Below are 57,671 nucleotides of genomic sequence, written 5' to 3' on the forward strand. Positions count from 1 at the left end.
GTATCGCCAGTGCGGATATCCTTGAAACCAACGCCAGCAGCAATGTCGCCCGCCTGAATTTTGTCAATAGGGTTCTGCTTGTTGGAGTGCATCTGCATGAGGCGCGAGATACGCTCCTTCTTGCCGGTGCGGTTGTTGAGTACGTACGAGCCAGCGTCCAGCACGCCGCTGTAGCAGCGGAAGAAGCAAAGACGGCCTACGAACGGGTCGGTAGCAATCTTAAACGCCAGAGCGGTGAAAGGCTCCGAGTTGTCTGGGTGACGCTCGATTTCCGCGCCGGTATCGGGGTGGGTACCGATGATAGCGGGCATGTCAAGAGGCGAGGGCAGGTAAGCCATAACGGCATCCAGCATGGTCTGCACCCCCTTGTTTTTGAAGGCCGAGCCGCACAACACGGGCGAGAACTTCATGTCGATTACCGCCTGGCGGATAACGACCATCATTTCCTCGCGGGTGATGGAGTCGGGGTTCTCGAAGAATTTCTCCAGCAACGCATCGTCATACTCAGCTACGCTCTCAACGAGCTTCTGGCGCCATTCAGCTACCGTCTCCACCAAATCCTCGGGAACGGGGATTTCGCTGTACGACTTGCCTTCAGTAGCATCATCCCATACAATGGCTTTGCCGGTCAGCAAGTCCACTGCGCCACGGAACGTGTCTTCAGCACCAATCGGAATCTGCAGAGGCACGGGGTTAGCACCGAGCTTCTCTTTGATTTCGGTTACGGCTTTGAAGAAGTCAGCGCCGGCACGGTCCATCTTATTGACGAAGCAGATGCGGGGCACGTTGTACTTGTCAGCCTGACGCCATACAGTCTCCGACTGAGGCTCAACACCCGACACGGCACAGAACAGGGCCACAGCACCGTCCAATACGCGCAGCGAGCGCTCCACTTCCACCGTAAAGTCTACGTGACCGGGGGTGTCGATGAGATTGATTTTGTATTGCTTGGTATCGGCAATCGGGTCACCCTTGGTATCGGTAGGGTAGTTCCAGAAGGTAGTCGTGGCAGCCGAGGTAATCGTGATGCCGCGCTCCTGCTCCTGCTCCATCCAGTCCATCGTGGCGGCACCATCGTGCACTTCTCCGATTTTGTGGGTTTTACCGGTGTAATACAGAATACGCTCCGACGTCGTGGTCTTACCGGCGTCGATGTGCGCCATAATCCCGATGTTGCGGAGGTAGTAAAGGTCTTTGTTAACGGCCATGATTTGGGTTTGGGTCTTAGGGACTAGGGGTCTTAGGGTCTTGGGCTGTTCAACGGTTATACTCGTCAAATAAATCCAAGTCCCTAAGACCCCAGGTACCTAATGGCTATTTAGAAACGGAAGTGCGAGAAGGCCTTGTTGGCCTCCGCCATGCGGTGGGTGTCGTCTTTCTTCTTGACGGCAGCACCTTCGCCTTTGGCAGCAGCGATGATTTCGCCGGCCAGTTTGTCCTTCATGGTCTTCTCACCACGACGACGAGCATACTGAATCATCCACTTGGCACCTACCGAAATGCGGCGGTCAGCGCGCACTTCAATCGGAACCTGGAAGGTAGCACCACCTACGCGGCGGCTTTTCACTTCCACGGTAGGCATCACGTTGTTCAACGCTTTGCGCCACATTTCGAGGCCGCTCTCCTTAGTGCGCTGCTCCACGAGGTCGCAAGCATCATAGAAGATGGTGTACGCGAGGTTTTTCTTACCGTCGTACATCATGTAGTTCACAAAGCGGGTTACCAGCGTCTCCTTGTACTTAGGGTCCGGCAGCAAGATGCGCTTTTTTGGTTTTGACTTTCTCATGATTGAATATAGTTGTCAGTTGCTTGCTGTCAGTTGTCAGTTGCTGGGCCGATTACACGGCCTGACAACTGACAACTAACAACCAACAACTAAATCATTTACTTTTTCTTCTTAGCGGGTGCACCCTTCGCTGCTGCGGCGGGCTGACCGGGCTTCGGACGCTTGGCACCGTACTTAGAACGACGCTGGGTCCGGCCGCTTACACCGGCGGTGTCCAGGGCGCCACGGATAATGTGGTAGCGAACACCTGGCAAGTCTTTAACCCGGCCACCACGAATCAGCACGATGCTGTGTTCCTGGAGGTTGTGGCCTTCACCGGGGATGTATGCGTTAACTTCCTTACCATTGGTAAGGCGCACACGGGCCACTTTGCGCATAGCCGAGTTCGGCTTCTTAGGCGTGGTGGTGTACACACGGGTGCACACGCCCCGACGCTGCGGGCACGAATCAAGGGCGGGCGACTTCGACTTGGTAGTCAAAGCCTCACGGCCTTTCCGTACTAACTGATTGATGGTTGGCATTTAAGGAATGGTTTGTTTGGAGCCGTTTGCCCCTAAAATTTGGCTTGCAAAGGTAAGATTATTTCGCCGTAATAGCAAACAGTGTGAGGATGTTAATTTTCTGCAACCCCTGTACGCCAACCTCACCCCCGGCCCCTCTCCAAAAGAGAGGGGAGCCTGACGACTTTCAATGCCGAACCGGTTCCCCCTCTTTTTTGGAGAGGGGGTCAGGGGGTGAGGTTGACGTGAGGGCAGCAAAAAGCGCCTCCACTTTAACATGAAGGCGCTTTCGCAGCTACAGCCTCTGGCTTAGCTTATGCCTCCCCTACCGCGCCGCCGAAGTTCATCGGGTAGCTCGGAGCTTCGTTCTGCATCTTAATGGGGCCAAAAGCGGCTTCAAACCGCTCAATGTTCTCGGTGAGGGCCTGCAGCAAGCGCTTGGCATGCTCGGGCGTGACGACGATGCGCGCCTTCACCTTGGCCTTGGGCAGGCCAGGCATCATGCGGATGAAGTCAATCACGAACTCGCTGTTGCTGTGCGCAATCATGGCGAGGTTGGCGTATTCGCCCTCTGCCATGGCTTCGGAAAGCTCAATGTTGATGGCGTTGGGGTCTGGGTTTTGGTCGGTTGGTTGCATATCAGAGTTCAATTTTTGATTGCCATTCATTCAATACTGAACGAACTGCGGCGTAGGCAAAGAACAGGCTTAGGACGAATAAGAAGAGAAACCAGATGAACATGAATACCTGAGGCCACACTTTCTCCAAAAAAGCAAAATATCCAAATGGGATTGCAAACAAATAACGCCCCGATACATATGCCAAAACTGCACTGCCTATCAATACAGCAACGCTTATCAGCGCTCTAAAGGCGAAGTGCAGATACCAAATGAATTTCATCGTTCGCCAATATATAGAAAAAGCCGACCGGGATACCCCAGTCGGCTTTTCCATTGCAAACCTACGGCGGATTACTCAGCCGACACTTCGCGCTTACCAGCACGGCTGGCGCGCTTAGCGGGAACGGCGGCTTCGGCTGCTTGCGCGGCTTGGGCAGCTTCCATCTCCTCTTTCGAGCCGACAATCTGGCGGGTGTACTCGCGCAGACCGGTACCGGCCGGGATGAGGTGACCGACGATTACGTTCTCCTTCAGGCCCAGCAACTGGTCTGCCTTGCCACGGATGGCGGCTTCGCTCAGCACCTTGGTCGTCTCCTGGAAGGAAGCGGCCGAGATGAAGGACTGCGTGCCCAGCGAGGCCTGCGTGATGCCTTGCAGCGTGGGGCGCGAAACCGAAGGCTGCGCGTCGCGCACTTGCACGAGGGTGAGGTCGCGACGTTTCAGGCTGCTGTTCTCGTCGCGGAGGCGACGGGCCGTCACAATCTGACCGGGCTTCATGTTGCTCGAATCACCGGCTTCGGTCACTACTTTCATGTCGATAATCATGTCGTTCTCGGCCATGAAGATGATTTTATCAATCACCTGATTTTCGAGGAACGACGTGTCACCGGCATCCAAAATCACCACTTTCTGCATCATCTGGCGAACTACCACCTCGATGTGCTTATCGTTGATTTTCACACCCTGCAAGCGGTACACTTCCTGAATCTCGTTCACGAGGTACTCCTGCACGGCGCCGGGGCCCTGAATGCTCAGGATGTCCGAAGGCGTGATGGCACCATCCGACAGCGGCATGCCAGCGCGGATGAAGTCATTGTCCTGCACCAGAATGTGCTTCGACAGCGGCACCATGTACTTCTTCTTAACACCGTCTTTCGACTCCACGTAGATTTCACGGTTACCGCGTTTTACGGTACCGTAAGTCACTACGCCGTCGATTTCCGATACCACGGCGGGGTTCGACGGGTTCCGAGCTTCGAAAAGCTCCGTTACCCGTGGCAGACCACCGGTGATGTCGCGGGTCTTGCCCACCGAGCGAGGTATCTTGGCAAGGATGTGACCTGCCTTGATTTTGTCGTTGTTCTCGACGGCCAAGTGCGAGCCCACCGGGATGCTGTAGCCCTTCTGACCTTCGGCATCGCCCTTTTTGCCGGGGCGGATGATGATGGACGGGTTCTGGTCCTTGGCCTTCGACTCGATGATTACCTTCTCGCGGTGACCGGTCTGTTCGTCCGACTCCTCACGGAAAGTAACGCCTTCGGTGATGGCGTCGAACTGCACGGTACCGTCAAACTCCGCCAGAATAACGGCGTTGTAAGGGTCCCAGTTGTTCAGCTCCGTGCCTTTCTCTACTTCCTGGCCTTCCGTTACGAGCATGAAGGAGCCGTAAGGGACGTGGTTGGAAGTAAACACGCGGCCGGTGCCTTTTTCCACGATGCGAACTTCGCCCGAGCGGCCCATGACCACGGCACCCTTCACGCCTTCGGCGGTAGTGGTAGCCACGGTACGAACGTCCTCGAACTCCACCACACCCGCGAATTTGGCTTTGATGTTAGATTCAACGGCAATGTTGGAAGCCGTACCACCTACGTGGAAAGTACGCAGCGTCAGCTGCGTGCCGGGCTCACCAATCGACTGGGCGGCGATGACACCGACAGCCTCACCACGCTGCACCATGCGGCCCGAAGCCAGGTTGCGGCCGTAGCACTTGGCGCAGATGCCGCGCTTGCTTTCGCAAGTCAGCACCGAACGAATCTCCACCGATTCGATGCTAGTAGCATCGATACGGCGGGTAGTGTCTTCCTTGATTTCAGAACCCGAAGTCAGGAGTACATCACCGGTCAGCGGGTCGATGATATCGTGCACCGTTACGCGGCCCAGGATACGCTCGGCCAGCGGCTCCACGATGTCCTCGTTGTCTTTCAACGCGAAGGTTTCTATACCGCGCAACGTGCCGCAGTCCGGCTCGTTCACGATTACGTCCTGCGATACGTCTACGAGACGACGAGTCAGGTAGCCGGCGTCAGCCGTCTTCAGAGCCGTGTCGGCCAGACCTTTACGAGCACCGTGGGTCGAGATAAAGTACTCGATAACATCGAGGCCTTCTTTGAAGTTAGACAGAATCGGGTTTTCGATAATCTCACCAATCGAGCCTTGCAGCGACTTCTGCGGCTTGGCCATCAGACCACGCATACCGCCCAGCTGACGAATCTGCTCACGCGAGCCACGGGCTCCCGAGTGCATCATCATGTAGATGGAGTTGAAGCCCTGGTTTTCGCGCTCCAAACGACCCATCAGCGTTTCCGTGATTTGGTTGTTGATACGCGTCCAGATGTCAATAACTTGGTTGTAACGCTCGTTGTCCGTAATCAGACCCATCTGGTAGTTCTGGGTTACGGCCTTCACATCGTTCTGGGCTTGCAGCACCAACTCGTCTTTCTCCTTTGGAATCTGGATGTCGCCCAGACCCATGCTCAAGCCACCTTTGTAGGCCGACTGGAAACCAAGGGTCTTGATGTCGTCCAGGAATTGAGCGGTACGAGCCATGCCCGTGCGCTTAAATACCGTCGAGATGATTTGCTGGAGTTTCTTCTTGGTGAGCAGCTCGTCGATAAAGCCTACCTCCTCGGGAATCATCTGGTTGAACAGCACACGGCCGGCCACAGTGTCCACGACTTTGGTTACCAAATCGTCGTTCTCATCGCGAATCTGCGTACGCACCTTAATGTAGGCGTGCTTCGAGAGCTGGCCTTCGTTGAGGGCAATAACAACTTCTTCGTCCGAGTAGAACACACGGCCTTCGCCCTGAATCTTCTCGTCGTCGGTGCTGCGCTTGCCTTTGGTTACGTAGTACAGACCCAGAACCATGTCCTGCGACGGCACCGCGATAGGCGCGCCGTTGGCGGGGTTCAGGATGTTGTGCGATGCCAGCATGAGCATCGAAGCTTCCAGGATAGCAGCCGGGCCGAGGGGCACGTGCACAGCCATCTGGTCACCGTCAAAGTCAGCGTTGAAGGCCGTACAAACGAGGGGGTGCAGCTGGATAGCCTTGCCTTCGATGAGGCGCGGCTGGAACGCCTGGATGCCCAGACGGTGAAGCGTAGGAGCCCTGTTGAGCAACACTGGGTGGCCTTTCAGCACGTTCTCCAGAATGTCCCAAACCACTGCGTCCTTGCGGTCCACAATTTTCTTGGCCGATTTCACCGTCTTCACAATACCGCGCTCGATGAGCTTGCGGATGATGAACGGCTTAAATAGCTCGGCCGCCATGTTCTTGGGCAAGCCGCACTCGTGCAGCTTCAGCTCCGGACCAACGACGATTACCGAACGACCCGAATAGTCAACACGCTTACCGAGCAGGTTCTGACGGAAGCGGCCCTGCTTGCCTTTCAGCATATCAGACAGCGACTTCAGGGCACGGTTGCCTTCGGCGCGCACGGCGTTCACCTTACGCGAATTGTCGAATAGGGAGTCAACAGCTTCCTGCAGCATGCGCTTCTCGTTCCGCAGAATCACCTCCGGAGCCTTGATTTCAATCAGGCGCTTGAGGCGGTTGTTGCGGATGATAACGCGACGGTACAGGTCGTTCAAGTCGGAAGTGGCGAAACGGCCACCGTCGAGCGGAACCAACGGACGCAATTCCGGCGGAATCACCGGCACCATGCGGATAACCATCCACTCGGGGCGGTTTTCCACGCGGGTAGCGGCGTCACGGAAAGCTTCCACTACGCGCAGACGCTTCAACGCTTCAGCTTTACGCTGCTGCGAAGTTTCGTGGGCAGCGGAGTCACGCAGCGAGTAGCTCAACTCGTCCAAATTGATGCGCTCCAGCAGCATGTGCAGGGCATCGGCACCCATGCGGGCGATGAACTTGTTGGGGTCCTCGTTGGGCAGCATCTGGTTCTCCCGGGGGAGTTTGTCGATGATGTCCAGGTATTCGTCTTCGGTGAGGAAGTCGAGAATCTGCACGCCTTCTTCAGCCAGCGAGCCGGGCTGAACCACGACGTACCGCTCGTAATAGATAATCTGGTCGAGCTTCTTGGTGGGCAGGCCCAGCAGGTAACCGATTTTGTTGGGCAGCGACTTGAAGTACCAGATGTGAGCTACGGGCACCACCAGTTCGATGTGGCCCATGCGCTCACGACGCACTTTCTTCTCGGTCACCTCCACGCCGCAACGGTCGCAGATGATGCCTTTATAGCGAATGCGCTTGTATTTGCCGCAGTGGCACTCCCAGTCCTTCACGGGACCGAAAATCCGCTCACAGAACAGACCGCCCATTTCGGGCTTGTACGTGCGGTAGTTGATGGTTTCAGGCTTCACCACTTCGCCAGTGCTGCGCTCCAGAATTGCTTCGGGCGAGGCCAGTGAAATCGTGACTTTGGAGAAGTCCTGAACTACTTTCTTGTTTTTTGCGAAAGCCATTTGATTGGGGTTAAGCTAGTAGCTGTTGGCTTTGAGCTGCCTGATTCTTCGTCCTTCGCCAGAAGCACGCAAGAGGTTCAAACAGTTTGACTCTTAGAAAAGTGTCTTTGCACAACAGATAGGTATGTCGAACAAAGGCACTTTCAAAAGGTCGAATTATTAAGTCTGGCGGCAAAGCAGAATGGCGGGAAGGCCTTCGATTAAGTTGCTTAGGGAAGGTTGATGCTGCACTGACCATATCTCGGAACAGCGTCCCCAGCTTCTTTCATCGAAGCGTTTTCTCACCACTCGTTACCAGAGTCGCTCAATCAGCGCCTCCTGTTGCCTACCGGGCAGTTTAGTTATCAGTTGCTGGTTGTCAGTTATTAGATTCGATTATGAGCCTAACAACTGACAACCAGCAACTGACAACTAATTACTCCATCGTGATTTCCAACGCCAGACCACGCAATTCGTGGAGCAGCACGTTGAACGACTCGGGGATATTCGGCTTGGGCAGAATATCACCTTTTACAATGGCTTCGTACGCCTTGGCGCGGCCTACCACGTCATCCGATTTGATGGTCAGGATTTCCTGCAGCACGTTGGAAGCACCGAAGGCCTCCAGTGCCCACACTTCCATTTCGCCGAAGCGCTGGCCACCGAACTGCGCCTTACCACCCAGCGGCTGCTGCGTGATGAGCGAGTACGGCCCAATGGAACGAGCGTGCATCTTGTCGTCAACCAAGTGACCAAGCTTGAGCATGTAAATCACACCCACGGTTACTGGCTGGTCGAAACGGTCGCCCGTCAGGCCATCGTGCAGATAAGCACGGCCCCAGTCGGGCAGGTTAGCAGCGGTCAGCTCGTGCGCCACTTCGTCTTCGGTAGCACCGTCGAAAATTGGGGTAGCATAGGTGCGACCCAATTTCAGACCGGCCCAGCCGAGTACGGTTTCGTAAATCTGACCGATGTTCATGCGGCTTGGTACACCAAGCGGGTTCAGCACGATGTCCATTGGCGTGCCGTCGGGCAGGAAGGGCATGTCCTCATCGCGCACGATGCGGGCTACCACCCCTTTGTTACCGTGGCGGCCGGCCATCTTGTCACCCACCTTCAGCTTGCGCTTCTTGGCGATGTATACCTTAGCCAGCTGCACAATGCCGGCGGGCAGCTCATCACCTACTTCGAGGGTAAAGCGCTGACGCTTGAAGCGCGCGGTGATGGTATTGCGGCGCTTGGCGTAGTTACGCACCAGCTCCAGCACCAGGCCGTTCACGCGGGCATCAGCCGTCCAGCCTTCCAGAATCAGGTCCTTAAACAGGTTCACTTCTTCCGGAACGGCGTAGTTGCTTTCATCCTTGTAAGGATTCTTCTCGGGGAACATCCCCTCGTTGATGTTCTTACGGTTGAACTTCACGCCTTTGGAAATCATCTCTTCGCCGAAGCGGTGCTTGATGCCCTGGCTCGTCTTGCCTTCCAGCAATTGCACCAGCTTATCAACCATGATGGCTTTCACGCCGCGCAATTCCTGCGCGTAAGTCCCTTTCAGGTCTTCCACTTCCTTCTTCGACTTGGCCCGGAGGTTTTTGTCTTTCTTAGGACGCGAAAAGAGCTTGGTGCCGATAACCACACCCTGCAAGGAGGGCGGCGCTTTGAGCGAAGCATCCTTCACATCGCCGGCCTTGTCGCCGAAGATGGCACGGAGCAGCTTCTCTTCCGGCGTGGGGTCCGTCTCGCCCTTCGGCGTGATTTTACCAATCAGAATGTCGCCTTCCTTCACCTCCGCGCCGAGGCGGATGATGCCGTTATCGTCGAGGTTGCGCACGGCTTCTTCGCTCACGTTCGGAATTTCCGAGGTCAGCTCTTCTTCGCCGCGCTTGGTCTCGCGCACTTCCAGCTCAAACTCCTCAATGTGAATCGAGGTAAAGATGTCGTCGCGAACCACGCGCTCCGAGATGACGATGGCATCCTCGAAGTTGTAGCCCTGCCACGGCATAAATGCCACCTGCATGTTGCGGCCCAAGGCCAGCTCGCCTTGGTTGGTGCCGTAGCCTTCGCAGAGCGCCTGGCCCTTGGTCACCCGCTCGCCGCGCTTCACGAGCGGCGTCAGGTTGAGGCAGGTGTCCTGGTTAGTACGACGGAACTTGATGAGGTCGTAGGTGATACGCTCCGCGTCGAAGCTCACCATGATGTCGTCGTCCGTGAGGTCGTACTTCACCACGATTTTGTTAGCGTCCACGTAGTCAATCACGCCTTCGCCTTCCGACATAATCAGGGTACGCGAGTCGCTGGCAATACGTGCTTCCAGACCCGTGCCCACAATCGGAGCCTCGGGGCGGAGCAGTGGCACCGCCTGGCGCTGCATGTTCGAGCCCATCAGTGCGCGGTTGGCGTCGTCGTGCTCCAGGAATGGAATCAGCGAAGCAGCTACCGATACAATCTGGTTCGGGGCCACGTCCATGTAAGTGTACTCCGATGGAGCTACTACAGGGAAGTCACCTTCGAAACGGCCTTTCACCAGCTCCGAAGTAAAGATGCCGTCATCATTGAGCTTGGCGTTGGCCTGCGCAATGTGGTGGGTGTCTTCTTCCTCAGCAGTCAGGAACTTCACGTTGGGGCTCATGTCCACCTTGCCGGCTTTCACGTCACGGTAAGGCGTTTCGATGAAGCCCATGGCATTCACGCGGGCGTGCACGCACAGCGACGAAATCAAACCAATGTTAGGTCCTTCCGGCGTTTCGATGGTGCAAAGACGACCGTAGTGCGTGTAGTGAACGTCACGTACCTCAAAGCCAGCGCGCTCACGCGACAGACCTCCTGGCCCCAGTGCCGATACGCGACGCTTGTGCGTCACCTCGGCTAGCGGGTTGGTCTGGTCCATGAACTGCGACAGCTGGTTCGTACCGAAGAACGAGTTGATAACGCTGGACAGCGTCCGGGCGTTAATCAGGTCGACCGGCTTGAAGTCCTCGTTGTCACGCACGTTCATGCGTTCCTTGATGGTACGCGCCATGCGGGCCAGGCCCACGCCAAACTGGGCGTAAAGCTGCTCGCCCACGGTGCGCACGCGGCGGTTGCTCAAGTGGTCAATGTCATCGACAATGGCCTTCGAGTTGCTCAAGCCAATCAGATACTTCACAATCAGCACGATGTCCTGATTGGTCAATACCCGCGACTCCTGGTCCATACCAATCTGGAGCTTCTTGTTAATCCGGTAGCGGCCCACCTCACCGAGGTCGTAGCGCTTGTCCGAGAAGAACAGCTTCTGGATGATGTCGCGAGCGGTTTCCTCGTCAGGTGCCTCCGTGTTGCGGAGCTGGCGGTAAATCTGCTCTACGGCTTCTTTCTCCGAGTTGGAGTTGTCCTTCTGCAGCGTGTTGTAAATAATTGCAAAGTCTGCAATGTTCACGTTCTCGCGGTGCAGAATCACCGACTTGGCGCCGGCCTCCAGAATCACGTCGATGTCAGCTTCCTCAATAGTCGCATCGCGCTCCAGCAACACTTCGTTGCGGTCAATCGATACTACCTCACCGGTGTCCTCGTCCACGAAGTCTTCCGTCCAGGTGCGGAGCACCCGGGCAGCCAGCTTGCGACCAACGGCTTTCTTAAGGTTTTTCTTATCGGACTTCACTTCCTCCGACAGCCCGAACAGGTCGAGAATGTCTTTGTCGGTGCCGTAGCCGATGGCGCGAAGCAGCGTCGTCACCGGGAATTTCTTCTTCCGGTCGATGTACGCATACATCACGTTGTTCACGTCCGTGGCGAACTCAATCCACGAGCCTTTGAACGGGATAATACGGGCCGAATACAGCTTGGTACCGTTGGTGTGCTTGCTCTGGGCGAAGAATACGCCCGGCGAGCGGTGCAGCTGCGATACGATAACACGCTCGGCGCCGTTGATAACAAACGAACCCTTCACGGTCATGTAAGGAATGTTCCCGAGGAACACCTCCTGCTCAATCGTTTCGAAGTCCTCGTTGTCCTTATCATTGCAAATCAAGCGCAACTTGGCCTTCAGCGGAACCGAATAGGTCAAACCACGGTCGATGCACTCGTCGACCGAATATTTCGGCGGGTCAACGTGATAGTCGATAAAGTTGAGTACGAAGTTTTCGCGCGAGTCCGAAATCGGAAAGTTCTCGGCGAACACTTTAAACAATCCTTCGTTAGAACGGCGTTCGGCAGCCGTTTCCAGCTGAAAGAACTCCTGGAACGAGCGAACCTGCACGTCCAAGAAGTCCGGGTACTCGATAACCTTCTTAATCTTGGCGAAATTGATTCGCTCAGCGGCCGTTTTCTTCAGGGCAGCCGTCTTTGCTTTCGGTGTAGCCAATGCGATGGGGATTAAAAGATGGACACAGAAGCGTAATAAAGGAAGCCGCAATGGCGACTAGTCAGCGGTGCAGTGCACTCCCCAACTACCTATGCAACAAGATAGTTAGCTGACATAGCAAAAGCGCGAACTGGGTGGCTCGCGCGGTTGACACGCTACAAACAGGAAAAGACCTGGCTAAGTTGCCAGGTCTAATCCTTATTCGAAGCGGGTCCGGAGATGCTTCAGGAGCAGAAATTACTTAACCTCTACTTCAGCACCGGCTTCCTCGAGCTGCTTCTTCAGCGACTCAGCCTCGTCTTTGGTTACGCCTTCTTTCAGGGGCTTAGGAGCACCGTCAACCAGCTCTTTGGCTTCCTTCAGGCCGAGGCCGGTCAGGTCCTTTACCAGCTTAACTACAGCCAGCTTAGCGCCACCGGCAGCCTTCAGGATAACGTCAAACGACGTCTTCTCCTCAGGAGCCTCGTCAGCAGCAGCACCACCGCCGCCGGCCATCATTACAGGAGCAGCAGCAGCGGGCTCAATGCCGTACTCGTCCTTCAGGATGGTTGCCAATTCGTTTACTTCTTTCACCGTCAGGTTTACGAGCTGCTCAGCGAATGCTTTCAAATCTGCCATTTCTGTAGATTGTTAAAAAAAAGTGTTGTTGAAAATTTATTATTGAAGTCGAAAAAGAAGACTGACGCTTAAGCGGCCTCTTTTTCGGAAAGCGTTTTGAGGATACCAGCCAGTTTGTTGCCACCGCTCTGAAGAGCCGAGATAACATTCTTGGCAGGCGACTGCAGCAGGCCGATGAGCTCGCCGAGCAACTCCTGCTTGCCTTTGAGGGTCGTAAGACCTTCCAGCTGGTCGGAACCGATGTAGATGCTGGCATCTACATAAGCGCCTTTCAGCACGGGCTTCAGCGTTGCGCCACGGGGATAAGCTTGCGACTTGTAGAAGTCGCGCAACAGCTTGGCGGGAGCCGAGCCGCTCTCCGAGGAGAACAACACACCCGACTGGCCTTTCAGCGCGGCATCCATCTCCGAGGTATCGTGGCCCAAGGTGTCCAGCGCTTTCCGGATAAAGGTGTTTTTGTACACCTTGTATTCCATTCCGCGATTGAAGCACAGACGACGAAACTCGTTGATTTTCGCTACTGACATCACCGAAGCATCGACAATGTAGAACGAGTTGTGCGATTGAATCTTTCCGCTCAACTCATCCACGAGGGTTTGTTTTTCTTCCCTGGTCATGTTTGGTTGGTTAATTAGTTAGCGGAGTTTACTTGGCTGTCTACCGGAACGGCAGGCGACATCGTGCTGCTGAGCGTGATGCTCTTGATGTAGGTGCCTTTCGACGAAGAAGGCTTTAGGCGACCCAACGTCTGGATAATCTCCAGCGCGTTTTCTGCCAGCATCTTCTCATCGAACGATACTTTACCAACCGAGCAGTGAATGATGCCGGTTTTGTCAACTTTGAAGTCGATTTTACCTGCTTTCACTTCCTGCACAGCCTTGGCTACGTCAGTCGTTACGGTGCCCGACTTCGGGTTCGGCATCAGACCACGGGGGCCGAGCACACGGCCCAGACGACCTACCTTAGCCATTACGGCGGGCATGGTGATGATTACGTCGATGTCGGTCCAACCTTTCTCGATTTTCGAGATATAGTCGTCCAGACCCACGAAATCGGCGCCGGCGGCCAGAGCTTCGGCCTCCTTATCGGGAGTAACCAGAGCCAGAACGCGAACGGTTTTGCCGGTGCCGTGGGGCAGGGTGGCCACGCCACGAACCATCTGGTCCGCTTTGCGAGGGTCCACACCGAGGCGAACGTCGATATCGACCGAAGCGTCGAATTTGGTGTAGGTAATGTCCTTCACCACTTTGGCAGCCTCCAGGAGGCTGCGAACTTCCGTGAGGTCGTGCTTGGCAAGGGATTCCTTGCGCTTTTTGCTGATTTTTGCCATCTGTCGTTTTTCCTTTTAATTATTCAGCAAAAGGAGAGTCGCCCTTGATGGTAATACCCATGCTGCGGGCCGTACCAGCCACCGACTTCATAGCCGACTCCACCTTGAAGGCGTTGAGGTCAGCCATTTTGGTTTCGGCAATGGTGCGGACTTGGTCCCATGTCACGGAGCCTACTTTGTTACGGTTTGGCTCTTTCGAACCGCTCGTCAACTTAGCAGCTTCCATGAGCAACACCGGAGCCGGTGCCGTCTTCACCACGAAGTCAAACGACTTGTCGGTGTACATGGTGATGAGTACAGGACAAACTTGGCCGGCTTTATCTTGGGTGCGCGCATTGAACTGCTTGCAAAACTCCATGATGTTCAAGCCTTTGCTACCAAGTGCAGGTCCTACCGGCGGCGATGGATTCGCTGAGCCTCCCTTTATCTGCAGACGCAGATAACCTCTGATTTCTTTGGCCATTTGATTGTATAGGCTGTGGCTCCTACGTCGTAACTCGTGCTTGCCTCAGTTTGTATAAACTCCTAGTTGGAAGCCCCGCCGACCCGGAGCAATTAGCCGGCGTGGTATAATCGAGAGAGGGTTACACCTCTTTTTCTACTTGAGTATAGCTGAGTTCTACCGGCTGCGAACGACCGAAGATTTTCACGACTACGTTGAGCTTCTTACGCTCTTCAAATACTTCGTCTACGTTACCGGAGAAGCCATTGAAAGGACCATCTACCACTTTCACGAGTTCGCCCACTACGTAAGGCTTGTCGAGTGCGGCATCAACCTGTTGTTCGGCTTCGTCTACAATGCCGAGAATGCGGTTGACTTCGGTGATGTGCAGGGGAACGGGTTTGTTATTGGCCGCGTCCTTCTTGTCTTTATCACCTAGAAAACCAATCACGCCGGGTGTGCTGGTGATGATGTGGTCTACTTCACCGTGGCCGAGGTCGGCGTGGATTATGATGTAGCCGGGGTAGAGGTTCCGCTCGCGTACGCGCTTCTTGCCGTTGCGCATCTCAAACACCTTCTCTACCGGAATCAGTACCTGAGGCACCAACTCGGTCAGGTTATGCCGTCCGAGCTCCGTTTCGAGGTAGTTTTTGGCTTTTTTCTCTTGGCCGCTCACGGAGCGCACCACGTACCATTTCAATTCGCCCATCTTGATTGCTGATTAGCGAAACGAGTTATAAAACACTTTAAGTACCGACTCAAAGCTAATGTCCATGACGCCTACCACTACGGCAAACACGAGCGAACCGATAAGCACCAGACCGGCGCTCTTTTGCAGTTCCGTCGTAGAGGGCCACGTTACGTTGTAGCGCATCTCTTCGATGGTGGTGCGGAAATAATTGCTCAGTTTGTCCATTGGATGAAAAAAGCAGCGTTGCCGCTGGTAACGACATGGAGCGGGCCAACTGGCCCAGATTGCACGAGTGGAGAGATTCGAACTCCCGTCAAAGGTTTTGGAGACCCGTATGCTACCGCTGCACCACACTCGTTTGTTAACATTCCCATCGCGCGCATTTCGCCAAAGGGAGTGCAAAGGTAAGAGAAACAGTGGACAAAACAAATATGACCTTCTGTTTCAGCGTAAAAAAGCCGCCCCCGAGGTTTCGAGAGCGGCTTTTTTTACTGCTTAAGCCGAAGCTTAGTCGAGAACTTCGGTTACCTGGCCGGCACCTACCGTACGGCCACCCTCACGGATAGCGAAGCGGAGGCCTTTCTCCATTGCCACTTTGCTGATGAGCTCCACGGTGATGGTGATGTTGTCGCCGGGCATTACCATTTCAACCCCCTCGGGGAGGGTGATGATGCCGGTAACATCGGTGGTACGCAGGTAGAACTGCGGACGGTAGTTGTTGAAGAAAGGCGTGTGACGGCCACCTTCCTCTTTCGAGAGAACGTAAACCTCAGCCTTGAACTTCTGGTGAGGAGTTACCGAACCGGGCTTGCAGATAACCATGCCGCGACGGATGGCTTCTTTCTCAATACCACGGAGCAACAGACCTACGTTGTCACCAGCTTCGCCACGGTCGAGTATTTTGCGGAACATTTCCACACCCGTAACCGTCGACTTCAGGCCGGCAGCAGCGCCCATACCCAGGATGTCGACTTGCTCACCCGAGTTGATGATGCCGCGCTCGATACGACCGGTAGCAACAGTGCCACGGCCGGTAATCGAGAACACGTCCTCAACAGGCATCAGGAAAGGCAGGTCGGTCAGACGAGCAGGAATCGGAATAAACGAGTCAACCGCGTCCATCAGCTCCTCAATCTTGGTTACCCAAGCAGCATCGCCGTTCAAGCCACCGAGGGCCGAACCCTGGATAACTGGAATGTTGTCGCCGTCGAAGTCGTAGAACGAGAGCAGCTCACGGATTTCCATTTCCACCAGCTCGAGGAGCTCGGGGTCGTCCACCATGTCTACTTTGTTCATGAACACCACCAGCTGAGGAACACCCACCTGACGAGCGAGCAGGATGTGCTCACGGGTCTGGGGCATTGGGCCGTCGGTGGCAGCTACCACGAGGATAGCACCGTCCATCTGGGCAGCACCAGTTACCATGTTCTTCACATAGTCGGCGTGACCGGGGCAGTCAACGTGAGCGTAGTGACGGTTTACGGTCGAGTACTCTACGTGCGAGGTGTTGATGGTGATACCACGCTCTTTCTCTTCGGGGGCGTTGTCAATCGAACCGAAATCGCGCTTCTCAGCTAGGCCCTTGTTGGCCAGCACCTGCGTGATAGCGGCAGTCAGGGTGGTCTTGCCGTGGTCAACGTGGCCGATGGTACCGATGTTTACGTGCGGCTTGGACCGGTCGAAATTTTCTTTAGCCATTGTAAAGAGTAAAAAAGAGGTGGTGAAGTGAATTTGAGGATAAAACCGACCCTACAACAAGAAAGCGAGACTCAGCCCCTACGAAATAGAAAACTGTGCGTCGCTTACCTGAGAGAACCGCGCCTACAGCCCGAAAATATGGCCTGTAGGTCTTGTATTGTAATCTGAGCCATTTATGGGATTTGAACCCATGACCTCTTCCTTACCAAGGAAGTGCTCTACCACTGAGCTAAAACGGCTTATGCTAAAAAATGAGCGGGAGACGAGGTTCGAACCCGCGACCTGCAGCTTGGAAGGCTGCCGCTCTACCAGCTGAGCTACTCCCGCAGTTGGCCTTCAAAAAGTGGGGAGAGAAGGATTCGAACCTTCGAAAGTTTACACTAACAGAGTTACAGTCTGTCCCATTTGGCCGCTCTGGAACCTCCCCAATTTGTTGCTCATCGGCCGATTGCCAAGAAGCTATTCCCTTTCGTTTTGCTGGCTACCGAGGTAGTAGTGTTTCGTAAGGAGTCGCAAAATTAGGGCTTTTCTGACAACGGGCAAGGGGTGAAGCAAAAAAACCTTAGACTTTTTTCAAAAAAGTGGGCTTATGCCCTTCTACATAAGGTTATAAAAAGCCTTGAGCCGGTCGTCGGTTTCCTTTTCGCGGATGTTTTGGAGAAGCGCCTTCAGGTTTGGAGACGTGGGCATGAGCAGGGCCAGGCCTCGGTAAGCCCCGAGCCGGATTTCATAGCGGGGGGCATTGCGGGCATATTTCTCCAAGGTTTTGATGCCGCTGTCGCGCTCTACGGGCGGAATACGCGTCATGAGGGTGCCAAAGGATTGGAAGTAGGCGTACAGGTCGGCCTCGGCTACGTCGGGCAGGCGGCGCAGGAACCAGCTGTACTGGTCGAGGGTGCCGTTTGTGGCGTAGTAGTTGGCCAGAGCCAGAATAAGCGGGCTGCTGGTGGTGTTGTCGAGGGTAGCCACTTGCTGGCTGGTGTTCGCGTCGGGCTTCTTGGCGAGGGCCTGAATGGCGGCGGCGGCCACCAGCGCGGAGCTGTCGCCGATGGCGGCGCCGTAGATAGGCCCGAAGGTGCCATCGGGAAAACTTGCCAGGGTGGTAATGGCCTGCGCCCGCACCCGGGGGTTGACGTCGGTGGTGGCCAGCCGCTGGATGTCTTTGCGCATGCCTTCGGGCTCGGGGCCGCGGTAGCGGCGCAGGTGGTCGAGGGCAAGCCGGCGCACGGCCCAGAACTTGTCAGTCAGGGCGTTGCGCAACAGGCCGCTCACGGCAAGTTCCGTGGTCTTGTTCTGGAGCAAGTCCAGGGCCTCCGATTTTTGCTGGTAGCTGCGGGCGTGGTAGAACTGGAATATCAGCTCGTCCTGGGTGCGCTCTTCGTCAAACTGGGCCAGTAGCTGGCTTTCGTTATCGAATTTGACCAGGCTGGGCTTCTGGTTGGCAGGCAGCACAAAGGTCTGGCTGGCTTTGGTGACGGTGATGCGGTGCTCGGTGGGCTGGTTGTTGTTGGTCCAGACGGCCACGGTGACGGGCAGACGGAAAACGGGCTGAAACAGGGTGTCCTGGGTTTGCTGCACCCGCAGCGTGACCTGGTTGTTGGCGTAGGAATGAGTGATGCGCAGCTCCGGGTGCCCGCGCTGCAGGAACCATTGGTTGAAAAACCACATCAGGTCTTCGCCGGTGGTTTCCTCAAAGGCCGTGCGCAGCTGGGAGAGCTCCACCGCCGTCTGCTTGTTTTGAATGAGGTAGCGATTGAGGGAAGCAAAGAAGGCGTCGTCGCCTACGTACTTGCGGAGCATGTGGAGCACGCGGCCTCCTTTGTCGTAGGAGTGCCGGTCGAACATGTCTTCCCGGTTGGTGTGTCGGTAACGAATAAGGGGCTCGCGCTTGGACTGCGCTTCTTCGAGGTAGTTGTTGATTTTTATCTCCTGCACGAGGCCGGCTTCATCGGGGCCGTACTTGTGCTCGGCCCACAGCAGCTCGGAATAATCGGCGAATGATTCATTCAGGGGCAAATTAGCCCACGACTCGCTGGTGACATAATCGCCAAACCAATGATGGAACAGCTCGTGAACGATGACCGACTCGCTGGTCTGGTAGTTGGCATCCAATAGCTGGCGGCGGGTGGCCTGAATGGTGGAGCCGTGGGTGGTGGCGGTGGTGTTTTCCATGGCGCCGCTCACGTAGTCGCGCACGGCTATCTGAGCGTATTTGTCCCAGGGATATTCTACGCCCAGCTTCTTGGAGAAGAAATCGAGCATTTGGGGTGTGCGGCCAAAGATGGCGCGGGCGGTGCCGGCGTATTGCGGCTCCACGTAATAATCGACGGGCTTGCCGTGCCAGGAGTCGTTCACAACGGCAAAATCGCCGACTACCATGGAAGCGAGGTAGGGCGCGTGGGGCTGTTTTAGCTTCCAGGTGTCGGTGCGTGTGCCATCGGCGTTGGCCTTGGAGGCGGTGAGGACACCATTGGAAAGCGTTTTGAACTGCTTTTCCACCGTCATGCTGATTTCCTGCGTCATGCGCTGGTTCGGCTTGTCGATGGTGGGAAACCAGCAGGAACTGGCCTCGGTCTCGCCCTGCGTCCAGATTTGGCGGGGCTTGTTTTTCTCGGTACCGAGGGGGTTGATAAAGTACAGGCCTTTATCGGAGGTGATGGCCGCCGAACCACCCTGGGGCAGCTCGTTGGGCTTGGCTACGTACACAATGCGCACCTGGTAGGGCGTGGTGCGCGGGTAGGGGTGGTCGAGGGCGATGACGAGCTTGCGCCGGTCGTAGGTGTAAGTGAGGACCTTGGGTTTCTTATCGCTCACCAGCTCCACTTTCTGTATATCAAACCCCTTGGCATCGAGCGCTACTTCGGACTGCGGATAGAAATGGGAGCGCAGCGTGAGCAGGGCCGTACCCAGCAGGTGCTGCTTCTTGTAGTCGAAGCGCACGTCCAGCTTGGTGTCCACTATATCGGTGAGGATGGTGGCTGCAGGCTGCAGGGGAGCATCGGCCGGCAGCCACGACGGGACCACTAGGCCAGCAGGCGCAGGCGTTGCAACAGCAGCCGGCAATGCTTTCCTATTCGCCGGGCCCTTGGCAGCGGGCCGGCGCTGGCCGGAGGCCGGCGCTTGAGCAGCTGCCAGGAGTTGAATACATAACAACAGGCTGGTAAGGCCCGGAACCAAATACTTCATGCCGACAAGAACGGGCGAAAAACGCCTCAATTTCTGAATTAATTTGAGATTTGGCCTACCTTTAACCCCCGCTTCCATCCCACCCTATCCTCCTCAGATGCTCCAAATCAGCACCGGCCCCGAACAACTATGGGAAGTTGACTACCGCGCCGCCGATACTATTACGCTTAACGGACAGCCTTTTGCCTGGGATATGGCAGATTTGGGCGAAGGCCGGTTCCACGTGCTGCACGAAGGCCGTTCCTATAATGCGGAAGTTGTATCAACGGATTATGCGACGAAGAATATTGTATTAAAGATAAACGGGCAGCGCGTTGAGCTCAATGCCAAGGACCGGTTCGACCTGCTCCTCGAGCGGCTGGGCATGAGCAATGCCGCCGCCACGAAAGTAAACGAACTGAAGGCTCCCATGCCCGGTCTCATCGTTGACATTCGCGTGACGCCGGGCCAAACCGTGCAGAAAGGCGACCCGCTGCTGGTGTTGGAGGCCATGAAGATGGAAAACATTCTGAAAGCACCGGCCGACGGCACCATTGCCGGCCTAAAGGTGAACCTGCGCGACAACGTGCAAAAAGGCCAGGTTCTGGTACAGTTCGCGTAAAGGCCAGCCCTCCCCTACCTAACATTCCTCAATTACCTCGCCTTGAAATATACCCGCATCCTCCTCAAACTCAGCGGCGAAGCGCTGATGGGCCAACAGCAATACGGCATCGATGCCGAGCGGCTGATGCAGTACGCGTCTGAAATCAAGTCCGTAGCAGCCACCGGTGTGCAAGTTGCCGTCGTTATTGGCGGTGGCAACATTTACCGTGGCGTACAAGCCGAAGCTTTTGGCCTCGACCGAGTGCAGGGCGACTACATGGGCATGCTCGCTACGGTTATCAACTCCATGGCCCTGCAAAGCGCTTTGGAGAAACTGGAAGTGAGCACCCGCCTGCTTTCCGGCCTCACCATTCAGCGGGTGTGCGAGCCCTACATCCGGCGGCGTGCCGTGCGGCACCTGGAAAAGGGACGGGTGGTTATTTTCGGGGCCGGCATTGGCTCGCCGTACTTCACCACCGACTCGGCTGCCTCGCTGCGGGCCATTGAGATTGAAGCCGACGTGGTGTTAAAGGGCACCCGGGTAGACGGTATTTATACTGCCGACCCCGAGAAAGACCCCACGGCTACCCGCTACGACGAAATAACCTTCGACGAGGTCCTCAGCAAGAACCTGAATGTGATGGACATGACGGCCTTCACGCTTTGCAAAGAGAATAACCTGCCCATTATTGTATTCGATATGAACACACCGGGCAACCTGGAGCGCCTCCTGAACGGCGAGACAATGGGCACCCTGGTAAGCATGGGCGGCGAAGGCCGGCGCAATGCCAAAAAAGCTATTTTGACGCCCGTGCTACCTCCTTTGCAGCCCCTAGTAGGCAACCAGGCGGAGCAAGCTTAAAAATTTGAATGTTGAGTTTTGAGTTTCCCAACAGACTCAACTCAGCTTAATTGTCATTCAACACTCAATCCTTAAAATTCAACACTTCCAAAAAATGGACGAAGAAATTCAGTTTTACCTCGACGAGCTTGCTGAATCAATGGGCAAGGCACTGGCGCACGTAAACGTGGAGATGAGCCGGATTCGGGCGGGCAAGGCCTCGCCGGCAATGCTGGACGGCCTGCGCGTGGACTACTACGGTACGGCTACCCCCATCAGCCAGATTGCTACTGTTACGGCTCCCGACGCCCGCTCCCTGCTCATCAAGCCCTGGGAGAAGAACATGGTGGTGGAAGTAGCCAAGGCCATCAAAAACAGCGACCTGGGCCTGAACCCGGTTTCGGATGCCGATGGTGTGCGTCTCAACATTCCGGCCATGACCGAGGAGCGGCGCCGGGAACTGGTGAAGCAGGCCAAAAATGAGTCGGAAGCCGGCAAGGTGCGGGTTCGTGGCATCCGCAAGGACGTGAACGAGTCGCTGCGCAAGCTGCTGAAAGACGGTGCTTCGGAAGATGCCGTGAAAAGCGCCGAAGAAAAGGTGCAGAAAACCACGGACTCTTACATTGCGGAAGTTGAAAAGACTCTTAGCAAGAAGGAGAGCGAAATCATGACCATCTGATTTGGTCAATTTGAAGACAAAAAAGGAGCCCGGCGAACTATCGTCGGGCTCCTTTTTTGGAATGTCATTTTGAAGGCGCTTCACATCGTAAATACCCGGTGCAGCTCTTCTTCGATGGCAGCTGGCACGAGGTAGCGAATGCTGCGGCCGGTGCGCAGGCTCTCGCGGATGTAGGTGGCCGAAATATCGAGCAAAGGCGCCTGCAGGACCTGCACCCGGGGAAACCGGGCTACGTCCTGTATTTCGGTCCCGGGGCGAGGGTACACGTAAATGTCGACTTCCGCGAGCAGGCGTACAGACTCCTGCCAGCGCGGAAGGCCGGGCAGGTTGTCGGCCCCCATCAGCAGCACAAAATCGTGGGTGGGGTGGCGCTGGCGCAGGGCGTCGAACGTGGCGATGGTGTAGCTGGGGCGCGGCAGGCTAAACTCGATGTTTTCGGCGCGCAGGCGCGGGTTGCCGGCCAGAGCCAGTTCAACGAGGCGCAGGCGCTCGGAGTCGGGCAGCAGGTCGGCTACGGCTTTGAAGGGGCTATGGGGCGATACCACCAGCCAGACCTCGGCCAAATCGGTGCGGGTAGCAAAGTGCTCCGCCAGGATGAGGTGGCCAATATGCACGGGGTTGAACGAGCCGAAAAGCAGGCCAATTCGGGGGCCACTCATACGATGGCAGGTTCGACGCTAACGAAATCACGGACCAGCTTCTCGGCGTGGGCCGTGGCTTCGTCCAGTTTGTCGTTGACCACGGTCACGTCGAACCGGTCTTCGAACGCGAGCTCAAAATTGGCCTTGTATACCCGCGAAGAAATACTGGATTGGGAGTCGGTAGCACGGGCCTGCAGGCGCTGCTCCAATACTTCAATGGACGGCGGGCGGACGAAAATAGCCAGGGCGCGGTCCTTGTAAAATTCTTTGATGCTGAGGCCGCCTTTCACGTCCACATCAAGGATAGCATGCTTGCCACTGTCCCAGATGCGTTCGATTTCGGACTTCAGCGTGCCATAAAAGGCTCCTTCGTACACTTCCTCCCATTCCACAAATTCGTCGTGCCGAATTTTGTCTTGGAAATCCTGTACGGAAATAAAGTGGTAGTCTTTGCCATTGGCCTCGGAACGACCGCGGCGGTCGCGCGTGCATGCCGAAATGGAAAAGCTCAACTCCGGCACCCGCTCCATAAGCCGATGCACGATGGTGGTTTTTCCAGCGCCCGAAGGCGCCGAAAACACGATGATTTTGCCTTGCATCGCGCAAAGCTAGCTAGTAGCTCCGGTATTAGGCCATCTGGGCACCCACATGTGCCAAAATGGAGTCGTGCAGGCTCACAGGGCTGTGCCGGCGGGACACGCGCTGGTTTAGGAAACCAATGAAAATTTGCTGCTTCTTGATGTCGTCGAAGCAGGGCGAGCAGTCGCTGGCGTTGTCGTAGAGGTAGTCTTCGTCCTCCGCCGTCACGGGCTGGCCTTCGATGAGTTGGTCTAATACAGTATTCACGCGTTCACAGTCGGGGCCGTTGTCGGGGGAAGTGGCAACGGAGGCCGACGCATTGGTTGAAGTAGTAGCAGATTGGTCCATAGTTGAAACGAAGAAACAAGGTGAGAAACAGGTATATGTGGAACGATGGAGGAAACGCGCCACCGCGGAAGCTGCTGTTCGGGAGGTTAATTATTTTCAGCCTCGGTTAGTTCCGCTTCGTCATCAATTGCATCATTGCCATATCCCATTGACTGCGCGTATTTCTCGAGCTTATCCTTGAGAAAATTGCGGGCCCGGTGCAGGCGCGAACGCACGGTACCAATCGGAATATCAAGCACTTTGGCCATTTCCTCGTAGGTAAAACCTTCGAGGTCACACAGGATGATGACCGTGCGAAAATCGACGGGCAAAGAATTCAGCGCACTGGCTACTTCGTCGCCAATCAAATCGCGGGCGGACTGCTGACGCATGTCGGACGACGAAGCACCAATTTCGCCTTCCGCCTCCACATCATCGGGGTTGTAATACCCTTCTATTTCGCTGTAATCGACTTTGGCGGGCTGCTTGCTCTTCTTGCGGAAGTCGTTGATGAACGAGTTCTTGAGAATGCGAAAAAGCCAGGCCTTGGCATTGGTACCGGGCTCGAAGTATTCAAAAAAGCGGTACGCCTTGAGGTAGGTTTCCTGCACCAAGTCGTTGGCATCGTCCTCGTCGAGGGTGAGGCGATAGGCAAAGTTGTAGAGCGGGTCGAGCACGGGCATCAGCTCGGCCTGAAAGCGCCGGTCTTTTTCCTCTTTACTCAGTTTAACCCGTTCGGGAGAATCGCTCATACAGGTGGGCGGGGGGAATTGTAGGCCGAAACCTACGAAATAATAGCTGACTGGGACAAAATTAGCTGAAACAATATCCGACTACCAAAGCAGCCGGAGTGCTTCGCGCCGGGTTTCTGCTGCGCTGAACTTCCAGCTACACAATAACTCAGCAGGTTGCTTTGGGCGATAAACTGCCCACGGCATTGCTGCTTTTGGCAGGCAATACTGCTTCCTGTACGGATTACGGCGCCGGGTTGGTTGCATCGCCAGCAACGAGCACCAGACTAACGGCACAAAACAGCTATTGTTTAGCAGGGCTCCATCGGTCTGAGGGGTAGCCAAGAAAGTACCTGAGTGGCTACCGCCAGGGGCGTAATGGCCCGGATGCAGTGGCACGCGGCTGGCACGGTGCGGCAGTCGTCGCAGGCGGGCTTGTCGAATACCATGAATTCGGCGTGCGGGCCCAGCGGGCCCCAGCGTCCCGGGTGCATGGGCCGAATGGGCGGATACAGCCCCAGCGCGTGTCGCCCCAGCGCTGCCGCCAGGTGCAGCGGCCCGGTGCTGCCCGCCACCAGCCCATCGGCCCCGGCAATGAAGGCCAGGAATTGCGGCAGGGTAAGCTGACCCGTGAGGTCGGCCGCAAGGCAAGCGGCGTGCTGCTGCCGCCACTCGGCAAGCTCTTCCCCTTCGGCGGCGGTGCCGGTGATGAAGACCCGGTGGCCGGCCTGGTGCAGCAGGCGAGCAAGCTGGCCGAAATTGTCGAGCCCCCACTCCCGGGCGCTGCCCCGGCTGCGCGGATGCAGGATAATGTTGAGCTGGCCAGCGTGGCGGGCCTGCAGCAACATCTGCAACTCTGCGGCGAGCGGCTCGGCGGGGTGCAAGCGCACCAAGCTGGCTATTTCGGACAGGGCGAGCGGCTCGCTGAAGCCCAGCGGCTGGAGCAGCTGCAGGTTCAGCTGGGCTTCGTGCAGGGGCGAGTGGCGGCGGCTGAGTGCCACCAAGCGGTTGCAGGTAAGCCAGTGCTGCCAGCGGTTGCGGGTGCCAATGCGAACGGGAATGCCGGCCTCTTGGGCCAGGCGGGCGAGCCGCTTGTTGGGGAAGATGTGCACGATGGCGGCCGCCTGGTAGGCGCGTAGAGTCGCAACCTGAGTTGCTTCCGGCTGCTGCAGCAACTCGTCCAGGTTCAGAAACGCATCGACCCAGGGGCAGGCCGCGGCCACCGGGGCCGTGTAGGTGCGGCCAATAAGCACCACCCGGCAGCCAGGGTGGCGCTGCTTGAGCTGGCCGCACACGGGCAGAGTCAGGACTACGTCGCCGATGGCATCGGTGCGGGACACGAGGAAGGTCTGGCTCATGCTTCGGCTTGCTCGGTGCGGGTTTTCAGCTTGGCGAATTTCAGGAACACGCCCCAGGCCGAGATGCCGGCAATGCACAGGCCCGCGAACCCATCGAGCAGGCCCAGCCGGAAGAAATAGCCGTGCACGAATTTCCAGAGCGGCTTGAGCAGCAGGTGGAACCAAGTAACGTTGGTTTTGCCGCGCAGGGCCAGCTCCTGGGCCGTAATGCTGGTGAACTTGTTGAGCTGGCTGACGTGCTGCGCAATGCTGTGGTAGCTGTAGTGTAGGGCGTGGCCGGCGAGCAGGCCAGTAGTCAGGCCGGCGTTCACTTCGAATTTCTCGTGCAGGAGCAAGCCGGTCCAGCGGCCCAGGCGGCGGTCGTAGAGGCGCAGCTTGCGGTCGGGGTACCAGCCGCCGTGGCGCACCCAATGGCCGCAGTAGTTGGTGAGGCGGGCGAGGCTGTAGGCGGCGTGCTGCCAGTTGGCCCGGGCAGCTTTGATGGACGCCCGCAGCTCGTCGGTCAGTACTTCGTCAGCGTCGAGCTGCAGCACGTGGTCGAACCGGGCCTGGGTGGTGGCGTAGTTTTTCTGCGCTACGTAGCCGGCGAAGGCGTGCTGCACCACGCGGGCACCGTGCTGCCGGCAGATGTCCACGGTGTTGTCGGTGGAGAAAGAATCTACCACTACCACGTCATCTGCTACGTCGCCCAGCGCCTGGAGGCAGCGGGCAATGTTGGCCGCTTCGTTGAAGGTGATGATGACGACGGAGAGAGGAACCACGCGGGGAATGGCAATAAGGAGCCGGGGGAGGCAAAGGTAATAGCGGGACGAGGGGCTTTGAACCCCATCTTTACCCCCCTAACTGCTTCCTACGCTGTCCACTCATTTCTTCATGTCTTCTGCCTTACCTCCTCCTTCCCCCATTTATTACACTGCCAAAGGCTGGCGCATCTTCATGTATGCGGTATCACCGGTTATGATAGTGGTTTTTCTTGCGCTACCCTTTCTCGGCAATGCCACCGATTCCGACCATTGGAGTGTGGTTTTTATGTCGGTTTTGGGTGTTGGCATGGCTGGGGTCTTTTTGTACGGCCTATTTGAGACTGCGAAATGGCATTTTACCATCGGGCCGGAGTCCTTCGAAACAGTTGGGCTATTCAAGACCAAAACATTGGCGCGGGAGGAAGTAGCAGGTTACCGAGTCAACGAGCATTACATCTTCATTGTGCCGCAGGATACAAAGGCCAGCACAATTAAAGTTGGCTACACCACCGAGCGATACGCTGACATTCAGGAATGGCTGGCCGACCATTATCCCAACTTGGACGAAGTGGAAGCAGTTGAAGCTGCTGAAGAAGCCTTGATCGACGAGGAGCTAGGGCGTAACCCCGATGAGCGCAGCGAAAGGCTGGTCCATGCCAGCACAACAGCCAAGTACCTTAACATAGTGGCCTGGGCCGTTACTGCGTGGCTATTTTTCTATCCTCAACCCTACCAACTAGCCATCGGCGCTGGCTTATTGCTTCCGCTGCTAGGTGCAGTTGGTCTCAAGCTGCACCGGGGTGCGCTACGCATCAACGAAGAGAAAAACAGCCCTTACCCTTCGGTGTCTATTACACTATTTATGCCCTGTATGGGGCTCTTGATTCGTTCTGTGCTGGATGTTGATCTAGTCAGCTATACCCCCATGTGGATAGTAGCAGGACAAACAGCTTCCGTTACAGCGGTGGTGCTGGCATTTTGTACACATGAATGGCTCTTCCAGAGCAAAGTCAAGTTTACTGAAGGAGCAGCTCTGATAGCTGCCGCCGCCGTTTATGGCTACAGCGCCAGCGCTACTTTCAATGCTGCTTTCGATGATACGCAGGGCCAGGTATTCAGCACTGAAGTTTTGAGTAAATCCATGAGCTCAGGAAAAACCACTACCTACCACCTTACGGTAGCCCCTTGGGGTCCGTTTACTACTGAAACGGACGTGCAGGTAGGCTCCAATTACTACCAAGCAACTCGCTCAGGCGACAAAGTGCGTGTTCGCCTCCAACCCGGTCGGCTGGGTGTGCCATGGTTCGAGGCAGATTAGGACTGCGCCATCAGCTCAACGGCCGGCCGCGATTTCCCGTAGGACAGCCTGCACTTTCTCGCACTGCAAGCCGCACTCCGTGCGTAACTTGCGCCCCAATTCGTTTTCCCACACATGAAAAAAACGCTTTTCCCCGGCCTGCTGGCCGCTGCCCTGCTCGCCTTCACATTGCCCTCCTGTGGCCCATCGACCGGCGAAACGGAAGAAGACATTGCCACCAACGCGCTGCCTCCGCTGCCCCCGGCCCCCGACACCACTGCCGGTGCCAAGCAGCCCGAGCAGTACCGGGAGCTGAACTCCGTGAACGCCACCGAGGACATCAAGAAAATGCAGCCCCAGATGTAATTCAGGCAGCCTGCAGTTTATGAATGAGCAATGAACAGTGCCGGATGAGGCGTTTTTCATTGCTCATTTTTGTATCGTTATTCTCACCCTTTCCAGCTCCAGCACCTAACCCATGACTCACTATACCTTGCGCCGCGGCATAGAGGCCGATTTGCCTCAGGTGCTGGCCCTTATCAAGGAGCTGGCTGTGTACGAGCGGGCTCCCGACGCCGTGACCAACACCCTGGCCGACATGCAGCGCGACGGCTTTGGCCCCGCTCCTATTTTCGGTTTTTTCGTGCTGGAAGACCACGCAGCTCAAATCATCGGCATTGCGCTGTTTTACACGGCGTACTCTACCTGGAAGGGCCGGATGCTGTACCTGGAAGACCTGGTGGTGACGGAAGCCGCCCGGCGCGGCGGTTTCGGCAAGCTGCTCTTTGATGCCGTGGTGGCCGAGGCCCGCGCCACCGGCGCCGTGCGCCTCAAGTGGCAGGTGCTGGACTGGAACGAGCCGGCCATCAACTTCTACAAACGGCTGGGCGCAAACATCGAAACCGAGTGGCTGAACGGCAACCTCGACGCCACGCAGCTGAGCAGCTACGTGCTGGCTCCGGCCGCAGAGGCCGCTGCTGCCTCTGCTACAGGGCGCAGCTTTTAGCAGCGCGGGCCGGGGGCGAGTGTGCCTTTATTGCCGCACAAACTTCTGGCTGCCTGTGCCGCCCTGGGCATCTTCCCACCGCAGGATATAGAAACCCGGACGTAAGCCCGTTATGTCGAGCGGCAGCAGGTTCAGCCCGGCTGCAACACTGAGGAAGGTAACCCTGACCCGGCGCCCCAACTCGTCGTAGAAGCGGAAAGCCACGCTGCCTTCCACAGCCGCCGGGTACTGCACGCGCAGGATATCGGTGCCTACTACGGGATTGGGGAAAATGGAAATCGTGGCGCTAACACCTTGCGTGGTAATCAGGGCGGGTGCCACGTTGTCGAGGGAGCCGTCGGGGCGCAGCAGGCGCAGGCGGTAGTAGAGCAGGCCACCGGGCGTCTGGGCATCAAAAAACTGGTACTGCCCTCCCCCAGGCTTAGTGGCCACCGTGCCCAGACGCACCCACGCAGTGGTGTCGGCACCGGTGCTGCGCTCCACCGTGAAGCTGCTCAGGAAGCATTCGTCGCGAGTGGCCCAGTTCAGGGTGACGCCAATGCCGGTGGTGTTTTGGGCATTGAAGCTGATGAGCGGAGCCGGCAGCATGGCCGGACCGCCGCAGCCCAGGTTCTTAAAGCTGCGCACGCGCAGCACCTGCCGCCCGCCGGCTACGTCGCTGAGCGGATTGAGGGAGCGGGTGTTCTGGCCACGGCCAATGGCAAAGTGCATTACCGCGCCGGGCAGGATAAGATGGCTCAGCTGGTGGGCGTGGCCCAGCTCGTGCACCGCCACGGTTTCGAAGTCAATTTGGTTGAGGGCGCTCAGGGCCGGAGCCGGGCCGAACTGAAACACGGCGGCATCGTCGAACTGCATATCGATTTCCTTCACCCAGAACACCAGACTGCCGCCGGGCGCGAAACAGCCGCGGTAATAGGTGGTGGTGCGGCCCAGCACACGGTCGGGCAGCTCGGCACCGGTATCGAAGGCCACTACGTTCTGGCCGTCTTCGGCAATGGCATTGGTAGTGAAATCGGGGCCCACTTCCCAGTTCATACCGGTTTGGCAGCGCCAAGTGACCAGTGCGCGCTGCCAGGAAGCTGACGCCGTAGCCCGGGCCGTGAAATTGGGCCCGAAGCGAAAGGTGATGCCGCCGGAGGTATTTTGAGCAACGTGGTTGGGACGCTGGAGCAGGGTTCCGTCGGTGCTTTCTACATTGGTCAGCGCGTAAACAATGGTTATTGCGCTCGGGCTGTCGCCGCTTTGCTGGTCGTTGGTGGTCACGCGCACCGGGCCCGAGCCGGCCGGGTGGCCGTTGCTCACGGGCTGCCCCCCGTTGGCGGCAGAGGGTACTCGCACCTGGATGCGGGTATTGGTCCAGGAGAGGTAGTCGCGCTCGCGGGCTTTCACGCGGGTGGCGCCGCCATCGTCGGCGTTGCGGAACTCCACAAAGCCGCTGCCCCGGGCGCTGCCGAAGCCGTCGCCGTTGATGGTGAGCACGGCCTCGGCGCCAGCGGGCAGCTGCTGGGGAGCCAGGCCCGTGACCATGGGCGCGAGCGTGCCCCGCTGCACGGTGCGCACGGCAGGAGCCAAGGCCGGGTTGGCGCGCAGTACCCGACGGGTTTGACCCGTGAGCCGGGTTAATTCTTTGTAGAAGGCGCCATCGATAGCAGCATAGCGACGAAAAGGCTCCGTGGCCGTGCCCTCAACGGGGTTGTACTGAATAAAACCCTGCTCGCTGCCAAAAGGAGTCCAGGCGTTGCCAGCGACGGCCGGCAGGCCGGACCACGGCGCCGGCGTTAGAAAGAATACCCCTTGCTGGCCTGGCACGAGCTGCAGCGTGTTGGTCAACACCTGCTGCTCGAGGTCGAGCCGGCCGCCTTCGGTGATTAGCACCAAGCCGGTAGTGTCGGCTACCTGGCCTTTCAACAGGGAAAATACCCGGAGACGATGCCTGGTAAACAAGCGGGTGTGGTCTGCATTCCAAAAGCCTTGCGCCGTGAGCACTTCGGCCTCCACGACCATTGCTGACTGCTGCGCGCGGCGGGCGGGCTCAAGGGGCAGCATCAGGCAATACGTATCGGGGAGCGGCGCCTGGGCTTGCAAAGTCGGCGCGCCAGCTAGCCCTAAAACCAAAGCAAGGGCCCACCGAGGGCTGGTATTTCGAAGAAAAGGTAGCGCAAACGGCATAAGCAAGTATCAAATATGGGCCCGAAACAAGGTACGAAAAAGTGGCCGGGCTGGCCTTCTTAAGCGCAATTATAGCGCGATGGAGTTCTTGTGATTACCCCACACCGCCGCGTCGGCCACCCATGGCCACCACCAAAAGCCACACCGGCCGCTCCTTGTTTTAAAACCACAGCCGGCTTACCGGCACACTGGCGCGGGCTGGGGTTCCCACGAGGGCGAGTTGCCGGCCACCACGGGCCAGCCTCCGGCATAGTCCAGCTTATCGAGCACCAGCACGCGGCGTGAGTGACCCTCCGAATCGTCGATGGCATCGAAGGTGGGCTGGCGGGGGTCGATGGCATGATAGGCCAGCCAGTCCTGGCCGGCGGCATCGGTCACCACGCAGTTGTGGCCGGGGGCGTGCCAGTGCGCATTGGCAGCCAGCAGGGCCGTGTGCGGGTTGCCCGTAGCAGCAGCATACGTCTCAAAAGGGCCGGTAGCGTGGCGGGACCGGGCCACCAGCACCGCGTAGTGGGCCTTGGGCCCGCAGCAGTTGTCGCCCGAAAAAAACAGGTAGTACCAGCCCGCGCGCTGGTGCACCCAGGCCGCCTCCACCAGGCGGTGGTAATCGCGGGGGTCCTGGGAGGCGCTGGGGTAAATGAGGGCCTGCGGCGTGCTGCCCGCGCGGAAGCCCAGGCGGTCGTCGGCCAGCTCCTGCACCCAGATGGGGCCAAAGCCCGAGCCCCAGTACAGCAGCCGCTGCCCGGTGGCGGGGTCGTCGAACGCCATGGGGTCGATGCAGGTGAAGCCGGGGCCGGCCAGTAGCGGCTGGCCACTGTCGCGGAACGGGCCGGCGGGCGCATCGGCCACGGCCACGGCCAGGCTGAAGTGGTCGGTGCCATTGGGCCGGGCCGAATAGTACAGGTAAAAGCGCCCGTGGTGCTCGCTCACGTGCGGCGCCCATATCTTCTGGCTGTCGGTGGCCCAGCGGGGCTTTTCGGGCAAGCCTTCGCCCAGGTATTCCCAGGTTATCAGGTCTGCGGAGCGGGCTACCTGCAGGTTGATGAGAACGCCGGTGTGCTTGGTTTGGGTGCCGTAGGCATAGTACCAGCCACTGCGGGTGCGGATGATAGTAGGGTCCGGAAAATTGTCGTCGATGACGGGGTTGGTGTACATGGCGCCGCGCGAAAAACAGGCCCGGTGCCAACGCCGGGCAGCAGCCGGGCTACGCTTGGCTCACTGCCTGGGGCACGGGTTGCTGCTGCTGCAACCATACGTAAGCCGAGGCCACATCGTCGAACGTGCCCACCTGAGGGGCCTGCAGGTAATGCGTGGCGGTTTCCACGGCCTGGCGGGCCAGCAAGCTGCTAGGCAGCACCCAGGCAATGTACTCGAGGCCGGCATTGTGCATTTCTTCCAGCCATTGCGCGCCCCATGCGGTGAGCTTCATGGTGGTGCGGGTGATGTTGGAATTGTCGTTCAAAATCTTAGCGCAGGGCCGGTTCTGCAGGGCTTGCAGCATCAGCAGGCACGCTGCGTGCGTGGCATCTTGGTCGTATTCGCCCCGCCAATCCATATAAAGCCACTGGTTATCGGCATCGTAGACGATGGATATTTGGTGAGACTCCACAAGTACTTCCAACTGCATAGCGACTCTGCATTAGCACCCACTGACGTGGGCTTCTGAGCCGACAAACTTACAGCCGTTAATTCCATGTACCGAAAGTTTTTGCAAATGCCCTGGCATTGCTGGCCACTGGGGCCGCAAACCGGCCGATGCCGCGAACGGCTCTAGCTTTGTGGCCCCGCTTTTTCAGGGGGTCTTTTTTGCTCATTATTTATTTGCTTCCGCTTCCCATGTTTTTGAAACGCATTATTTTGCTGGTGCTGCTGTGTGCGCCAGGCAGCGCCTTTGCCTGGGGCACCATTGGCCACCGGGCCGTGGCCCGCATCGCCGAAAACCACCTCTCGGCCAAAGCCAAACGCGAGATAGCCCGACTGCTGGGTTCCGAAACCCTGCCGCTGGTGAGCACCTGGCCCGACGAAGTTCGCTCCGACCCGCAGTACAAGGAGACGGGCCCGTGGCACTACCTCAACGTAGCCGCCGGCCTCGACCTGGCGGCTTTCACGGCGCAGCTCACCGCTACTGCGCCCGCGCCCACCGATGCCTACTCGGCCCTGCAACTAATGCGCAGCACCCTGAAAGACCGCAGCAAGACCGCCGCTGAACGCCTGCAGGCCCTGAAATTTGTGGTGCACCTGGTGGGCGACGTGCACCAGCCCCTGCACGTGGGCCGCGCCGAAGACCGGGGCGGCAACGGCATTCCGGTGAGCTGGCGCGGGCGCGACACCAACCTGCACAGCATCTGGGACGGCGACCTGGTGGAGTACCCGGGTTTCACCTACTCGGAGATGGCGGCGGCTTACGACCGCGCCACCCGCGCCCAAATCAGGCAATGGCAGAAGGATGACATGGCCACCTGGCTGTTTGAGTCCTACCAACTGTGCACGCCAGCTTATGCCGCCGCCGCCGCCAGCCCCAAGTTTGACTACCACTTCTACCCGGCTTTTGCCCCGGCCGTGGAGCAGCAGATTCTCAAAGCCGGTATCCGCCTGGCGGGCGTACTTAACGAGGCATTTGCCAACTAAAGCGGCCCGCTCCGGCCACCGGGGCAGTTCCGAAGCACCGGCACCCGCACCATTTATCCGGCACCCCTGGCTACCTGCGTAGCTGGGGGTTCTTCGTTAGTAGCCAAAGGCTTGATGCAAATTGAATAAGGGACTAAAGGATTGAATTTATTTTTTTCAACACCTGGCTAGTTCAAATGCATCCCTTCTGCAATTGCTGCGCTTATGGCTTGGGAGATGGCCCTGGAAACAGGACCGGATTGCTAGCGTTGCACCGCAGGTACCACGTGCCGGGACAGAAGCGAAGGCCTTCCCGGCAGAGGTACCATTCAGGTCTTGATATCCTAAAATCCATCCTGTATCCCGCTTTTCGCTCCTTCCATTTTTGCTTCGCTGCCCCAGGTTCTCATCACAGGATAAGCTGGCTTTTTCTTTTTACCACTATTAGCTGTAAAGCTTTGGGTAATTGGTAAAAAAGCCAGATATTGTAAGGCCGAATTCCTGGATTAAAGGAATTTGATTTTAATACGCGGCTTTTAGCTTGTTTTCGCACTTACTTCTTTTCTCTTCTTTTTTCTCTTACATGACGGATACTTACACTCGGGAAACGTGGGCTCGCTGCCTGCAAAAACTTGGCTTGGCAGCCGTATTAGTGGGCGGCACTGCCGTGGCGGCCCAAGCCCAGGCGCTGAACTACACGACAACCAACACGACCAACCTCGCGGGCACCTATACTGATTTGGGTACTACGGGCACGGCTATCACTACCCTCAACACGGACGATGCCAACTCAGCCGTCCAAAACATTGGCTTCACTTTTACTTATAATGGTGTGAGCTTCACGCAGTTTGTGCTGAACACCAACGGCGCCATGCGGTTGGGCAATGCTGCTCCGTCGGTACCCAACTTGTTCGCCGAGTACGAAAACGGCCAATTGTCTGGCGTCGACCCAATTTCAAGTGCGAGTCCGGCCGATGTCAACCTGCTGATGCCGTTCAACTTCGACTTGGAATCGGGGACGGGCGGAGCCGAATACCGGGTAACGACCACGGGTACGGCTCCCAACCAAGTCTGCACCATCCAGTGGAAGAACGTGCGCGACAAGACGGGCGGCAGCTCCTCGCAGTACGACAACTTTTCTTTTCAGGTAAAGCTGTACCAAACCTCCAACGTTGTGGAGTTTGTGTATGGCGCGGCCACACCGGCACTAACTGGGACCGAGACGGTTCGCTTCCCCACAGTGGGCATCAAGGGTTCGGGCAGTGGGGCCGGGCAAACCGTTCTGGGAAACAAAACCCAATCGGGGGCAGCTTGGTCTACCACTGTTTTTATCACAGGGCAATACGGCAACAGCACGCACAATTTCCGGCGCTCGGTTGGGCCTGATGCTGGCCGCACGTACCGCTTCACGCCGGCTACACTCCTTGCGAAAGACCTTTCGGTGTCAGCCATTTACACCTTAGGCAAAATTGCTACTCCAAGTGCGTTACCGCAGCAAATCCGGGCGTACGTATCCAATTTGGGCACCACGGCTCAAAACGGCGTGGTTATCACGCTAAACATGACGGGAGCCAACACCCTGACCCAAACGGTGACGGTGAACCTGGGCGTGGGTGTTCGTGGCACAGTAGCGTTTCCAGCGCTACCAGCTACGCTCGCTCCTGGCACCAACACCATTACGGTAAGCGTGGCCAGCGATGAGAACGACACCAACAATTCGGCCACGGTAGCCCAGCTAGTCACCGCCGACCGCCTGAGCTACATCGACCAGGCCCAGCCCGCTAACGCGGGTGCCCTGAGCTATGGAGCAGTAGGCGGCGTGCTCAGCGTGAAATACACCGTACCCAACCCCGTAGTAGTAAAAGAGGCCTTGATTTCGTTTGCCCCTATTGCGAATAATAACAGCTCCTACCAAGTGGTGGTGCACGATGCGACAGGCACGGGCGGTGTTCCCGGCAACCTGATTTACTCCTCCCCACCCCAGAATCGCACGGCTGCTGGCGGTGATGTTACCGTTGCACTTCCTTCCTTGCAGCTTTCCGGTTCGTTTTACGTCGGCGTGCAGGAACTGGAGGCTCCTGGGGTAGCCATTCTCAGTCAGAATGAAGTACCCCTGCGGGCTGCTACGTTCTACATCTCGGCCAGTGGCTCCGCTCCGTGGACCGATTTGGCTACTACTACCTTCACCCGTCGCTTAGCCATTGAAGTTGGTCTTGCGCCCGCGCCAAGCTGCGCGGCTCCTACCGCTTTGGCCGTAACCAGCGTGACGCCCACCACGGCAGTTATCTCCTTCACCGACGCCACCACCTCGGGTAGCTATCAGTTGATTTACGGCCCGGTAGGGTTCCAGCCCGCCACAAGCGGTACCACCGTCACGGCTACTTCCAGCCCTGCTACCCTTACCGGCCTGCAGCCCGGCAGCCTGTACCAGGTGTACGTGCGCACCAACTGCACCGGCGGCGGCACCAGCTTGCTCACGGGCCCCCTCAACTTCAGCACGGGCTGCGCCGCAACCACGGTTTTCGCCGCTTTCCCCTACGCTGAGAACTTCGACAACCTACCTGTTGGCCAGGCCCTGCCCTGCGGATTCACGACCCTAGACGGCAACAACGACGGCACTACCTGGGCCGTTTCGACAGTTAACCCGAACTCAGGCAGCAGCAGCATTCGCTACAATGGCCTGACCCTGAACAATGTGGCAGCCAATGATTGGTTCTTTACTCCTGCCCTGACCCTGGCGGCCAACACGCGCTACCAGGTAGCCTTCCGCTACCGCGGCGAGGGCATTGCCAACAGTCCCTCTTCCTACACCGAGAGCCTGGAAGTGACCTCGGGCTCGGCTCCTACGGTGGCCGCCCAAACCAACGTGCTGTACACCAACGCTGCCATCACCAACACGTCGTATGCGCTGGCCAACGGCACTTCCACGCCTGCAGTGGCCCTGCTCCCCGCCGGGGCCGGAACACAGTACATAGGTTTCCGCGTCAAGAGCGCCGCCAACCAGGGCATCCTGTATATCGACGACATCGTCGTCACCGCCACGGCCGTTTCGGCCAACTCGGAGGCGCTGCTGCGTGCCATCAGCGTGTACCCTAACCCATCGACCACGGGCCTTTTCGACCTCGCAATTCGCGGTGCTAATGCCAAAGGCGGCCTCGATGTGTTGGTTACCAACACCCTCGGCCAGCGTGTGTACTCGGGCTCGGCCCGCGACAACTACACCAACAAGCTCGACCTGACCAGCCTCGCGCCCGGCATCTATTACCTACAGGTGCGCAACGGCAGCGAGTACACGACCAGCCGCGTGAGCATTGCCAAGTAATCGAGCACTCGATTTATAACTACTGGATGTGAAAAATAATTTGGTGTCGAACGCCTTTTCAATTCTCGCTGTTGCCCCAGTTATTGCTTCTATTCAGAACAATAAGCGCGTTCAAAGGCTGCGAATAAGCTTGGCTTCGACACCAAATTTCACCTTCCGGAAAGCTAGTACCCTGCAGCCCTGGCGCTGCAGGGTACTAGCCCGGTTACCCTTTCTGCTACCAGCCTCGCAACGGCTGTCCTTCACGTTTCTAGTTCTTCAACACTTCACTTTACATGACTCTGAATCCTACTAATTTGGGCTATCGCACCCTGGCCTTGGCCATTGCGCTGGCGGTACCGGGTCTGGCGCTGGCGCAGCAAACGCCAGTGAACGAGGCGCTAGCCTCCTTCTCGGTCAAAGCCAAAGCCCAAAGCGGCCTGAGCGCCGCCGACGTGGCCAATCCCTACGTGAGCAGCTCATACTACGACGCCAGCACCGGCCTCACCCACACCTACCTCAACCAGCGCGTGAACGGCCTAGCGGTATTCAACGCCACGGGTGCGGTGCACACCGACAAAAACGGCAAAGCCGTACTGGTAACGCAGGACTTCATGCCGGGCGCGGCAGCAGTGGCACCTTCGGCTACGCCGGCCCTCTCGCCCGAGCAAGCCGTGGGTGCGGCGGCCAAAAACCTGGCGTTGCCGCGCCCAGTGGCGTTGCAGCGCGTGGTTGAAGGCCGGGCCGCCGATGGCATTGTGTTCAACAAAGGCGGTATTTCGGAGGAGAACATCCCGGTGCGCTTGATGTACATGCGCGTCGCCAACAAGCTCGTGCTAGTGTGGAACGTGAGCATTGCCCAACTCGACCAGGAACACTACTGGAACGCCCGCGTGGATGCCAACACCGGCCGCTTGGTTGACCAGAACGACTACGTGGTAGGCGAGCGTGCTACTTTCCAGGAGCACGTGCTTCAGCACCAAAGCCAGCGCCAGCCGCTGACAGCAAAGCAGGTAACGGCCCCGCGCAAGGCTTCTGGAGCCAAGGGCACGCTGGGTGCGCCCAACAGCCTGACGGTGATTCCCGTGCCGTTCGAGAGCCCGGATGTTTCGCCGCGCGTGGTCGTCCCCTTCAGCTCGACCAACCTGCTGTATTCGCCTGTTGGCTGGCAGGTGGGCGACCCCAAAGCCCCTGCCGGCTTTTTCCCGGATAGCTACTCGCTGCTTTCAAGCGGCAAGCAGCTCACCCGTGGCAACAACGTGGCTGCCTACGACGACAACGGGACCCCCACGTCGGGCAACGGCGACCTGAACTCGACCACCACCTCGCCTGATGGCGGCCCAAACCGCGACTTCGACTTTCCTTTTGACCAGACCAAAGGCCCTCGTGACCCCGGTAACCTAGCGGCCGGCACCACCAACCTGTTTTATTGGAACAACATGCTCCACGATGTGATGATGAGCAAGGGGTTCGACGAGGTTTCGGGTAACTTTCAGTTCAAAAACCTCACCAATCAAGGCTTGGGCAACGACTTCGTGCGGGCCGAAACCCAAGACGGCAGCGGCCGCAATAACGCCAACTTCTCGACGCCGCCCGACGGCAGTTCAGGACGGATGCAGATGTATCTGTTCGACAACCGCAACCTCAACAACCTTACCGTAACTGGTCCGGCTGGTGCGGCGGGCACCTACAAATTTGGCACCGCCAGCTTCGGCCCGGCAATTCGGACTTTCCCCACTGGGTTCAGCGGTGAGATTGTGGTAGTGAATGACGGCGTCTCGCCCGATGGGGGCGTTAGCTCCTGCGCTACGCCTTACGTGAACGCGGCCGCTGTGCAGGGCAAGATTGCCTTGATAAAGCGCGGCGGCTGTACTGCCCCTGCCACCAACAATTTCAGCGATAAAGTTAAATTCGCGCAGCTCAACGGGGCCATTGGGGCCATTATTTATGATTCCAATCCTGCAGGTACTGCTCCCATTAGCTTGGGCGGTACGGATGCCAGCGTTACCATTCCCGCAGTTGGTATCAGCGGGGTTGACGGCGAGCGCCTGCGGGCTGCCTTGACTGCTGGTAGTGGAGTGGTGTCGAGCATTGCCACCGTTGGCCCGGACTTCGACGGGGCCTTCGACAACGGCGTAGTTTCGCATGAATTCGGCCACGGTATCTCGAATCGCCTCACCGGCGGCCCGGCCAACGCCAGCTGCCTCAACAGCGCCGTTGGCAACCAAACCATGGGCGAAGGCTGGAGCGACTTCTTTGCGCTGTGGATGACCACTCGCCCCGGCGACAATGGCCGCACCAGCCGCTACATCGCTGCCTACGACAACAACGAACCATTTGGCGCAGGTCCTGGCATCCGCAACAAGCCTTACACCACGGATTTCACCAAGAACAACTACACCTACGCGCAGTTGGGCACGGGACCTGGGCAGTCCCAGGCCACCCACGACGTGGGCGAAGTATGGGCCACGGTCCTGTGGGATTTGAACTGGCAGTTTATCAACAAATACGGGTACGAAACCGACTTTTTCAGCCCCAACGGCGGCAACAACAAGATGCTGAAACTGGTGCTTGACGGCTGCAAGCTGCAAGTGTGCAACCCCGGTTTCCTCGACGGGCGCGACGCCATCCTGCGCGCCGACTCCCTCACCAACCGCGCCGCCAATGCCGACCTGATTTGGAACGTGTTTGCGCGTCGGGGCATGGGCTTCAACGCCGTGCAGGGCGACCGCACCAACGGCACCCCCAAGGTGACTGGTATTGTGGAGGGCTTCAGCCTGCCCCCCAATGCCAAGGTGATTGTACTGTCCAACAAGAACGGCGCCTTTGCCGGCAACTCGCTGGAAGCCTACCCCAACCCCGCTCAGGACGTCCTCACCGTTCGCACCCAGCTGACCAGCGCCGCCCCCATGCAGGTGACCATGGTTGACCTGTTGGGCAAAACCGTGTTGCGTTCGGTATCGGTACCAGTTGCACAAATGCAGAAAAGCGGCATTGATCTGAACACCAGTCAGGTTGCCCCAGGCATTTACATGGTGCGCGTTACCACCACCAGCGGTACGTACAGCACCAAGGTTAGCATTCAGCACTAAGCGGCCTGCTTCCATCCTTTTGAAAAGAGCTCAGCTTCGGCTGAGCTCTTTTTTTGCTTTTATACATCCCTTGCGCACTGTCCGGTCCAGTATTTTTCCTCGCGCAAGTGCCTTAGAGGTGCTGACCGAAATAAACAGCTTACTGGCTTACCACCATTTACTGACGCAAAGAAATTGTCCCTTTAAATGACCCAGCCTAAAAAAACCAACTGAAGCGACAAAGTGATGTAAGCCGAGGTCATTGCCCCCTTCGGCAACCGCGTTGTTTTTGCTAAGGCCTGTGGACAAAGGGAAGGCCTGATAATCATAAATCAATCGTAAATTCCTCTGCTGTTTCACGTTAGACACTCACGCTTTGCTATCTTATTGCTTACACAGCCTGTATACTGCTTCGGTCGGCACTACCGGTCCAGTAAGATGCTGGTCGGTTCTTGAGACCGAAATGGTCATTTGATAGTAAATAGTTTTACACTTCTTCCTGCTGGTTTCGGGCATAGTTGGGAACATCTGGTCTGTCTTGTGCGTGTAAGGTGAGTCCACGGTACTCTCATCGGTTGTAGCAGGCCCTGGGGTCTAAGATTTCCCTTATTTCTTATGCGTTTTCTCTTTCTTGCCGCTGCAATTGTCGCTTTGGGTGCTGCCCATCCGGCAAGCGCCCAACTCACCAACGTTACTACGGCCCAGACCAGCGATGCTGATGGCCGCATTGCAATGTCTTCGCGCTCTTCGTCTGCAGCAGCCCAGCCCATGCGGCTAGCCTGCGCGCCTATTGTTGGCAATGTATTCGAAGCCAATGGCGAGCCCTTGCGGGGAGCTACCCTACTGATAAAAGGCACGCACCAGGTGTACGTCACTGACTCCGAAGGCAAGTTTCAGTTCACAGACCCGGTGTACGAAGGCCAGATTCTCACGATTGGAGCAGCGGGATACGTTAGCCGCGAAATTCCCCTGGCCGATTGTTCGCTACCGCGCCTGGTATTAGCCAAAGAGCCCACTGCGCGCATCAAACAAACCGGCAAACGAGCCGGCCAAGTGGTCCGGCTGAACAACCGTAGCACAAACCTCAAATAAGCGAAGGGGTAGCCGCCAGCCGCATCATTCCCCGCAGTGCGTCTTTTCCTGCTTCCACATGGCCTGTAGCCAGGCTGTGGCGGCGTGCTCCTTGGTAAAGCGCTCTACGTAGCAGGGCCATGATTCCAACTCCCGGAAAAAGAAAATACCCACCTGATAAAGGTGGGTATTTTCTTTTGTAGCGCTCCCTCCTGAGACCGCGCTAACGGCTAATACTGCATCAGGGCCAGCTTTTACTCTAAATCGTCCCGGTTTGTGTCCCGGTATGGCATCGATATGCGCCTTATCCGTTCGGATACTCCTCGCGCAGAATTTTCTCAATCTCATACCGGTTTCCCATGATTAGCGTCCGAAAATCTATAGCTTTTTCAAAATCGGCCCGGTCCTTCAGATACTCGTAGTGCTGATTATACTGCCCCGTTTGTAACCATACCGTGATAATCGTCCGGCCTTCCTCGTATCGATGCACTACACGGTTCACATGGTAGCGGCCCGACCCAGCGTAGCGCTGAAGAAAAGGTACTTCTACCTCCTCTCCCACGCGTGGAGTGACGGGTAGACGGCAAGTGAAAAAAGCCTGGTTTGCGAAGTCCTCAATGAGGAAATGGTGCTCTACCGCCGGGAACTGCAGTACATCCGTCTCTTCTGCAATAGCACTGAGGAAATCCTCGTGCAGCAGCGTAACCCAGCGGCGTAGGACTGCCGACGTTAAGCTGAATTGCTGCTGCAGGTCTTTACCAACTGGCAACGGGTCTTCTTCCCCGATTTTCAATAACACTTCAATAAGTGCATCGTATGGCTTCCCGCGTCCTTTGAGCCAGTGCAAAACCGGTTTGGCATAGCACAGGTCAAGAAAAGCATCCTTCATGCGGGGAGGCGTTTTCGAGTTGGGGTCAGCAGAAATCCGCATTTCTTCGGAAGGCTATTGTTCTACGGGAAGGCATTAGCTCAGCCATCGAATGGCTAACCAATTTAATGCCCTTTCCAGCCCATTACTCCACCCGGCCCCGGATAATATCCACCACCTTCCACAGGCCGCGAATATCCTCCCCAGCCACGGTCAATATGCCCGCCCGCGGATTGTCGGAGTTTAGCACCAAGTGCCGCTTCGTCATCAGGTCGTTGTCCTTGATGCGCTTTACGGTTAACTGGTTGCTGAACGCCACCACGTACACCCCGCTTACTGCATACTTAATATCCTCCATAGCCAGTGGCGTCACGGCCACCAGCATTCCGGCGCGGAGCTGCGGCTCCATTGAGTCGCCATCAATCTCAAATACCAGCGTTCCATCTTTCCGCAGTTCGGGGCTTGGGTTGTAGATGCGAATCATCTGAAGCTGGCCATAGTCGCCATCCGACCCAATCATGTCCACGAAGCCGGCCCGTACCGGTACTGGCACAAACGGACAGTCGATGTAGTCAGCATCGACAAACTTGCCCGAGTACAGCACATCGCCGCCCAAGGGGCTATGCTCCTGCATAGGGCCGGTACCGAACCAAAGCCAGTTGCGGCTTACCTCTAACTCGGCCACGATGGTTTCCATCACTTCCGTGCTAGGCTGGTGCCGGCCGCCTTCAAGTTGCGCCACCGTGGGCCGCGAGATTCCCAGCATATCAGCCATTTGCTGCTGAGTCAGGCCGCGGGCCTGCCGGACAACTTTCAGGCGTTCCGCCATGCTCAATTCGGGCATTGGGCTGACCGAACTGATTTTTTTGCGTTCAAGCGTAGTCATTTTGTAACATTTAGTAACTATTACCTACATTTGAGTCCTTAATTCGTTTCCAAAGGTAACAGAACAAAACTCAAATGCAACCACTTGAAACTTTAACTACGCCGGCCACCCTGCGAACGTTGCTGCCGCACGGCGCAATTTCCAGCATTGCCCGCTCGCTCAAAATGTCCCACACGGCCGTGTCTAAGGCATTGCAGAAGGCAAAGCCCACCCATCCCGCCGTAGCCGAAGCCGTGCGCCTCATCAAGGAAGCAGGCAGCCAGGCAGTACAGCACGACCTAACCCAGCTAAGCGGCCAGGCCGCCCCGCTACGATGAGCGCCGCCATCCATCTGCTCGGAGAACCGCAGGAAGCCACCGCCGCCCTTGAAGCCGCAATAGCCAACTGCCCCAAGCCTACTCATTTCGGAGAGTATGACTTTTCCACCCACGCGCAGCGCGACCAGCTCAGCAAGCTCCTGGCCTCCCATTATCTGCTGCCTTTTGAATTTAAGTGGGTGAACTGGATGCGAATAAACTTCGATGTAGCCACAGCCGACAAGGTGCTTCAGTTGCTGGAGCGCATCATCAGCTACCGCGAGGCTACAGGCATTCAGCCAGTGTACCGGGAGCGAGGGTACTACTGGCCCGTAAGGCCACAACCCGCGCCCTCTCCGGCCAAGCCAACCCGCCAACCTCGCAAATCCCGTTCCGGCCATGACTGAGCTAACCACCACCACCCCCGACGGTCTGCACATCACCGTGCGGATGCCCGACAACCACGCTTGGGTGCGCGAGTCGCTGGAAAAGGCCTGCGCTGCTGAGGCCCGCCGCCAGTTGGCCGACACGCCCACCCCCGACCCGGCCTACGCCGTGCCCCGCGCCGCCGACATCCTCGACCTGCACCCCGAAACGCTGCGCGACTACATGCGCCTGCCCGACCACCACCCGCGCCGCCTGCACTACATGCCCGGCGAGTCCAGCCGCGGCGACCGGATTCTCCTCTCGCAGATTCACGACTGGCAGCGCCGCAACCGCACCGATGCCACCCTGGCCACCGCGCCGGCCGCCCGCGTCCGGGGCCGTCGTCCCGCCGGCCAGTAGTTCCCAGCCCCTTTATTCCACATCAACCGCCGACAGCCGCTGCCGGCACAGTTCCCCGTTCCCACTCATGTCCCAGCTACTCCCCGTCGTCGGCCCCGACAGCCCCGAAACCCGCTCCATCATCACCATTCAAAAGGTCAAACTCAAAGACCAGCACCTGACCTGCGAATTCACCGAGCAGCGCAGCGAGGAAGCGCCACCCCGAGCCTTTGCCCTCACCTGTACCGAGCAGGTACACCCCGACCTCACCCACGCGTTGAGCCGCTTGGTACCGCACCTTTGCCTGTTGGCCGAGCAGCTGACCGAGACGCCCGATTACTGGCCCGACGAGTCAGAGGAGCTGCCCGCGCTGTTCGAGCCATTCACTGTCACCGGCTTCTCGATGGGCCGTAGCCAGGGCGGCGTTACCCTCATTGGTCAGCGCGAGCTGGCCGCCGGCCGGGTGCTCAACCTGACCACGCCCTACCAGTCGTTCGACGACGAGCAGGCCAGCTACCCCTACACCGGCCTGCTGGAAACCACGCTTGCTACGGCCCTAGTGGAGGTCGAAGCCGCCCTACGCGGCAAATGCACCGAGTACCGCCAGCTTGACTTGTTCGAATCGACGGTAGCCGTTCCCTACATCCCCCTTCCCTCATTGGCATGAAGGCCCCCGCCTTTCTCTTCTACACGGGTGACTTCCTAAGCTCGCCCGACGTGCAGCTGATGGAAGCCCACGAAGTGGGGGCCTATTGCTTGCTGCTGTTCAACTCCTGGCAGTCGGACCGCCCCGGCTACCTGACCGCCGACGAAAACCGCCTCCGCCGCACCGCCCGCCTCTCTGCCGACCAGTGGGCCGGCAGCCGCGAACTGCTGCTTGGCAAATTCCCGCTGGCCACCGACGAGCCCACCCTCCGCTACAACCCGCGCCTGGTCCAGGAAGCCCATAAGCAAGCCATCAAGCGGGAGCGTCTGGCCGCCAACGGCCGCAAGGGCGGCCGGCCCGAAAAGCATTTGCTTTCTAAAAACAACCAGCTGCTTTCCCAAAATCTGCCCGCCGAACCTGAAAACCCGCCCGAAGAGCAAATGCTTGCCGACAATGAACAAAAGCTTTCCAGCGAAAAGCAATTGCCCCCGAAAGAGAAAGCAAATGAAAAGGCTTTCAATTTCAGTTTCAATACTTCTAACGAAGTAGAGAGGGAGGCAGCCGAGGCTGCCCCGCCTGCACCTGCCAAGCCTGAAAGGAAGAAAGCAACCGTCCCAACCTTGGCCGAAGTGCAGGCCTACGCCGCCGAGCAGCACCCAGCCAGCGCCGACGCCCAAACCGAGGCCGCCGCCTTCCACGACCACTACCAAAGCAACGGCTGGCGCGTGAGCGGCAAAACCCCCATGGCCGACTGGCGTGCCTCTTTCCGCGGCTGGATGCGCCGCCGCCCCCAATTCCAAGCCGCCGGCCCCCACGGCAGCGGCCAGGCTGCTCCGCCGGCCCGCGCCCGCACTGCCCCCAAATCCACCGACCCCACCCGCTGGAGCTAACCCACCATGAACCCAACCAAACCTACCCGCTTCACCGACTCATCCCGCCGCGCCGCCGTTTCACCCCCTGCTGGCGGCCACCTGCCGCCCCAGGCCTTGGACCTCGAAGCCGCCGTACTCGGGGCCGCCCTGCTCGAAGCCCACGCCCAGCGGACCCTGCTGGCGCTGCTGCCCACGGAGGAAGTGTTTTACTCCTCGGCTCATCAGCAAGTGTACTTAGCCATACGCGACTTGGTGCAGCAAGGAGACCATGCCGACCTGCTTACCGTTGTCGCCCAATTGCGCCACCGCGGCACCCTGGAGCGCACCGGCGGCCCGCACTTTGTCGCGGGCCTCACCAGCAAAATCAACTCCGCCGCCCACTTCGAAACCCATTGCCGCATCCTTCAGGAGCAGCACGCCCGCCGCGTCGTCATCCGCGCCGGCACCGAACTGGCCGCCCACGCCTACGACGACACCCGCGACCCGCTTACACTGCTAGCCGATGCCCAGGCCCACCTGACCGGTCTGCACCGTACCCTCGAAACCCGCCCAGGCCAAACGGCCGCCGCCGCTTTTGAGCCTACGTTTGACCGCCTCGCCCAAGCCGTGCAGCAACAAGGCCTGACCGGCATCCCCACCGGCCTCACCCAGCTCGACGGCCTCACCGGTGGCTGGCAGCCCGGCGACCTGGTTATCTTGGCTGCTCGACCGGCAATGGGCAAAACCGCCGCCTTGCTGCACTTCGCCCGCACCGCCGCCCTCGACCACGGCCACCACACCGCCGTTTTCAGCCTCGAAATGCCCACGCTCCAGCTCATGCAGCGCATGGTGGCCAGCGAAGTACCCGGCTACAGCAACTCCGACCTGCGCCGCGGCAGCCTTCCCGGCGGCCTGGAGCAGGTAGCCCATATCCGCCAGCAGGCCCAACGCCTCCAGACCCACGGCCACCAGCTGCACATTGACGACACGCCCGGCCTGAGCATCCAGCAGCTGCGCGCCAAGTGTGCCCGCCTTCACGCCCAGCACCCGCTAGGCCTGGTCCTGGTCGACTACATCCAACTCATGCGCGGCGATACGAAAGGCAACCGGGAGCAGGAAGTAGGCAGCATCAGTCGTGGCCTTAAAGAGCTGGCCAAGGAATTGAATGCGCCTGTTCTGGCCCTCTCGCAGTTGAGCCGCGACGTGGAGAAGCGCGGCGGCGAGAAGCGCCCGCTGCTCTCGGACCTGCGCGAATCCGGCAGCCTGGAGCAGGACGCCGACTGCATCATCTTCCTCTGGCGCGGCGAGTACTACAAAATCACCGAGTACGAAGACGGCACCCCCACCGCTGACACAATCCTGTTCGACATCGCCAAGCACCGCAACGGCGCCACGGATGAGGTAATTGCTGCCTGTTCCATGCGCCGGGGGGTATTTAGTGACCTCAGCCATGCATTCGTCGGCATGTAACCAGGTATCAATTGAGGTACGTTACCAATCTCGGTCAATTGGCATTCGTACCAAAGTCCGTGTTTTCTGTGCAATTTCGCACCCCTAAACATCCGTCCCTGTGTTGATTACTGATAGCTCCTACCAACTTCCCGTTGTTTATGCTCTTAAGCCAGACAAAACATTCGAGAACGGAGCGAATAAGCCATTGCTAATCCGAGGCTACAATGACGTTCTGAAATCAGAGGGCGAGTACGTTATAAAGTGCGTAGCTGCCGAGCGCATGAAGGGTGCCGCATTCCAGCGCGAATTATTAGGCTGCTGGGCCGCTTGGCAAGTAGGGCTGCATGCCGTTGAGCCGGTTGAGGTAGACATCAGTCCTGATTTTTTGGAGTTGATGAAGGGCCGCGACGAATACGGTATGGTCAGCCGCTCGCTAGGCCGCAACTTTGGCTCTAGCTACAAGCAAGGATTTAGGGAGTTTATCAACGGCCAGCCTCTCACCGATGCCGAAAAGGAACAAGCCTATCTGATTTTCGCGTTTGATGTTTTGTTGAACAACGTTGACCGCAACGCCACCAAGCAAAACATGCTAACCAACGGGCAGCAAATCATGTTGCTCGACCACGAGTTAGGGTTTTCCTTCACTCAGGTCTTTTCGTTTTTACGTTCTCCCGAACCATGGCTGCTGCAACCAAACGATGTGAGCGGCTGGATTGAAAAGCACTACTTTTTCCCGCAGCTGCGCGGCCAACAGTTCGACTTCACCACACTAACGCCTGCTCTTCAGCGCTTAGACGGTCAATTCTGGCAGGCGGCCCGGCAACATATCCCGCCCACTTGGCGCACACCAGAAATTGACGACATTGAGACTTATATCTCTCAAGTGCTAGCACACGTATCATCCTTTACTCAAGAACTCAACCGCGTAACCCAATGAAAACGTACCAGTACCAGGTTCTGCGTTACCTGCACGACCACGTGACGGGCGAGTTCGTGAACGTCGGTCTTGTTTTCTACGAACCAGAAACCCGATTCCTCCGTGCCCAGGTTATTACCAAGACCCAACGCCTGACCGGATTCTTCCCCGGCTTACCCGCTCGGCCTATCATTTCGACGCTGCGGCACTTTGCCGTCGCTATCAACCGTCGAGCTGATGCAATATCGGTCAACCCGTTATTCGAGAGCATCGACGACCTCAGTACCGTCACTTCTGTCCTCATCCGGCCTAACGATGCTGCTTGGCAACTCACACCCGTGCAAAAAGGTCTCACCATGGACCCCGAGCCCGAGCGTGTCTGTCAGGAGCTATATCATCGTTTGATAGAAGAGTACCAGGAAGAGGCCGCGCCAGCTCGTACCGACGACGAGAAAGTGTGGCGCCAGTCGTACAAGCAGTATTTCGACCGCTACCACGTAACCGAAAAGCTGCAGCCAAGTCAAATAGCTACCGCAAACGACCAAATTCTCTTTTCTCACACCTGGCAAAACGGAGTGCTGAATTGCTTGGAGCCCGTCACGTTCCAGCTCAAGAATCCGGCTCGTGCCAAAGACAAAGCCTATAAGTGGGCGGGCCGCATCACTGCTCTTAAAACGGGCGATACCCCCCTTCACTTGTATTTGCTCACCGCTGCTCCCGCCAATTCGGACCTCCGCAACTCCATCGAGCAAATCATCAAGTCCGCGAGTAGCACCGATGTGCAGGTAGATTTTGTGCATGAAAATGAGGCTGAGGCCTTTGCCCGTAAAATGCAGCACAAGATGGAAGCTGCGGGCCACGAATAACTCATTACATATCAACTCCCAACTGCCGGGCGGCTCACGAATAGTGGGCCGCCCGTCTTGTTGTTGGCTGGTTGGAGTTGTAGCCATTTGTAACCAAATCGTAGCAAATGCCACTTTCCCTGCCGACCTTTAAACTTGAATTACCCACCTTATTTCCTAATGTGGTTAGCTAGTTTGAGATATGTCTGTCCAGCCCCCATCTACTACCATTACCGAGATGTTTGAAGCAGTTTCTGCTACCCAGACATTGTTGCCCAGCCCGCCCAGCTTCGCCGGGCATCAAACCTTTGCCATGCGTTCGGCCTGGCTCAAAAAGGGGGTAGATGCATTGCTGCAAGACCCTGCAATATTCTCTGCTGAGGGCGCACTAGTTGAGTTGGGAGTAGGCAAAAACATGGTGTCCGCCGTCCGCCATTGGCTGCTGGCCACGCGGTTAGCTGCTCCAACTGAGCGGGGTGGTTATATGTTGCCCACGGAACTAGGCCATTCTCTGCTCACCGACGACGGCACCGACCCCTACCTCGAAGACCCCGCTACCTTGTGGCTGTTGCATTGGAACCTCTGCGGCCCCGGTTCCCAATCCTACACCTGGGCTTTTGCCTTCAACGTGTTTCGGGAGTGGGAGTGGACGGCCTCGACTCTAGTCACGGCGGTGCAAAACGCGGCTCGGGCTACCAGCTCTAAAACCTTCTCCCAGGAAACCGTTGAGCGCGACGTAAGCGTGTTTTTGCAGACCTACGTCGCACCTACCGACCGCAGCCAAAACGCCGAAGATGGCCTCGACTGCCCCTTGCGCGAACTAGGCTTGCTCCGGGCTGGCTTTGGCGGCCAGCAGCAATACTCCTTCGCTATCGGCCCCAAGCCCAGCTTGCCTGTTAGCATTTTCGCCTGGGCCCTGCGCAAATTCTGGGACTGGAAATACCCTGGCAGCAGCACCATTGCCGCCCGCGACATTGCGCATGCAGAAGGCTCGCCGGGCATGGTCTTCAAGCTCGACGAAGATTCCACGTTGGCTTACCTCGACCAACTTGAAACCCTTACTGCCGGCGCGCTGCGCTTTGAGGACACGCCCCTCGTGCGCCAAGTGGTGCAAACCACGGCTGATTCCCTTAACCCCGCCGCGCTGCTGCGTCTTCACTACGCCGCTGCGCCTGTTGCCTAGTATTCATGTCCTCTACTGCCCAATTAACCCTAGCTGATATTGTTACCGTGCGGCCCCGTTTTGGCCGCTCGGTGCATCTGGAGCGCGACCTTGCCACCCGCGCCACCACGCCCGATAATTACTTCCTCACGCCCTCGGCAGTTGAAGCGCTGCAAGGTGTCCTGCGCGCCCAATACACGCCCACAGACCGCGCCTTGTCGCTTATTGGCCCCTACGGCGCAGGCAAAAGTGCTTTTGTTACGTTCCTGGCCCGGTTGGTCTCGGAACCCAAATTCAAGCAGGAGGTCAAGCTCCCTAGTAAGCTGCCACCGGTGCCTCAGCTGCTGCCGGTGCCTGTTGTCGGCTCCCGCTCTGCCCTTGGGCCAGCGTTGCTGCTGGCCTTGCGTCATGCCATCGAAACGGCCCCCGGCGCACCTATTATCCCTAGCGCGTTACTTTCGGCTGAGCTGAAACCGACTCCTCGGAACCTGGCCAATGCCTACCTGGCCGCCGCGCAGGCCGTGGCCAACGCTGGTCAGCATACGGGCCTGCTATTGCTGGTTGATGAAGCCGGCAAATTCCTCGAATACGCCGCCAACCACCCCCAGGCCGGCGACATTTTCGGTCTGCAGGAATTGGCCGAAGCTGCTGCCCGTGCCCCCCAAACCGCACCGCTGTGGGTGATTACGGTGCTGCACCAAAACGCCGAAGCCTACGCCAGTCGGCTCGGGCGCACCCAGCAGGCTGAGTGGGCCAAAATAGCCCAGCGCTTCCGCCAGCTCCCCTTGTTCCCGTCCGATGTGGAGCGTATGGACCTCATTGGCCGCGCCCTGCGTCACGACCCCGGCCTGCACCTCAACGGCACTTTCTCGGCCCAGCTCGCCCCGGTTCTCGACCCCCAGAACCAGTTGCTCCCTACCGGGCTGGCCAGTCGTTTCGAGAAGCTTGCCCGCGCCGCTTATCCCTTGCACCCAGTAACCCTGCTGGCAGTGCCCGCCCTGTTTCGTCGGGCCGGCCAAAGCCACCGCAGCGTCTTCAACTTTCTCGAAGGCCAGGAAAACGGTGCGTTAGGCCGTTTCCTGACTGACCAGGCCTACGACCCCGCCGACCCTGCCTTTTTCCCACTCGATGGCTTGTTCGACTATGGCCGCGACGTGCTACTGGCACATTATACCGGCCCCACCGCTCGGCCCTGGCTCGAAGCAGTAGAATTGGTGGCCCAGGCCCTCAACAAAGAACCGGTTGTAAGCCCGCTGGCTGTCCGCGCCCTCAAGTGTATTGCCCTGCTTACTTGGCTCCGCGATGCTCGGCTAAAAGCCTCGCCTACGGTACTGGCCGCAGCGCTGGGTGCCGAAGTGGTGCCGGCCCTCGAAGAACTTATCAGCCGCTCGCTGGTCGTGTTCAGCCGTGCCCGCGACAGCTACCGCTTGTGGGAAGCCGGCGACGTTGATATTGAAGCGGAGCTGAACACCGCCCGCGCCGGCCTGGCCGGCGACGTGCTGCTGGCTGCTACCGGCGACCCCACCCTGTTTCCGCTGCCGCGCCTCGTGGCCCGCCGGCACTCGTTCGAAACCGGCACCCTGCGTCCCGTAGGGGTGGAAGTGCTGCGTCCCGACCAATTGGTAACCCGTGCCGCCACCCGCCCCGACGAGCTAACAGTCCTGCTCTGCCTGGCACCCGACCCACTGGCCCGCGCCTTAGCCGAACAGGAATCCGAACGTCTTCGCCAGCCCAACTTGCTAGTGGCCGTGGCCCTCGAAACCGAAGGGCTGCGCGACACCGCCTACCACCTGGCCGCTGCCCGCATTGTCGCCGACACGGTGCCCGCGCTGGCCGGCGACCGTGCCGGCCGCCGTGAACTGGAACTACGCCGCCACGAAGCCGAAGCACAATTTCGCACCGAGTGGAGCCGTCTGTTTGGTCCCGCCCTGGGCGGCGAAGCAATACCCGCCGCGAATGCGCCCGACACCGCCGGGCTGGCGGCTACGTGGTACTGGCAGGGCCAGCCCCAGCGGCTGGCTGATGCCCGTGCTTTCAGCCGTCAACTCTCCCTGCTGGCCGACCGCACCTTCGAGCGCACCCCCATCCTGCGCAACGAGATTCTGAACCGTCGCAGCCTCTCCTCGGCTGGGGCTGCTGCGCGTGGGGCATTGGTAAAAGCCATGCTCACCCAGGGCCACCAGGCTCGGCTGGGCCTCACTGGCTACCCGCCCGAGTACGCCATGTATGCCTCCGTACTATCCGCTACGGGCTTGCACCACCTCACCAATGAAGGTGTTTGGGCATGGCGCGCCCCTAATGCTGCCCACGACCCTTACCGTTTACTGCCGGTGTGGGAGGCTATTGAACGCCTGGTGTTCCAGGCTACTGAGCCGCTGCCACTGCCTGCCTTGTATGCCCACCTGCGTGCCGCTCCCTACGGCATCTCCGATGGCGTATTGCCCGTGCTGCTGGCTGTGTTCCGCCGCGTCCGCGAGGGCGACACGTCCCTTTACCGAGAGGGACAGTTCCTGGCCGATGAGAAAGAAGCAGATTGGGAGCTACTGCTGCGTCGTCCCGATATGTTCGCCCTGGCCGACTCCCGCGTTGCTGGGGCCCGCTTAGCGGTTGTCGAGCGTATTGCCCAGGCCACCAATGTGCGTCCCCAACTCGTGCCCGTGGTGCGTCGCTTGCTGCGGATGCAGGACAGCCTACCCGAATACACCCAGCAAACCCGCCACTTGCCGCCTCCGGCCCGCGCCCTGCGCGATGCGTTCCAGCAGGCGCGTGCGCCCGAATACGTGCTGTTCCAAGCGGCTCCGGCAGCGCTCAACCTGCCCCCGTGGTCAGCCGATGCCGACCCAGACCCCGTGCGCGTCGAACAGTTCTTTAAGCAGCTCAACGAGGCCCTGCAAGCCTGGGCCGCTGCCTACCCCGCTGCCCGCGACCAAGCCCGCGACCATTTGTTGCAAGCCTGCGGCCTACCCGCTGGCCCCGCCAGTTGGCTCGACCTGCACCAGCGCATACAGGTGCTGCCGGCTCTCACCTTGCCGCCCTTACTGGGGCCATTCGTCAGCCGTTTCACCGATACAGCCGACCCCGCCGCCGACCTCGACCGGGTGCTGGCCCTCGTTGCCAACCGCCCGCCCAACCTCTGGCGCGATACCGACCTGGCCAACTTCCCCAGCTACGCGGCCCCCTTTGGCGCGGCCCTGCAAGCTGCCTGGAACGGTGCTGGCGCCGTAGCTGCTCCTGCCCGCCCCCGCGTTTCGCGAGCCGAGCAAAAGCAGGTGAAGCAGCTGGTAATGCAGCTCGACCAGGTAGCCCGGCCTACCACTGGCCCCCGCCCACCCGCCCACCTCGTGCGGGCTGCTGTGCTCGAATGGCTCGACGCGCTGGAAGACGAACCGGCCCAGTAAGCCTGCTCGCTTCTTTTCCTTACCCTCGATATTCCCATCCCGTGAACCTACCCAACTATACTGGCCCGCTGCATCCCGAAGGAGCTAAGGTGCGCCACATTCTCTGCCTCTCCGGTGGCAAAGACTCTACCGCCCTGGCTTTGTACATGCGCGATAAGGTGCCCGAAATGGAGTATGCCTTTGCCGACACCGGCGAGGAACTGCCCGAAACCTACGACTACCTAGCCCTGCTCGAAGCCCAGCTGGGAAGGAAAATTGACCGACTCAATCCAGACCGGCCTTTTCAACACCATCTAGATATTCGTAATGGCTTTCTTCCCTCTGGGCGTCAGCGGTGGTGCACTGATTTGCTTAAAATTAAGCCATTTGAGGCGTTTGTAGGTGACGATTTAGTGTACTCTTACGTCGGGATTCGGGCCGATGAGAACCGCTCAGGCTACATCTCCAGTAAGCCTAACATCATTCCTATCCTGCCTTTCAAAGATGATGGGTTAGGATATGACGAGGTAATGCAAGTCCTGGATGACAGCGGTTTGGGTTTGCCTAAATATTATGAGTGGCGCTCCCGCTCCGGGTGTTACTTCTGCTTCTATCAGCAACGAAATGAGTGGGTAGGTTTGAAGGAACGCCATCCTGACTTGTTTGAGAAATCCAAGACGTTTGAGCGGTTCGATGAGGAAAGCGGAACTCGCTTCACCTGGAACCAGCGCGAAAGCTTGAATGAGCTGGAACAGCCTGAGCGCATGGCACAGATTAAAGCAGACCACCAAAAGCGCTTGGAGCGTCAGAGCAACTTTGTGCCCGCCAATTTATTGGACATCCTGAGTGACGATGATGACGGCGAAGAGGGGTGCTTGATTTGTCATTTATAAAAAGTGACAATCAGAATGAAAGAGGAAAAAGGCTCCGCCAGTTTTCACCGAGGTTTCGGGCTTGTTAGAAGCGCCGTTTCTTCAGTACTAGCTCTTGTTAACGAAGGCAAAAACCGTAAGGAAGTCAAAGAGGAATTAGCTCTCGGCCCTGACCAATTTACAGCTGCGGTAAACTATTGTGAGCGTAGTGGTTTGATAAATCAAGCCGGCATTTCTGACTTCGGCCAAGCTGCCTTGGCCAATGACCCAACATTGGCTAATCTCACAACCCAGTGGGTAATGCACTATTACCTTTCTGCCCCACGTCGATACTCTCCTAATTACTGGGCTTTTTTAACAACTGATTTCCTAGGGACGCCAGAGGTTCTAAGTACCACTGCTCTAGGCAAAGTCGTAGTCAGTTTTGCAAAGGAAACATCTGGGCAAGAGCTAAAGGAACGTACCGGAGAAACAGGCGCAACCGGATTTGTATCTACTTATGCTCAAGAGGAAGGTCTAGGAGCTTTAGGGTTTCTCGAAGCCAAAGGTGGCGGCCAGTATCAAGTTACCTCTCCGCAGCCGCTGCCAGCTGCTGCATTTGCCTGCATCCTGGCCGATTACTGGCCCATACTAGCGCCCCAGGGTGAAGCCACCGTCGAGCTGGCTGCCATTACCCGCGGCGAGCTAGCCCAGGTATTGCACCAGTCCGAAGCCCAGCTGAATGCCTTGCTGGCCGAGCTGGCCACGCCCAGCGCTGGCCTCATCCAGCGCCAACGGCTATACACCCCCTACACCGTCACCCGCCAGCGGCTAGATGCTGCCACGGCCTGGGACCAACTTTACGCCTGATTCTACCCAGCACTATCCGGTTACAATGTTATCAGCTATACCCGTCCCCGAAATACTAGGAAATACCCCTCCCTTGTCGCTCCAGCAACTGGTCGGCGACCTCCGCAGTGTCGATGCCCCCAAAGTGCGTACCGCCCTGGTAGAGCTTAGTCCGGCGGCCGTAGTGCTGGCAGCTGGCTGGGCAACGCTGCTCGAGCTGGAAGTAGTACATCTGGGCAAAGTCGTAGCGGCACAAGCCCGCGCCGATGCCGCCCCCGATGCCGGTATCTACCGGGCCGCCGATATCCTAATGCACATCCGCCGGGCACTGCCCCCCGCCGAACGCCACGCGCCCCCACCAGGAGGGGTGTGGCTGTGCGGGCTCGACCTGCTGCTGGCCAAGTTGCCCGAGCCGCAACGAGCCCTCTGCTGGCGCGGCCTCCGCGACGAGTTGCCCTACCTGCCCCCATTGGTAGTGGTGCTACCTGCTGCGCTAGCGGCTCGCTTTGGCCCCACCCCAGCCGCTTGGCCCACGCGCCGGCTAGCACTCTAAGCGTATTCTACTTCGTTTTTCCTTTCCTAGGCCCACCCTCTTGGCATCTCCTATGCTCTACACGATACGCGACATTACTACCGAAAACATCCAGGCCTTGGTCAGCAACGACGTCAAGCTGGCCTGGTACCCCCACGATAAAGACAATACCGCGCTGGCCGGCTCCTACCTCTGGACCAGCCAGCAAATCGGTGACGAGCTGCCCACCGCCAAGGGCCTCGACAACGTCTGCGACGCCTTTCGCTTCGAGAAAGTACCCCGCCGCCTAGTATGGTTGGCCATGTACGGCCACGGCAAATCCCACTTGGCCCTGGCCATGGCCAATTTCTTCGGTCAATCGGTAGGCTCCGAGCCGGTCGAAGCCGTGCTCAAAAGCCTGGGGCGGCCCGAGCGCCTGGTTAGCTTCAAAGAGCAGCGCCCGCGCCACCTGGTCCTGCGCCTTTTCGGCGACGATACCGCCTCCCTGCCGCAGGCCGTAGTGCAAGGGTTGGAGACTGCTCTGCGCGAAACTCCCGAAACGGCCTCAGAGTCGCTTGGCCTCTGGTTCGACCCGGCCCTGGATTTCCTCAACGACCTCGACACCGCCCAGCTCGAAAAAGCCGAAGCCTTCCTAACCACCCACAATATTACCGTAGCTCGCCTCAAAGCCGAGCTGGCTCCCGGCCTGCGCGACGACCGCCACCGCGAGCTGGTGCACCAGCTCTTTGCCCACTTGCACAAGGGCGTCCGCCCCATGTTCGGTGCTGACCGCAACCCTGGCCAGCTGCTCACTCACGCGGCCAAAGAGTTCTGTGGCCCCGATAAGCCGTTCTGCGGTATTCTGGTGCTGTTCGATGAGTTCAACGTGTTCCTGCAGAAGTACGCCGGCGACTATTCCATCAGCGGCCAGGGCAACCCCCTGCAAAGCCTGCTCGATGGCGTAGACACGCTGCGTGAGCAAGCCGTATTCATTGCCTTTACCCAGTACAACCCCGACCTCACCGCCCAGAAAATGCTGGGCAGCGACACCCAGGGGCTCACTGACCTGAAAAAAGAGCTAAGCCGCCTGCCTGCCAACGACCGTAAGCGTCTGGCGTCGCCGCTCGAATCCATTCTGGCCGACTACCTGCGGCAGGATGTTCAGGGTAAAGCCCGTTGGCAGGAGCTGCTGATGGCCAATCCTGAATGCGCCGAGGAGCTAATGGCGGCCATCGACCAGGTGCCGCTGCTGTTCCCCAGCCGCTACGACCCCAATCACCAATGGGATACCGAGCGCCTGACTAATATCCTGGGCAACGAATGCTTCCCGCTCCACCCGCTTACCACGGCCTTGCTATGCAGTGCCACGCTACGCCCTTCCGACACGGCCCGTCCCATCCTGGGCTTCGTGCGCAAGAAGATGGAGCAGTGGAACGAGCAGTCCGCCCTACGTTCCGATGGCCGCCTGAATTGGATTTACCCAGTGGAGCTGGCCGAGTACTTCGGCGAAATGCTGGCCCAAAACGAAGACGCATGGCGCCGGTATGTGCAGACCCGCGAAAACGTCGGCCCGGAAGTAGAGGCCAAGCCGCACCAACTGGTAGTAAAGGCCATGTTCGTGTTCGAGGCCGCTGGCCTTGCCGCGGGTAGTGGTCTGGCTGGTTTTGCCAACAGCATTGCAGCCCTCTCGGGCCTCACCCTTGAGGAAAGTACCGCCCTGCTCCACGAGCTGGCCGAACGTGGCCTGATTCAGCGCAACGAAGCAGCCAAGAAGTACAACTTCTGGCGCCTGGGCGAAGACGGCTCCAAAGCCCAAAAGCGTCTCGATGCCGATATAGCGCAGCTACGACAAGACTCGGCTGCTGCCGCCGATACGCTGGTCGCGGCCCTCAACCGACGTCCTTCACGGCACATTGAAATCCAACTGGGCAACTCTCAGGATTGGGCTGCTCAGGAATACGTGATACCCCGCGTACTCTGGTCCAAACAACTGCTGCTTTCGACCCTAGGCAGAATTGAACTCAGCTCCAACAACCAGGAGCTATACGATGCCCCTCGCGGATTTTTCCTGCGCGCCGTAGCCGGCACCGATGCGGACGTAGCGTGGCTGCAGACCCATGCTACCGATGAGTTGGAACAAGCTCTTTTCGAGTTAGCCCCCCAGAACCCACCGGCCATTGTGCTAACCTTGCCCACCCAGCCGCAGCCAGGCCTTATCCAGCGGTTGCTGGAAACGGAAGTATTGCGTGGCTGGGGTACTGCTACCCGGGAGGAAATTGGCGAGCAGCCGTGTGCTCAGTTAGCCAACGCCGTACGCGAGCAATTGGAGCAAGAGTACAGTGCGCTATACAGTCAGGAAAAACAACTCCCCAACTACCAGGTACCCACCGTGTACCAGGACCGCGTCGACCAGCTGCTGGGCGGCAATAAGCACCCGTTGGCTACTGCTGCCCTCAAAGCCTGCTACGATGCTACCTATCGTCGGTATGCTCCTTTCTTGCCC

General features: G+C 58.2%; 49 protein-coding genes and 4 tRNA genes (2 of these 53 only partly in view). 24 read left to right on the forward strand and 29 right to left on the reverse strand.

Going from position 1 to position 57,671, the window contains the following annotated elements:
• The 18 genes from fusA to BEN48_RS14365 form a co-directional block, all read right to left on the reverse strand.
• Positions 1-1,208: the 5' portion of an elongation factor G gene (gene fusA, locus BEN48_RS14275; RefSeq protein ID WP_070735580.1), read on the reverse strand. It extends 931 nt beyond the left edge of the window; the window shows 1,208 of its 2,139 coding nt (coding positions 1-1,208); its start codon is at positions 1,206-1,208; the stop codon falls past the left edge of the window.
• 110 nt (positions 1,209-1,318) lie between these two features.
• On the reverse strand, positions 1,319-1,786 hold the full coding sequence (rpsG, locus tag BEN48_RS14280) for a 30S ribosomal protein S7 (protein ID WP_035567919.1): 468 nt from the start codon (positions 1,784-1,786) through the stop codon (positions 1,319-1,321).
• Between the two features lie 98 nt (positions 1,787-1,884).
• Complete coding sequence (rpsL, locus tag BEN48_RS14285) at positions 1,885-2,307, reverse strand: 30S ribosomal protein S12 (protein ID WP_035567920.1); 423 nt, start codon at positions 2,305-2,307, stop codon at positions 1,885-1,887.
• A 293-nt stretch (positions 2,308-2,600) separates the two neighbouring features.
• A complete protein-coding gene (locus BEN48_RS14290) occupies positions 2,601-2,924 on the reverse strand; it encodes a DUF3467 domain-containing protein (protein WP_035567389.1) in 324 nt (107 codons plus the stop codon).
• A gap of 333 nt (positions 2,925-3,257) precedes the next feature.
• Complete coding sequence (gene rpoC, locus BEN48_RS14300; RefSeq protein WP_070735582.1) at positions 3,258-7,610, reverse strand: DNA-directed RNA polymerase subunit beta'; 4,353 nt, start codon at positions 7,608-7,610, stop codon at positions 3,258-3,260.
• Between the two features lie 415 nt (positions 7,611-8,025).
• On the reverse strand, positions 8,026-11,895 hold the full coding sequence (gene rpoB, locus BEN48_RS14305; protein ID WP_193408683.1) for a DNA-directed RNA polymerase subunit beta: 3,870 nt from the start codon (positions 11,893-11,895) through the stop codon (positions 8,026-8,028).
• 267 nt (positions 11,896-12,162) lie between these two features.
• Complete coding sequence (gene rplL / locus BEN48_RS14310; protein WP_070735584.1) at positions 12,163-12,543, reverse strand: 50S ribosomal protein L7/L12; 381 nt, start codon at positions 12,541-12,543, stop codon at positions 12,163-12,165.
• A 68-nt stretch (positions 12,544-12,611) separates the two neighbouring features.
• Entirely contained in the window at positions 12,612-13,160 is a 549-nt protein-coding gene (gene rplJ / locus BEN48_RS14315; protein ID WP_070735585.1) for a 50S ribosomal protein L10, read from the reverse strand.
• Between the two features lie 14 nt (positions 13,161-13,174).
• Positions 13,175-13,873, reverse strand: a complete 699-nt coding sequence (gene rplA / locus BEN48_RS14320; RefSeq protein WP_070727245.1) for a 50S ribosomal protein L1 — start codon at positions 13,871-13,873, stop codon at positions 13,175-13,177.
• Between the two features lie 19 nt (positions 13,874-13,892).
• Positions 13,893-14,336 (reverse strand): 50S ribosomal protein L11, encoded by a 444-nt coding sequence (gene rplK / locus BEN48_RS14325; RefSeq protein WP_070727243.1) that lies wholly within the window; start codon positions 14,334-14,336, stop codon positions 13,893-13,895.
• Between the two features lie 121 nt (positions 14,337-14,457).
• Positions 14,458-15,024 (reverse strand): transcription termination/antitermination protein NusG, encoded by a 567-nt coding sequence (gene nusG, locus BEN48_RS14330; RefSeq protein ID WP_070735586.1) that lies wholly within the window; start codon positions 15,022-15,024, stop codon positions 14,458-14,460.
• Positions 15,025-15,036: 12 nt separating this feature from the next.
• Positions 15,037-15,231, reverse strand: coding sequence for a preprotein translocase subunit SecE (gene secE / locus BEN48_RS14335; RefSeq protein ID WP_070727239.1), 195 nt, complete (start codon positions 15,229-15,231; stop codon positions 15,037-15,039).
• A 62-nt stretch (positions 15,232-15,293) separates the two neighbouring features.
• Positions 15,294-15,364: transfer RNA gene (locus BEN48_RS14340), tRNA-Trp, on the reverse strand.
• Positions 15,365-15,513: 149 nt separating this feature from the next.
• A complete protein-coding gene (tuf, locus tag BEN48_RS14345; RefSeq protein WP_070735587.1) occupies positions 15,514-16,704 on the reverse strand; it encodes an elongation factor Tu in 1,191 nt (396 codons plus the stop codon).
• Positions 16,705-16,871: 167 nt separating this feature from the next.
• Positions 16,872-16,943: transfer RNA gene (locus BEN48_RS14350), tRNA-Thr, on the reverse strand.
• A gap of 15 nt (positions 16,944-16,958) precedes the next feature.
• A tRNA-Gly gene (locus BEN48_RS14355) sits at positions 16,959-17,031 on the reverse strand.
• A gap of 17 nt (positions 17,032-17,048) precedes the next feature.
• Positions 17,049-17,131 (reverse strand) — tRNA-Tyr (locus tag BEN48_RS14360).
• Between the two features lie 170 nt (positions 17,132-17,301).
• A complete protein-coding gene (locus tag BEN48_RS14365; protein ID WP_070735588.1) occupies positions 17,302-19,890 on the reverse strand; it encodes a M1 family metallopeptidase in 2,589 nt (862 codons plus the stop codon).
• Between the two features lie 97 nt (positions 19,891-19,987).
• On the opposite strand from BEN48_RS14365, the gene BEN48_RS14370 reads away from it, so the two are divergent.
• From BEN48_RS14370 to frr, 3 genes are all read left to right on the forward strand, one after another.
• Entirely contained in the window at positions 19,988-20,491 is a 504-nt protein-coding gene (locus tag BEN48_RS14370; protein ID WP_070735589.1) for a biotin/lipoyl-containing protein, read from the forward strand.
• A 42-nt stretch (positions 20,492-20,533) separates the two neighbouring features.
• Entirely contained in the window at positions 20,534-21,334 is an 801-nt protein-coding gene (gene pyrH, locus BEN48_RS14375) for a UMP kinase (RefSeq protein WP_083321081.1), read from the forward strand.
• A gap of 94 nt (positions 21,335-21,428) precedes the next feature.
• Positions 21,429-21,992, forward strand: a complete 564-nt coding sequence (frr, locus tag BEN48_RS14380) for a ribosome recycling factor (protein WP_070735590.1) — start codon at positions 21,429-21,431, stop codon at positions 21,990-21,992.
• 80 nt (positions 21,993-22,072) lie between these two features.
• Here the strand turns inward: frr and nadD are convergent, their stop codons facing one another.
• From nadD to BEN48_RS14410, 6 genes are all read right to left on the reverse strand, one after another.
• Complete coding sequence (gene nadD, locus BEN48_RS14385) at positions 22,073-22,651, reverse strand: nicotinate (nicotinamide) nucleotide adenylyltransferase (protein ID WP_070735591.1); 579 nt, start codon at positions 22,649-22,651, stop codon at positions 22,073-22,075.
• Positions 22,648-23,232, reverse strand: coding sequence for a guanylate kinase (gmk, locus tag BEN48_RS14390; protein ID WP_070735592.1), 585 nt, complete (start codon positions 23,230-23,232; stop codon positions 22,648-22,650). The genes nadD and gmk overlap by 4 nt, the downstream gene beginning before the upstream one ends.
• 28 nt (positions 23,233-23,260) lie before the next feature.
• Positions 23,261-23,560 carry a hypothetical protein gene (locus BEN48_RS14395; protein ID WP_070735593.1) on the reverse strand — a complete coding sequence of 100 codons (300 nt, stop codon included), beginning with the start codon at positions 23,558-23,560 and terminating at the stop codon, positions 23,261-23,263.
• Positions 23,561-23,646: 86 nt separating this feature from the next.
• On the reverse strand, positions 23,647-24,291 hold the full coding sequence (locus BEN48_RS14400; RefSeq protein ID WP_070735594.1) for a sigma-70 family RNA polymerase sigma factor: 645 nt from the start codon (positions 24,289-24,291) through the stop codon (positions 23,647-23,649).
• A 290-nt stretch (positions 24,292-24,581) separates the two neighbouring features.
• Positions 24,582-25,628 carry a glycosyltransferase family 9 protein gene (locus BEN48_RS14405; RefSeq protein WP_070735595.1) on the reverse strand — a complete coding sequence of 349 codons (1,047 nt, stop codon included), beginning with the start codon at positions 25,626-25,628 and terminating at the stop codon, positions 24,582-24,584.
• Entirely contained in the window at positions 25,625-26,389 is a 765-nt protein-coding gene (locus BEN48_RS14410; protein WP_070735596.1) for a glycosyltransferase family 2 protein, read from the reverse strand. Before BEN48_RS14410 ends, BEN48_RS14405 begins: the two co-directional genes overlap by 4 nt.
• 112 nt (positions 26,390-26,501) lie before the next feature.
• Between BEN48_RS14410 and BEN48_RS14415 the strand changes: the two genes are divergently transcribed.
• From BEN48_RS14415 to BEN48_RS14425, 3 genes are all read left to right on the forward strand, one after another.
• The gene (locus BEN48_RS14415; protein WP_125932662.1) at positions 26,502-27,689 is read left to right on the forward strand and encodes a hypothetical protein; all 1,188 of its coding nucleotides are present in this window, start codon (positions 26,502-26,504) and stop codon (positions 27,687-27,689) included.
• Between the two features lie 114 nt (positions 27,690-27,803).
• Positions 27,804-28,034 (forward strand): hypothetical protein, encoded by a 231-nt coding sequence (locus BEN48_RS14420; RefSeq protein WP_070735598.1) that lies wholly within the window; start codon positions 27,804-27,806, stop codon positions 28,032-28,034.
• Between the two features lie 112 nt (positions 28,035-28,146).
• Positions 28,147-28,674, forward strand: a complete 528-nt coding sequence (locus BEN48_RS14425) for a GNAT family N-acetyltransferase (protein WP_070735599.1) — start codon at positions 28,147-28,149, stop codon at positions 28,672-28,674.
• 27 nt (positions 28,675-28,701) lie between these two features.
• On the opposite strand, the gene BEN48_RS14430 is transcribed toward BEN48_RS14425, so the two are convergent.
• The 3 genes from BEN48_RS14430 to BEN48_RS14440 all read right to left on the reverse strand — a co-directional run bounded on the left by BEN48_RS14430 (position 28,702) and on the right by BEN48_RS14440 (position 32,452).
• On the reverse strand, positions 28,702-30,720 hold the full coding sequence (locus BEN48_RS14430; protein WP_158010202.1) for a T9SS type A sorting domain-containing protein: 2,019 nt from the start codon (positions 30,718-30,720) through the stop codon (positions 28,702-28,704).
• Positions 30,721-31,020: 300 nt separating this feature from the next.
• Positions 31,021-31,998: a glycoside hydrolase family 43 protein gene (locus tag BEN48_RS14435; RefSeq protein ID WP_070735601.1), complete on the reverse strand. Its 978-nt coding sequence runs from the start codon at positions 31,996-31,998 to the stop codon at positions 31,021-31,023.
• Positions 31,999-32,047: 49 nt separating this feature from the next.
• A complete protein-coding gene (locus BEN48_RS14440; protein WP_125932663.1) occupies positions 32,048-32,452 on the reverse strand; it encodes a hypothetical protein in 405 nt (134 codons plus the stop codon).
• A 233-nt stretch (positions 32,453-32,685) separates the two neighbouring features.
• Between BEN48_RS14440 and BEN48_RS14445 the strand changes: the two genes are divergently transcribed.
• The 4 genes from BEN48_RS14445 to BEN48_RS14460 all read left to right on the forward strand — a co-directional run bounded on the left by BEN48_RS14445 (position 32,686) and on the right by BEN48_RS14460 (position 40,914).
• Entirely contained in the window at positions 32,686-33,471 is a 786-nt protein-coding gene (locus BEN48_RS14445; RefSeq protein ID WP_158010203.1) for a S1/P1 nuclease, read from the forward strand.
• 616 nt (positions 33,472-34,087) lie between these two features.
• Entirely contained in the window at positions 34,088-36,772 is a 2,685-nt protein-coding gene (locus BEN48_RS14450) for a T9SS type A sorting domain-containing protein (protein WP_158010204.1), read from the forward strand.
• Positions 36,773-37,047: 275 nt separating this feature from the next.
• Positions 37,048-39,843, forward strand: a complete 2,796-nt coding sequence (locus tag BEN48_RS14455; protein ID WP_083321085.1) for a M36 family metallopeptidase — start codon at positions 37,048-37,050, stop codon at positions 39,841-39,843.
• A gap of 594 nt (positions 39,844-40,437) precedes the next feature.
• On the forward strand, positions 40,438-40,914 hold the full coding sequence (locus BEN48_RS14460) for a carboxypeptidase-like regulatory domain-containing protein (RefSeq protein WP_070735605.1): 477 nt from the start codon (positions 40,438-40,440) through the stop codon (positions 40,912-40,914).
• Between the two features lie 283 nt (positions 40,915-41,197).
• Here BEN48_RS14460 and BEN48_RS14465 read toward each other — a convergent pair whose 3' ends face one another.
• Both BEN48_RS14465 and BEN48_RS14470 read right to left on the reverse strand, forming a co-directional pair.
• Positions 41,198-41,824, reverse strand: a complete 627-nt coding sequence (locus tag BEN48_RS14465) for a hypothetical protein (protein WP_158010205.1) — start codon at positions 41,822-41,824, stop codon at positions 41,198-41,200.
• 82 nt (positions 41,825-41,906) lie between these two features.
• Positions 41,907-42,647 (reverse strand): LexA family transcriptional regulator, encoded by a 741-nt coding sequence (locus BEN48_RS14470; RefSeq protein ID WP_070735607.1) that lies wholly within the window; start codon positions 42,645-42,647, stop codon positions 41,907-41,909.
• Positions 42,648-42,721: 74 nt separating this feature from the next.
• On the opposite strand from BEN48_RS14470, the gene BEN48_RS19195 reads away from it, so the two are divergent.
• From BEN48_RS19195 to BEN48_RS14535, 14 genes are all read left to right on the forward strand, one after another.
• Positions 42,722-42,964, forward strand: a complete 243-nt coding sequence (locus BEN48_RS19195; RefSeq protein WP_158010206.1) for a hypothetical protein — start codon at positions 42,722-42,724, stop codon at positions 42,962-42,964.
• Positions 42,961-43,350, forward strand: a complete 390-nt coding sequence (locus BEN48_RS14480) for a hypothetical protein (RefSeq protein ID WP_070735609.1) — start codon at positions 42,961-42,963, stop codon at positions 43,348-43,350. The genes BEN48_RS19195 and BEN48_RS14480 overlap by 4 nt, the downstream gene beginning before the upstream one ends.
• Positions 43,343-43,729: a hypothetical protein gene (locus BEN48_RS14485; protein WP_070735610.1), complete on the forward strand. Its 387-nt coding sequence runs from the start codon at positions 43,343-43,345 to the stop codon at positions 43,727-43,729. The genes BEN48_RS14480 and BEN48_RS14485 overlap by 8 nt, the downstream gene beginning before the upstream one ends.
• Positions 43,730-43,796: 67 nt before the next feature.
• The gene (locus BEN48_RS14490; RefSeq protein WP_070735611.1) at positions 43,797-44,375 is read left to right on the forward strand and encodes a hypothetical protein; all 579 of its coding nucleotides are present in this window, start codon (positions 43,797-43,799) and stop codon (positions 44,373-44,375) included.
• The gene (locus BEN48_RS14495; protein WP_070735612.1) at positions 44,372-45,244 is read left to right on the forward strand and encodes a DUF1376 domain-containing protein; all 873 of its coding nucleotides are present in this window, start codon (positions 44,372-44,374) and stop codon (positions 45,242-45,244) included. Before BEN48_RS14490 ends, BEN48_RS14495 begins: the two co-directional genes overlap by 4 nt.
• A 6-nt stretch (positions 45,245-45,250) precedes the next feature.
• Positions 45,251-46,675 (forward strand): replicative DNA helicase, encoded by a 1,425-nt coding sequence (dnaB, locus tag BEN48_RS14500; protein ID WP_070735613.1) that lies wholly within the window; start codon positions 45,251-45,253, stop codon positions 46,673-46,675.
• A 100-nt stretch (positions 46,676-46,775) separates the two neighbouring features.
• Entirely contained in the window at positions 46,776-47,594 is an 819-nt protein-coding gene (locus tag BEN48_RS14505; RefSeq protein ID WP_070735614.1) for a HipA family kinase, read from the forward strand.
• On the forward strand, positions 47,591-48,439 hold the full coding sequence (locus BEN48_RS14510; RefSeq protein WP_070735615.1) for a DUF3037 domain-containing protein: 849 nt from the start codon (positions 47,591-47,593) through the stop codon (positions 48,437-48,439). Before BEN48_RS14505 ends, BEN48_RS14510 begins: the two co-directional genes overlap by 4 nt.
• 181 nt (positions 48,440-48,620) lie before the next feature.
• Positions 48,621-49,601 (forward strand): DUF4007 family protein, encoded by a 981-nt coding sequence (locus BEN48_RS14515; protein WP_083321086.1) that lies wholly within the window; start codon positions 48,621-48,623, stop codon positions 49,599-49,601.
• A gap of 5 nt (positions 49,602-49,606) precedes the next feature.
• Positions 49,607-52,978, forward strand: coding sequence for a hypothetical protein (locus BEN48_RS14520; RefSeq protein ID WP_125932665.1), 3,372 nt, complete (start codon positions 49,607-49,609; stop codon positions 52,976-52,978).
• A 41-nt stretch (positions 52,979-53,019) separates the two neighbouring features.
• Positions 53,020-53,850 carry a phosphoadenosine phosphosulfate reductase family protein gene (locus BEN48_RS14525; protein ID WP_241502282.1) on the forward strand — a complete coding sequence of 277 codons (831 nt, stop codon included), beginning with the start codon at positions 53,020-53,022 and terminating at the stop codon, positions 53,848-53,850.
• 3 nt (positions 53,851-53,853) lie between these two features.
• Positions 53,854-54,678 carry a DUF4007 family protein gene (locus BEN48_RS18845; protein ID WP_158010207.1) on the forward strand — a complete coding sequence of 275 codons (825 nt, stop codon included), beginning with the start codon at positions 53,854-53,856 and terminating at the stop codon, positions 54,676-54,678.
• A gap of 73 nt (positions 54,679-54,751) precedes the next feature.
• On the forward strand, positions 54,752-55,210 hold the full coding sequence (locus BEN48_RS14530; protein WP_070735618.1) for a hypothetical protein: 459 nt from the start codon (positions 54,752-54,754) through the stop codon (positions 55,208-55,210).
• A 52-nt stretch (positions 55,211-55,262) separates the two neighbouring features.
• Positions 55,263-57,671, forward strand: partial view of a hypothetical protein gene (locus BEN48_RS14535; RefSeq protein WP_070735619.1) — the 5' portion only. The gene runs 1,845 nt beyond the window's last position; only the first 2,409 of its 4,254 coding nucleotides appear in the window; its start codon is at positions 55,263-55,265; its stop codon lies beyond the right edge, outside the window.

It is taken from the genome of Hymenobacter glacialis, from assembly GCF_001816165.1.
Taxonomy (GTDB): Bacteria; Bacteroidota; Bacteroidia; order Cytophagales; family Hymenobacteraceae; genus Hymenobacter; species Hymenobacter glacialis.

Excerpts from the sequence above, each read along its gene's own strand:
- nusG (WP_070735586.1), bottom strand. The coding sequence starts at position 15,024 with ATGGGCGAATTGAAATGGTACGTGGTGCGCTCCGTGAGCGGCCAAGAG.
- BEN48_RS19195 (WP_158010206.1), top strand. The coding sequence starts at position 42,722 with ATGCAACCACTTGAAACTTTAACTACGCCGGCCACCCTGCGAACGTTG.
- BEN48_RS14425 (WP_070735599.1), top strand. The coding sequence starts at position 28,147 with ATGACTCACTATACCTTGCGCCGCGGCATAGAGGCCGATTTGCCTCAG.
- BEN48_RS14480 (WP_070735609.1), top strand. The coding sequence starts at position 42,961 with ATGAGCGCCGCCATCCATCTGCTCGGAGAACCGCAGGAAGCCACCGCC.
- BEN48_RS14465 (WP_158010205.1), bottom strand. The coding sequence starts at position 41,824 with ATGCGGATTTCTGCTGACCCCAACTCGAAAACGCCTCCCCGCATGAAG.
- BEN48_RS14435 (WP_070735601.1), bottom strand. The coding sequence starts at position 31,998 with ATGTACACCAACCCCGTCATCGACGACAATTTTCCGGACCCTACTATC.
- nadD (WP_070735591.1), bottom strand. The coding sequence starts at position 22,651 with ATGAGTGGCCCCCGAATTGGCCTGCTTTTCGGCTCGTTCAACCCCGTG.
- BEN48_RS14290 (WP_035567389.1), bottom strand. The coding sequence starts at position 2,924 with ATGCAACCAACCGACCAAAACCCAGACCCCAACGCCATCAACATTGAG.
- BEN48_RS14485 (WP_070735610.1), top strand. The coding sequence starts at position 43,343 with ATGACTGAGCTAACCACCACCACCCCCGACGGTCTGCACATCACCGTG.
- rpoC (WP_070735582.1), bottom strand. The coding sequence starts at position 7,610 with ATGGCTTTCGCAAAAAACAAGAAAGTAGTTCAGGACTTCTCCAAAGTC.
- BEN48_RS14395 (WP_070735593.1), bottom strand. The coding sequence starts at position 23,560 with ATGGACCAATCTGCTACTACTTCAACCAATGCGTCGGCCTCCGTTGCC.
- rpsG (WP_035567919.1), bottom strand. The coding sequence starts at position 1,786 with ATGAGAAAGTCAAAACCAAAAAAGCGCATCTTGCTGCCGGACCCTAAG.
- rplJ (WP_070735585.1), bottom strand. The coding sequence starts at position 13,160 with ATGACCAGGGAAGAAAAACAAACCCTCGTGGATGAGTTGAGCGGAAAG.
- gmk (WP_070735592.1), bottom strand. The coding sequence starts at position 23,232 with ATGCAAGGCAAAATCATCGTGTTTTCGGCGCCTTCGGGCGCTGGAAAA.
- BEN48_RS14495 (WP_070735612.1), top strand. The coding sequence starts at position 44,372 with ATGAAGGCCCCCGCCTTTCTCTTCTACACGGGTGACTTCCTAAGCTCG.
- secE (WP_070727239.1), bottom strand. The coding sequence starts at position 15,231 with ATGGACAAACTGAGCAATTATTTCCGCACCACCATCGAAGAGATGCGC.
- rplK (WP_070727243.1), bottom strand. The coding sequence starts at position 14,336 with ATGGCCAAAGAAATCAGAGGTTATCTGCGTCTGCAGATAAAGGGAGGC.
- BEN48_RS14515 (WP_083321086.1), top strand. The coding sequence starts at position 48,621 with ATGTCTGTCCAGCCCCCATCTACTACCATTACCGAGATGTTTGAAGCA.
- BEN48_RS14430 (WP_158010202.1), bottom strand. The coding sequence starts at position 30,720 with ATGCTGCCCCTTGAGCCCGCCCGCCGCGCGCAGCAGTCAGCAATGGTC.
- BEN48_RS14370 (WP_070735589.1), top strand. The coding sequence starts at position 19,988 with ATGCTCCAAATCAGCACCGGCCCCGAACAACTATGGGAAGTTGACTAC.
- BEN48_RS14470 (WP_070735607.1), bottom strand. The coding sequence starts at position 42,647 with ATGACTACGCTTGAACGCAAAAAAATCAGTTCGGTCAGCCCAATGCCC.
- BEN48_RS14510 (WP_070735615.1), top strand. The coding sequence starts at position 47,591 with ATGAAAACGTACCAGTACCAGGTTCTGCGTTACCTGCACGACCACGTG.
- rplA (WP_070727245.1), bottom strand. The coding sequence starts at position 13,873 with ATGGCAAAAATCAGCAAAAAGCGCAAGGAATCCCTTGCCAAGCACGAC.
- rpsL (WP_035567920.1), bottom strand. The coding sequence starts at position 2,307 with ATGCCAACCATCAATCAGTTAGTACGGAAAGGCCGTGAGGCTTTGACT.
- frr (WP_070735590.1), top strand. The coding sequence starts at position 21,429 with ATGGACGAAGAAATTCAGTTTTACCTCGACGAGCTTGCTGAATCAATG.
- BEN48_RS14420 (WP_070735598.1), top strand. The coding sequence starts at position 27,804 with ATGAAAAAAACGCTTTTCCCCGGCCTGCTGGCCGCTGCCCTGCTCGCC.
- BEN48_RS14490 (WP_070735611.1), top strand. The coding sequence starts at position 43,797 with ATGTCCCAGCTACTCCCCGTCGTCGGCCCCGACAGCCCCGAAACCCGC.
- BEN48_RS14400 (WP_070735594.1), bottom strand. The coding sequence starts at position 24,291 with ATGAGCGATTCTCCCGAACGGGTTAAACTGAGTAAAGAGGAAAAAGAC.
- BEN48_RS14460 (WP_070735605.1), top strand. The coding sequence starts at position 40,438 with ATGCGTTTTCTCTTTCTTGCCGCTGCAATTGTCGCTTTGGGTGCTGCC.
- BEN48_RS14415 (WP_125932662.1), top strand. The coding sequence starts at position 26,502 with ATGTCTTCTGCCTTACCTCCTCCTTCCCCCATTTATTACACTGCCAAA.
- dnaB (WP_070735613.1), top strand. The coding sequence starts at position 45,251 with ATGAACCCAACCAAACCTACCCGCTTCACCGACTCATCCCGCCGCGCC.
- tuf (WP_070735587.1), bottom strand. The coding sequence starts at position 16,704 with ATGGCTAAAGAAAATTTCGACCGGTCCAAGCCGCACGTAAACATCGGT.
- BEN48_RS14365 (WP_070735588.1), bottom strand. The coding sequence starts at position 19,890 with ATGAAGTATTTGGTTCCGGGCCTTACCAGCCTGTTGTTATGTATTCAA.
- rplL (WP_070735584.1), bottom strand. The coding sequence starts at position 12,543 with ATGGCAGATTTGAAAGCATTCGCTGAGCAGCTCGTAAACCTGACGGTG.
- BEN48_RS14455 (WP_083321085.1), top strand. The coding sequence starts at position 37,048 with ATGACTCTGAATCCTACTAATTTGGGCTATCGCACCCTGGCCTTGGCC.
- BEN48_RS14405 (WP_070735595.1), bottom strand. The coding sequence starts at position 25,628 with ATGAGCCAGACCTTCCTCGTGTCCCGCACCGATGCCATCGGCGACGTA.
- BEN48_RS14520 (WP_125932665.1), top strand. The coding sequence starts at position 49,607 with ATGTCCTCTACTGCCCAATTAACCCTAGCTGATATTGTTACCGTGCGG.